Origin of the sequence: Sphingomonas sp. PR090111-T3T-6A, assembly GCF_000383095.1 — a bacterium.
Lineage (GTDB): Bacteria > Pseudomonadota > Alphaproteobacteria > Sphingomonadales > Sphingomonadaceae > Solisphingomonas.
Window position 1 is genome coordinate 1 of record NZ_AORL01000025.1, and the last position, 53,909, is coordinate 53,909.

Consider the following 53,909-nt stretch of genomic DNA (forward strand, 5'->3'; position numbering starts at 1 on the left):
AAGTCCTTTCCCGATTCAGCCCTAAAATCTCGGTGAGGACCATCCACGAGTATTCACATTGCGGCGGTAAGGGGTGGCTAAAATTAGCCTCCAAAAAGAGCTTCGATCTCTTCATTTCGTAAGCGGTCGGCTTCGGCCGTCAGCGCACGTCGCAGCAGGCGCCAATTACGGGGGTCATCGAAACGTAAGGCTTCACGCGGAGTTTTGCCACGAAACACTAACTGAGACGTGTTCATCCACGCGTTGAGGTGGTGACCATGGTGGCGCTGGATGGCTGTTGCCAAGGCGCACAACAGCCGATGATCGCCGCTTCCCCATTGCGTCTCGCTTATTGCTGAACCGAGGTCCGCCTCCATAAGCGCAATCCAAGCGCGCGTTAGGCTGTGGGACGCTTGGGGCGCATTCATCCCTTGGATCTTTCGAGCAGGCCGATGAGTCGCGCCGAGTTCGTTGGGGCCAATCAACGTGAGCTAAATGGCCATCCAGCTTGCGGCTGGGCCGTTATAGCTGATCTCTGGCCTCTTTCCGAGTGTTCAGCGAGAAGGTAGTTAATGTAGCTCCTTGTGAGATTGCAGTAGAGTTGGGCTTCGTGCAGCGACGGCGAGATGCCTCCCGCGAGGTGCGTGCCATGTCGCACACCTCCACCAGTCGGTGACGAAAGATAGCCATGCATCTTGAACATCCACCCGAGGGCCTCTGCGAGCGCGGTGCCCCGATTATATTTGCGGAGGTCGCGCACGATCTCGTTGAAATATTTCCCTTCAACCGTTCCAGTGCCACTCTCGTTTCCTTGAAATGCCGTTGAAACGGTCTCGAGTAACCAGAGAATTTCTTGAACCGCTTGACGAGGCTGTCGCTCGTGCAGGAATCGATCCGCCTGGTTTAGCGAGACTTGGATAAGATCGATCGCGCGCTCACCGATCGATTTCTCCGGGGTTTTGACGGCGATCGGAGCATGCAAACTGCGTGGCAGCAGCTCCGGGGGACGCACTTCATAGGGAAGTTTGTGTTCCGATAGGATGCGGTTGACGACATCCGCATCGGGCAGCCCGATCGTAGGATACTCGGCTCGAACCTGTTCACACCCCGCCCAGAACGCACTGATGAAAACTGCGGCATTACCGGATGCGGCAAACATGCCGTCGCGAAGGTCGCCTGCGGCCCAGCTTTCGCTCGAACTGTACGAGCGGGCTCCATTGAATTTGGCTTTGAACAGCTCGAAAATATTCCACGCCGATGCGCTCTGTGCGGCGATCGCAAGCACAAGCTCGTTGAAGGCGGCCACTGCCGCCGGTTCCATCGAGCCTGGCGAACCATATCGCCATTGCGTCGGCATCGTCAGACTCACAGTCGCATACCTTCATCGAGCCACGTCAGTCCGGACACGTTACGGTCGACCCGTGGAGAGCGGCAACCCCCGCCCGTCAGCCGAAATACTGTTCGGTCGCTCCGCGATCAAAACCAAAGCTCAGTGGTTGAAGGTGGCGTCGCAGCTGGCTCGCTCTGAAGTTCTCCCCTCGGAACCACCGGACCCCAATTTCGGTGGAAGATATTATGCGTTGAGCCCTTCCGAGGACGGATTTGAGATCGTGATCGGTGGAGGTCGGAAGTGGAACGAGATCGCGGGCACGGATGGCCCGTTGCATGCCCACAGGGGTCAGGTTCAGGACCCCTTCTACCTCCTGGCGGAGCAGCCTCTTTGAAAATGCGAAATCCGGATAGTCTCCCTCGTCGAAGGTCAATTTCCTCAGCCGCTCGACGTCCGCCAAGCGAATGCTCGCATTCTGGGCGAACTGGCCCGGCCTCTCACGGACCGTAAAAGCAATCTCCCCGGCGGCCAGCGCACCCAGCGCCGGCCCCCAGGGCTTCAGCCGCCCGCCTATACATGTCATCGCGCGGGCGAGCGCGATCGTGGGTTCGGAAGTGCCGAATGTGATGGCCCGAGAGCGCAGTCTGGCCATAAAGGCGTCGGCGGATCTCTGTGACACGTGAAGACGCGGGTACGTAATCTTCACGGCGAGATGATCGAGCTCTTCGATTTCCTTTAGGCAGATGAGCTGCTCGACCGCGTAGCCGGTGGCACCCAGTTGGTGTGACAGCGCGTCGAACGGGAGGCGGTCATCGAACAGCTTTCGGATGAACGTCACTTCGTGCCGGTCGTAAACTGCGAATATCTTTGACTTGGTGTCAGACCGACCACTCGTCGTCAGAACTCCGGCCCGGACCAGTTTCGGTATCGCGTTGCACTTTATTCCCAAATTCACGACCTCCCCGGCCGTAATTTTGGCACTGTCCAGGTCTCGCCGAATTTCCAACGCCGAAAGTTGACGCGATGGGAGGGCGTTGCGCCAAGCTCGCCGTATTTCTGACGGTACGAACTCTCCGCTCAATTTGGTACGAAGCCGGGCCATAAACCTGTCGAAGCGAGCGGCATCCGATGCGGTCGCCAGCGAAGCGAGCTGATGTCTCAGCGAGCAGGGCCAATCCCGGAGCAGGCTTCCTCCCAGATCCAGAACCTTCACAATTGACGCAGGAAGAAGCTGCTTGTGGCCCGTTCTTCTAGGGAGATTGGCTAGCAAGGATCCCGCTCCCCATCCGAGCTCAAAGATTTCGCCGCAATTCATCTCTCGCAGGGGTTCAGGGAGCGACATCATGGCCGTGCCTCGGGCCGCGGAATTGGGTGCAAGGAGGTTGGCCATAAGGCCCGCATTCGGGCGTTGGGCCCGCTCCACCAGCGAAGCGCAGGCATTGCGAAGATCAAACTCGCAGGCACAAGCAGTCATCCCGCTGGCCATGTACCAGCTGAGATTCCTCCCGCATTGAGGGCAGCTATCCAATAGATATTCCCACGTTTCGGTGCAGAACGGCACCAGGGCGTGGGCCCAGAGCGATCGGTGATAGGCGTTGATCCGTAATGCCGCCGGCGAAAATCGACGGCGTTTCAAGACGATGTCGGATTCGCTCACGCGCGCTCCGAAGAAGTCGGCTCGCAATTGTCCTTTAGCTATCAGCGGATGGGTCAGTCTCCGCAGGCTGCCCGGATGCTGCCCGAGGATATATTCGAGCTTCGGGAGACAGGTCTCGTGGTGGACGGAATTGGCGTAGCTATAGACCGTCGGATAGCCGGCAGCGGTCCAAATGAGCGAGGTATTTCCGTGCATGTTCTCGGATGCGGCGCGGAAGATCAGGCCGACCAGACTTTCGTCCGGAAAGGGAGCGATCGGAAGACGGATTCTCGGCAATCCCTCAAAGGATTGTGAGCGCAGCATATTCATTTTGCGCTCCTCAGACCGTCCTGGAATGGATTGTAATCGATGAAGGCCTGCGCCATTGCCCACCGAACGGTGGCTTCGGACAGGTCGAAAAGCTCGATCCTTTCTGCCTCGCGTCGGATCGCGATTTCGAGCGCGGCACCAATCAGATTGACGGCACGGCCGATCACCCCTTCGGAGATCGCGAACAGGCATTTGACGATGCGAATGTCGTCGAGCTGGGACAGAGATTGCAGGATCCCCCTTTCGACCAGTTCACTGTCAAGCCGGCGAAGAAATTGCCGGAATATCGTCCGATCGGTGCCTGACTTGATATCGAGCGGATCGAGGTCACATGGCGGCACGAGCCGGTTGGAAAGCTGCTTGTTACGCTGAAACATCTCGAGCGCGTCGTTCGTCCCGATGAAGATGACGGGAACGACGCCATCGTCGAGAAAGCGCTTGAGCGTGTCGGTGACGTCGTTGCGCTCGGAGCTACGAAAATTCAGATGCTGGACCTCATCGATGAAGAGCAACTGCACGCCGAGTACCCGCAAGAGCATGTAGGCACGCTTTTTCAGTGTATCCTCCGTTCCCCGGTCATAGAAATCGTCCCCGAGTTCCCGCAGGATTCCGGAAAACAGCCTTTTGGACGTGCACGCTCGTTCAAGGGCGACGATCACGACGGGGCGCGACCCTGCCGGATGTTCCTGTCGAGCCTCTATGACGCGCTGATATTGGCGCGCCAGCGATGTCTTTCCGCTACCGGTAGGGGCCAACGAGCGCCCGCCCTGCTGATGCTGCCCCGGGGTAGCAAGGGCGGTCAGGCGTAACTCTTCGGCCATGTGCATGACGGCATGGTCGCGCGGCATGGTGATGTAGATGCCTCGATAGCGCTTCTTCGCTTCAACCACCCGATTGGCGGTGTCGGGCGATAGGGTCGGGCTGTTGCGGCCAGCCACGGGTAAAAAATCGTCGCGGGTGAACCAAGCCGAGGAAGTGATGCCGCTCATCGATATTCCTCCCAGTCGGTGCCATCGATTTCGGCGGACCAGTCGTCGTCGGGACTGGCGGGAGCCTGATCGATCTCGGTGAGGGGGGATGGTACCGAAGCTGGTTTGGCCCCGATCGGCGGGCGCGTGAACTCGACCTCCGCGTCCAAGCGCTGGGTAGCCGCTAGTTCGGCCTCGAGATGGGTAGCGGGTGCCATGCCGTCGTGGCGGGCTGGTGCGATTGCGTGGACGACCTCGCTACCCCCGAGACGCTGGACGACGGGCGATTGGAGCATTCGCGCGATGGCTCGCTTCTCGCGTGCGGCCATGTCGGGCGCGAGATCGCGGATTCTCGTCAAAAGCGCATCGCGAGCCTTGGCGCGCTCCAACGGCGTATTGAATTCCAAATTCTCGCGTTTCGCCCAATCTTGATGTTGCTGATGCTGCCACAGCGAAATTCCATTCATGTCCGGATCGGAGCATGGAAGCGCTACGTAGCGACGGGTCTTGCGGTTCCAGACGCGGATTTCGCCCAGATCGGACGGGTCATATTTGACCTTTGCGTAGACGCGTGGCTTGCCGAGGCGTGGACGGACCGGTTCGTCACCGACGAGATCGTCGAGGAGCTGCCGGACAGCGGCAGGTTCGCCAAAGCGGAGGCCCCAGCGCCGCACTCCATTCCGATCCAGACGCACGCTAGCGATCGTTTCGCCCCAGACGGCGTCGAGTTCACCGGGATCCACGAACGGGATGGGATATTCCTGAAGCGATCGGTTCCAGGCCCGAAGTGGCTGCATCCCGATCCCGGAATGTGGCTCTATGTGATAAAAGCAGATCGCATCCTCGAGCACGCTGTTGAGCTCGCTCAACGTCAGGCAGGCATATTTCTCAGGATCATACCCAGCCTCCCGCATGAGGTCGGGGCGGTATGTCGCACCAGGAAGCTTCTGGATCACATAGGTTTTGATCGTGAGAATCACGCGCTCGACGATGGCCTTGTCCTGCGGGCAATCGACGCGGCAGATGCGCAGGGACGCACCCATATCCGCAAGGCTGTCCTGCGTGCTGGCTGCGACATAGGTGGTGCCATTATCGGCGGAGAGAGAGGAGGGCAGACCCGCAATGTGGGCCAGGGATGGGTAGCGATCCCGATAGTCTGGACTGCGTATGATCTTGGGGGCGACAGCCTTTTTGAGCGTATGGCGCAGGGTCTCTGCCGACGGCGGCGTGAAACTGACATGAGCCGCCAGGATCGCTCGCGAATAGAGATCGACCATGATCGTTAGATACGGCCGAGCTGCAATGAAGCCTTTGCCGGTATCGACGACACACAAACCGTCTAGGGGAGTGTCGTCGATGATGACGTATTGAAGTATTCTCGTGGCTCGTGTGCCTAGGCCAGCACCGTCATAGCGCTTGCGAGCATATTTCTCGCCATATTTCGCGGCGATCGTGTCTCTGCACTCGATACGACGAATGGCGCGGCGGAGCGTTTCCTTTGAGGGCGTAGGCAGATCTTGTGCCGCAGGATCGATCTCCTTCCGGCGAGCGTTCGCTGCGGCAACGTCAAGGGTCAGCTTGGCGTGGCAGTCTGCGATCGAGGTTCCGCGCTCGGCATAGTAGAGCACCGCGGCCGACAACAGGTATTCGCGAATTTCCTCGGGGAGACGAGGGCAGCGCTTTACGCGTCCGGTTGCGGACATCATGTCGACCAGCCTGGGTTCGTCGGGTGCGTCGGAGAGCCAGCCGCGCGCGGTATAGGCGCTTGGCTTCGGACCAAATGTCTGTCGGGCCTCATCCGTCCAGATGAGGGCGAGATTGGCGGCAACCGCGTTGTCGCTGCGAGCAGTGTTGAGCTCTCTCAGTTGGTTGACGGTCCACAGCTTCTTGCGGGCAAGAGGGTCCTTGGCGTGGATGGTCTCCGCGTCGAGTTCGCCAGAACGAACAGCGTGCAGCTTGTTCGTGCCGATCGCCCCATAGGGAACGCGGAGCTTGCGTTCGAATAGGCTCTGACGGAACCAATGCCAGTCTGGAGCGACAGGTTCTCCTGTGGCGGGATGGACCGGGTGAAAACGTGTGCCCTTTCGTGGCCCCTCACTGACGTCGATGAGCGACAGGAGACCATCGCCGAGTTCACCCTCGAACCGGAGGTGTTGATCCAGATAGATGAACAGCTGGCCTGGCTTGACGATATAGCGCGGAGTGGGGTCCATTTTGATTTCCATGCAAACGGGGCGAGCGCCGTCGCATCGCGGTATCGACACCGCGATCATCAGGCTGAAGGTGGTCAGGGAGCCGCGGAGCGGCGTTAGACGAAGCGCAGCTTCGGCAAGGAGCCGGCGATGGGCTTCACCGCACGGACGATGCTGTCCCGGTTGATGCGCCGAGTGAGATCGATGGCCAGCAAGCCCCTCACCATCATCGAACAGATGATGCCAAGCCCCCGGACGGGGTCAGCCTCAAGCAGGCGGGCAAGCTCTCCAATCGTCGACACGCCATCACTGTCGGCGAGATGGTGTGCGGCAATCTGTGCATGCCGTTCGGTGACGATCACGAACCGATAGGTTTGGATCAGATCGATGGCCTCGACCTCCGTCCGGTCCATCAGTTCGTCACGCAAGACAAGCCGATAGCGAAGGTCGGCTGCTTCGCAGAATTCGAGAGCGAGAGCTTTGCGCGCCAGCGCGCGTTCGGTCGTCGCTGCCCGAACGTCGCACTTGCCCTCAACCAGTTCGCGAACTCCGGACCGCAGGAGGCGGATCTGATCAACGATGTAGGTGATGGGGCCGCTGTCGGTAATGCCTTCCAGCCGAAAGGGTTGGTTCTGATAGTCAAGGATCTCGGGGTCGACCTCGCAGCGCAGCGTCCATAGATCCTCCGTCCGGCCCTCGACAGGCTGTGAACGGCGCGTTTTCGCCGACGGGTATGACGCGGTTCCAATCCATGAACGGCCGGTGATGATTTGGCGCAAGGCACCGCCATCGGGAGCCGAAACAACCCGGATGGTCCGGCGGTCGGAGGTCAGGATGGCCGAACGAGGATCGCGATAGTCGGCAGCCGAAGCCATTTGCTGACGTCGTTGCAGCCTGCGTGGCGTTGGCTTTGGCTTGGGCAGGGGGATTTTGCGGGCCATCTCGGACGTCTCCACATTTGCGGCGAGACCCATTTAGGATCGGGCTATGCGGAAGACAAGTACACCGCGAAAGATCATAATACTCTGCTTGAGACGTCACCTCTATCTAGATATAGAGGTGCCATGAGCGTGGCTGGCGGGCCGCTCCTAGAAGGAGCGGAAAATGGAGAAAAAAATCTTGAGCGGGCATGGCCGGATGGCCTGTCCATGGCCGATCGTGTCCTGTGGGACACACTTCCATCGGATCGACGTGACGCCGCCATGCGACGTCTCACGGCCATTCTCGATTATGAAGATCGCACCGACGACACGCCGGATCTTGCCGCCTGTGCTAAGGCCGCCGGGGTCGCAAAAGTGACATTTTATCAACTGCTTGCCGCTTGGCGAAGGCATCGCAGCATTGCGGTTGTCGTGCCATTTGGCCGGAGCATGACTCCGCAAGGTGCCCGGATCGCAAATCTGAGAGAGGTGCGGACGGCAATTGGACGGCTCTTGGCGGAGAACCCCGAACATTCCGACGAGGCGATCGCGAGGATGGCCAAGCGCACTCTTTCGGACGGACCCGGAATCACGACGCTCCGCAAACTGGTGCGTGAGCGTCGGATCGAGGAAAAGCGAGATTTGAGCGCGTTCGGGACAGCGCTTCTCATCGATCATGTCGCAACCGACATGCGACTGGCGATGGACGGCAGAAGCGAACAGGCGGTCGCATGTTTGGTCGTCGACGCCGGCACCGGGCTCATATTGGGCGGGCGGTGCGGACCATGGGACGATCAATGGGCCATTCGTCTGTTATCGGTGATTGCGGCTCGCGATCTTCTTGAAGGCGGCGGGGCGGAGGCCGGCTCGACACGAGCTGGGCTGGAAACCACGATCGTGGTCGGGCCGGGATTCGACCCCAAGGAGAGGATCGCTGACGAGGCGCTCGCGGAAACGCCTATCGCAGAGGTGATCGCGGAGGGCGACAGGCGCTTCGGCGCGCGTGTTCTGCGGATTCTTGGCCGTCGGATTGGCCATATACGTTTGCTGCCGCGCCTTACGGCAAAGGGTGAGGCGCCTACGACTGCCTTTGCCACGCGTCAGGCGGTAGCTACGCGCCCGAAGTCTCTGGAGGAAGCAGACGCGCATTTTGGAGCTGAAATCGCGCGGCACAATGCCGCGTTGCTTGGGCCGGAAAGCCTTCCGAAGCTGGCTGCGGAGCACGCATCTCGTGCCGGCGCGCTGTTGCAGGTTCTGGATGAACTCCAAGCATACTGGCGGGGCGTTTACGAGAACCGTTAGGCGAGGAAAGAAGGCGGGGCGTCGGATGCCCCGCCTCCGTTGCGATCATGTCATGAGATAGTGGGCGAGAGCGACGATCAACGTGTCGCGCGCCTGACGAGGGAGAGAGGGGAGCTCTGTCACGGGCTGCAGCCTTGCCTGGAGCGAGGCTTCAGCGTCGGCCAGCGTCGGAGTGGATGCCCGCGCCTCGGTCGAGCACATACGCTGCTCTTCCGGACGACGAGTTAGGCCTGGTCGGAAGACCAGACCATGATCGTTGCTGAACAGGAGCACCTTGGCGAGCTGTCCCGCACGCAGCTTCTCATAGGTGGAGCCGCGCCTGAGGAAACAGGGTCCGATCGTGCCGAACAGCTCGCGCCACCCCGTCCGATGATCCGCGTTGATATGTAAAGCTATTGGCCCCTCCTCAACGGATCGCTCTGCTGTGGGGAACAGCGAAAGGGCCTGGCGCAAAATGCGCGCGACATCTCTTGGAGCTGGAGGGTCCAGGGAGAGGCCGATGGCGAGTAGCTGGCCGCGATAGGCCATCAGCGTGGCGATCGGGTGGGTGGACCCTCCCCGCGATCCGCGGACCTGCATATCGAGCGCGCAGTGTGTGATCAGCAGGTCTTTGCTCGCAGTCGTGGCCAGGTCCTTCATCCCCATGACCTCCCGCTGGCCGAGAATGGCGTGACGCAGGCGATATTCACAGGGGACTTGGATGCCCTCTCGTTTCGCCCGGGCCTGAACCTCGCGGATCATATGTGTCGTGGGACCGTGTCGCCCGAGTTCGCAGATCACCTTTTTGATCAACAACAGCGCCTGAGGTGGAACCGGGGACGGGCTGTTCTGCCTCGGGGCAAGGCGAGCACCCATGATTGCCTCCGGACGCCGGAATTTCCGCCATGTCCGTACCAGGGAAATGAAGGAATGCTTGGTGAGCCCCAGCCTTTTGGCTTCCTCGAATCCCGCCTCGCGCTTTCCACCGCCGCGGGCTTGCCAAGGCGTGGACTCGTATCGCCGGATGGCGTCGAGGCGCTGACGCACCATGGTTTGGCGATGCCGCGGCACGGCAGAGAGATCGGGCCTCGTCAGCAGTTCGATGTCTTCAGGCGTCAATGTGCAGATCTTGGGCATGGTTTCTTTCCTCACAGCGATTTCGAGCGAGGCAGGGATTCGGCTTCTTCAGCAGTGGCTTACGCTGGGTAAGGCGTTCGGCACGATCGGCCAGACGGCCTTCCGGAGGATCGTACCCGTAGGAAATGTTCCTTCTTTGTTCCAATATAATGCCCGTCGCTGATGACAGCGAGTCGGACATCAATGGGAGTCACTCATGCAACAGGGGTTGCGGCATGACGCGCGGCTGCGCGCCGCCGTCCAAGAGATTTATGATGCAGTTTATCCCGGGGAAGAATGGCACGGGGCGGTCCCATTTGCGGAAGCTGAGCGGCTACAAACCATTCACTATCGTAAGGCGGTGGAGGCGGCTTTGAGGGCGCGTCCCGTCCTCACCGACCGGACCGAGCAGTTCGCGCTGATCTGATGGGCAAGCGTCCAGTGCCGAAACAGGTGATCAGTTGGTCACGGGACCTCCCCGCCGCCCATTCTATGCGGCGGGGTTGCAGGCAGGTCATTGCGTGGATCGGGCAAATGGCGACCCCATACGAGCGGCTCTCAGGGGAGACGAAGATCTCGATTGACCGCCTCCATGAGCTCGATGCCGGAGCACGATAACCCGGGCCGAACTGGACGCGTTTGCGAAGGCGTGGTGGATCACGTCGGAGGGCCTTCGGGCATCCATGCGCCACCCGTCGATAGCGACCAACTGACATTCAGCCGAAGAATTGCGTAAAAACGCAATTTGTGCAATTCACTTGCCATGGTGGGACGAAAGCCTGTCGAGCCGGCTGGGGCTCTGATTGCGCAGCTGAGCGAAGCAATGGAGCAGCGCGGCTTAAATCAGCTACAGCTGGCAACTCAGCTCAATGTTTCGGCAGCCACCGTTTCGCGTGCTCTCGGCAGGGGTGCCTTGTCAGCAAGGATGAGGGCCCGCGCGGAGCGCTGGTTGCGGGACGATCCTAGCCAGATTGGCGCTAAGATTGAATTGCATTTATTGCATAAAACGATTAGACTTCTCTTGTCTCTTCAAGACAAGGTAGACGCCCTCGCGACGGATATGCGACGCGAAGGGATCGGAGGAGGTGACGAATGACTAATGCACGTCAGCTCATCGCGATGATCCGCAGCCACGCCGCCGGCGATGATGAGCGTTTTCTCTCGATTGCTGAAGAGATTGCCGGCGAGCATGAGCGGTTGGGTCGCACCAAGGTCGCAGGCGACGTGCAGCGTCTGGTCGAGAGCATCCGGGACAATATGGAGCGTGCTAAGACCGCGGGCGGCATTACGCCTCTGGTTCGGCCTCGTGGTGAATTGGCGGCTCTTGTGCGGGCCACCTATCCTGAGCTGAATCTCGGGGATCTTGTCCTCGGCGCAGATCTCGATCGCCAAATCCGTCGTGTTATTCGAGAGCACCGTGAGCGCGTGTCGCTTGAAGAGCGGGGGCTGCAACCTCGGCGAAAATTTCTTTTCTCGGGGCCGCCCGGGACGGGCAAGACAATGACGGCCTCCGTGATCGCGGGGGAGTTGAATCTGCCGCTGTTCACCGTCCTGCTCGATGGCGTGATTACCAAGTTCATGGGCGAGACGGCAGCGAAGCTGCGCCTGATTTTCGATGCCATGCGCAATGTGCGCGGTGTCTACTTCTTCGATGAGGTGGACGCACTGGCGACCAGCCGAGGTAACGACAACGATATCGGCGAAGCACGGCGAATGTTGAATTCGTTTCTTCAGTTTCTGGAGGAAGAAAACTCGCAGAGCATCATCATCGCTGCGACCAATCACAAGACCCTATTGGATCCTGCGATCTTCCGTCGGTTTCAGGCATCATTCAAATATGAGAAGCCTTCTGCGGAAGACGCTAAACGTGTTCTTATGCATCACTTGCTTCCATTCGATATCGAAAATCTCGATTGGGCAGGCGTGACGGCAGCAGTTTCCAATTTGAGCCAAGCAGATCTTGCGGCGGCGGCCGACGATGCGGCGCGCGATGCCGTTTTGGACAATGAAGGCTTGCTCACAGCAGAAGTCCTAATTCAGGCACTTCGGGACCGTTTGGCCATTCACGGGCAGAATTGACGGGACTGTTCTGCACGCCATAGTTCCTCCAAGTTGCGTTTGGGGGAAGGTAGATGCCGCGGTACCGTCATATTCACATGCGTTCACTGGGGGTCGCTTCTGAGCGATTTCGGCCCCAAACCGGCGGAGGGGATCCAAAGCATCCTGACGCAGTGCCGGATCGCGCAGTCCATGCGGCGAATTTGCGGCGCAGTCTGGTCACAGTGACGCAGGCGCTGATGGATGTTCGGCGCGAGCAAAAGCAAAACGATATTCCCTTGGATCAGCGAGGCGTCGCAGTCGCGGTGGAGGCGCGGGGAAATCAGAAAGTCCACCTCGGTGATATGAAGCTTGAGACGAGAGGGATTAAGCTCCTGAGCGTCCAGCGGGCGGGCGACAACCGGCCGGACGTCGCGAATATTTTCCTCAACGCGAACAGTGCCAAGAGCCTTGAGAAGGCGCTCGGCAAATATGAGAGATGGGTTGAAGGCGATCGCCCTCAACGTTTCTGGTTCTTTGAGAGTGCCGAAAGCTTCGAACTGGCGAACGTTGAAAGCCTCTGGACCGATCCCATCGACGCGCTCGACAGGCAGGGACGCCAGGAAACTGTCTGGGAAGTCTGGGTCCGGCAGTCATCACGCGTTCTGTTTCTCAATATCGCTGAGCGCCTTGAGATTCAGTTGGTGGGTGAATTTACCGACTTTGTGGATTCGTCCGTCATCACAGTGCGGGCCACTCGAGCCCAGCTGGAGCAGTTGATCCGCTTGAGTGGCGCCGTTGCTGAGCTGCGCGCGGCATCGAATTTCGTCACAAGCTATCTCCAATATGATCCTCAGGAGCGTTACGGCGAGGTCAACCGCCTCGCCGAGCTGGTCACGCCTGCACCAGTAGGTGCAGTCAGGACGACGATCCTCGATACGGGGGTGAATTTCGCCAACCCACTTCTGCGGGGATCACTTCCGCCAGAGCGTTGCCGGACCATCGAAGAAGCCTGGGGCGTGAGCGATCATGATGGTCATGGGACAAACATGGCCGGCGTCGCCCTCTACGGCGATGTGGCCGTGCTGGCGGACGATGATCAGCCGGTACAACTCACTACCGCGCTCGAATCCGTCACAGTTGCCGCGCCCGCCGGAGCGAGCCCTATCCCAGGGTATTCAGCGATCGGCAGTGCCGTCCGGCTGGTCGCTGATGATGCCGTTCCTCGGGTATTTTGCCTGGCTGCGACGGCTCCCAGCGACGTCGACAATGGGCAACAGACGAGCACGTCAGCTGCGATCGATAAACTCGCATGGAACGAGGGGGAAGCCACGCGACTGTTCTGCGTAGCGGCCGGCAACGTCTATACGTCGGCGCTCGAGCCTTATGAGGTGTTCAATTACGAAGACCGCAATGCCGATCATCGGCTTCAATCGCCGGGGCAGGCCTTGAACGCTCTGACAGTTGGGGGCGCGACGCAGAAGTTGACCGAAGGTTTGAATCTGGTCGCTCCTCAAGGCGATCTTTCTCCAACCTCGCGCACGTCCCAGCGGTGGTCGATGCGCTATGCAAATAAGCCTGACATCGTCATGGAGGGCGGGAATCATGTCGTTCAAGCGGACGGTGACACTTCGGCGCCGGGCCGTTCTACGATGGTGCTTACGACCCATCGAGAGATCCCACGATTTCCTCTGACGTTCACGGGCGAAACGAGTGCGGCGACAGCTCGAGCGGCGGGGCTCGTGAGTCGCCTGTCGGCCGCATATCCGAGACTGCGGGCGGAGACACTTCGCGGGATGATGGTTCATAGCGCAGAGTGGACCGAAGCGATGCGGCAGCGTTACCAGGACGCGCTGAACAGCGGCAAGCAGAAGGGTGAAAGCTGGGGGAGCGTCGTCGACTGTTTCGGTTGGGGGGTGCCCAACGAGGAGCGGCTGTTTCAAACGGCAGGTAACGCTCTGACGCTGATCGTCGAGGACGAGATTTTGCCCTTCGAGCATGCCGACGGAAAAATCCGACTGCGGCAGATGAAGTATTTCGAGCTGCCTTGGCCAGCCGAGGCGTTGCAGCTGATTGACCAGGAGGACGTCGAGCTGCGCTGCACGCTCTCCTACTTTGTGGAGCCCGATCCGCATGCCGGTAGCCGCCATCGGATCGATCGTTACGCATCACACCGACTGCGCTTCAACCTGAAGTCCGCCGATGACTCGCACGACGAAGCACAGCGTAGGATCAACCAGCTCGCCGAACTCGAGGAAGGAAGCTTGGTGGTCGGCGCTGGCGCCGGCGATAAGGGCTGGCACCTCGGCAAAAACCGTCGCGGGTACGGGAGCCTGCACCACGATATCTGGGAGGGCAAAGGGCACGAACTCGCCCGCCGCAACGGCCTGTCCGTCTATCCAGTCAAGGGGTGGTGGGCCGATCGAAAGGAAGATCGCTACCACCAAAGCCCAACACGGTTCTCGCTCATCATGTCGATCCGCACGAAGCGGCAGGATATTGACCTGGTGGCCGAGACCGCGGCTGTCATTCGAGCGCGCAACCTGACGGCGAATCTCGTTGAGAATGTCGCCGTCGTCTGAGGTTGGCGCCTCAGCCCTGGACGAGGACGGCCTTTCCGTTGCGAACGACCACGAACTTCTGCCCGACCGACTCCATGTCGGCGGGCGGGTTCATCACAACCACCTCGCTGTGGGTCTCGCTAGATGAGGCTGGCGCGAAGCCCCGCCCTTGGCTCGACTGCGACAAGCCATATTTTCTCTTGAGAAGACCCATGCCCGGCGTGCGACCGTCGACATCGAAATGAGAGCCGCCGGTGGTCGTTCCGACAGCCTTCCAGCCCGGGAGCGCCTTTTCGGCGACAGTTTCAGGCGAATCGACCATGAGTCCCTCCGAGGTCACCAAGCCAAACCCAGACAGGTAAATTGACGCCAAGTTTTGAACATATAACCAACTTCCGCTTCGCATTGCCAATCGCGTATCCGAGGTATGAACGCTTCTTTGGCATCAAAGATCGCTTTCGCCGGCGATTTTCCTTTGGCGATACCGTCCCAGAACTCTGAATGGACCCATCCGCTGATCGGCGACATATGTGCTCCGGTCGTGCCGATAAACGCGGTGGCGCCGGCGTCGAGGAAACGCAGCGCAACAGACTGGTCGATCGCAATCGGCGTGATCGCTTCCATATCCGAGGTTTCTGAGGCGGGGGAACTCACAACGAGGCCACCCCAGCATACACCCGCCAGAATCACACTGCTTAGTGCTGGAGGTACGCATGCCTGCGAGAAGGCCTCAATGGGGCTTGTATCGGCCTGCTCTCCCCAAAAACGCGACATGTCGTTTTTGGAGCCGTGAAGGACGACATAAAGCCCGTTAGCGTTGATCTGATCTGGCGCGGCCGTCCCGCGCGTAAAGGGCGCGGACACGTTCAATGCTTCGGTGCCGGCAATCGCACCGAAGACGTCATCAGCATAAGAGCGGTTGAGATTTCGGATCCCAAACCGGGCAGATTGTGGCGGATGAAGCGGGCTGGACAGCGCGTTCAGAATCAGGGCGCCGGATCCGGCGTCAGGAATGCGGGAGACAGGAAGTTCCGGCAACGTATCACCGTCCGTGTCTCCAAAGCAGTCGTCGTTCCACACGACATAATCGTCGGGATCGGCGTTGAGAATGCCGCTCGATCTCAAGGCCGCCGGGACCACATCGAGGCGCTGCGATCGGATGACATCATAGCCTCCCAAGAGGACGACGCCGTCTACGCCCGACGCCGCCTGTCCCACCTCGCGCCATGGCGTCGTGTGGTCCGTGATATCCACGACTGTGTGACCCGCATTGCGTACGAGCTCCAGGGCTTCGTCCGCTGCCTTGCCAATCTTGGCGCGCAGGCGCTTCGCACACGTGGCGAATAGAAGAGGTGGCAGTGACCGTCCGTTCGCGAGCTGTCGTGGGTACTCGCTCGCATCACCGTTGATCCGCGTTGTTGGATCAACGGTCGATGGGGCACCGCCGAGCTGCGGGTCGGCTTTCAGATTGTGGACTGAGCTAGACAGAACGGTGATCCGCTGGGCAACTGTAGCCTGTGCGTTCAGCTATTCGCTCGATCTTTTCAAGAGGAATGGTCGAGCCGCAGCTCCAGATTCGAAAAGTCGCACTGGCGGGAACCAGGAAGATTTTTGAGAAACGGAGTATCAGGTTGTCTAAAAAACCTCGTGCGTTGGGCCAAGGGGTTAGGGCCCTGCCGGTCCAAAGCGAGGCTTCTCAGCGCGGGGTGGTGGCGATGGCCGAATGATCTTCGGCCAATACGGGCACGCCGCTGGCTTTTCGCTCCGAATAGCGATCGACCAATTGCGCTGAGTACGGTCGCATGAGCACAGTCATCCGCACAAGCTCTTCCATCACATCGACGATACGGTCGTAGTAACTGGAAGGCTTCATTCGGCCGATCTCGTCGAACTCCTTATAGGCCATGGCGACGGACGATTGGTTGGGGATGGTGAACATCCGCATCCAGCGGCCAAGCAGGCGCAGCGCATTGACGGCGTTGAAGGACTGCGACCCGCCGGAGACCTGCATGACGGCGAGCGTGCGGCCCTGGGTCGGACGCATACCCTTCATCTCTAGCGGGAGATGATCGATCTGGGCCTTCATGATGCCGGTGATAGCACCATGTCGCTCGGGGCTGCACCATACCTGCCCTTCCGACCACATCGAGAGCTGGCGCAATTCGTGGACCGCCGGGTGATCGTCGCCATGCACCTGATCGGGGAGCGGCAGATCGGAAGGATCAAAGATCCGTGTCTCGGCGCCAAACAGGCGCAGGAGTCTCGCAGCCTCCTCGACGGCAAGGCGTGAGAAGGAGCGTTCGCGAAGGGAGCCGTAGAGCAGCAGGATGCGGGGCGGCGGCTGATCCTCGCCGAGGCCGAGTGCCGGCCGCTTGATGAGAAAGGCAGGATCAATCGCGGGCAGATGGTCGGGATCGGGCAGGATGCGAACGCGGCTCATGCGAGCTCCTTGGGCAAGCCGGAAAAGATGGCATCGCTGACGAGGTGCGCGGCAACGGCGCCAATGAGTTGCGCTGCGACGAAGGCGGGGACGCAGATTGGCGCAATGCCGGCGAAACTGTTGCTGAGGGATCGCGCGATGGTGATCGCCGGGTTGGCGAAGCTCGTGGACGAGGTGAACCAGTAGGCGGCGGTGATGTAGAGCGCGACGCTGGCCGGAACTTGACCGGGGCGCAGCTTCGCAGTGCCGAGGATCGTCAGCAGCAGGCCGAAGGTCGCGACCATCTCTCCGGCCCATTGACCAGGACCGCCGCGGATTTTGCTCGACAGCTGGAGTACCGGCATGTCGAACATCAGATGGGCGATCCAGACGCCGAGGATGCCGCCTGAAAGCTGGGCGACGACGTAGCCCAAGGCGATGTCAGTGCCGATCTGGCCGCGCAGGCGCATGACGAGGGTGACGGCAGGATTGAGATGAGCCCCCGAGACCGGTCCCAGCATCGTGACGAGGACGAAGAGGATCGCCCCTGTCGCGAGCGTATTGCCAAGCAACGCGATGGCAACGTTCCCGCCCGAGAGCCTCTCCGCCATGATTCCGGAGCCAATGACGGTCGCAAAGAGCAGGCCACTGCCCATTGCCTCGGCGAAGATCGCCTGCCGGCTCATGCGGGAGTGACGCGTCGGCCGGCGGCGTCGACGACCTGTTCGCCATCCTCCTTCGCGAAAGCGCCCTTCTGGGCGTCGGGAAGGATGTCGAGGACGACCTCAGACGGGCGACACAGTCTCACGCCGAGCGGCGTCACCACAAGCGGACGATTGATGAGGATCGGATGCTCCACCATCGCATCGAGGAGGGCTTGGTCAGTGAGCGTAGCATCGTCGAGGCCGAGCTCGGCGTAGGGCGTACCCTTTTCACGGAGCAGGTCGCGGGGTGTCATGCCGGCGCGGTCGATCATTTCGACGAGCAACGCACGTGATGGCGGCGTCTTGAGATATTCGACGACGTGGGGCTCGATGCCCGAGTTGCGGATTAGCGCCAGCGTGTTGCGCGACGTCCCGCAGGCGGCATTGTGGTAGATGATGATATCGGTGGGCATCAGGCGACCTCTGGGCGGGGGTTGGTGGAGCCTTCGCTGCGGCCGATCTCGCGCAGTCTGGCGGTGAGCGCGGTCGCTTTGAGCTTGTCGATGGGGAGCGCCGTGAAGAGCGAGATGCGGTTCTCGAGATAGCGAAGCGCGGTCACGAAGGCGCGTTCGCGCTCGATCTCGCCGCCTTCGACACGAGAGGGGTCTTCGATACCCCAGTGGGCCGTCATGGGATGACCTGGCCATACCGGACAAACCTCGCCGGCTGTGTCGTCGCAAACGGTGAAAACGAAATCCATGACCGGCGCATCGGGCGCGGCGAATTCATCCCAGCTTTTCGAGCGGAGGCCTGCGGTCGGATAGCCGATGCGTTGGAGGAGGCGGATGGCGTCCGGGTTAACTTCGCCCTTGGGGAAGCTGCCGGCTGAGAAGGCTCGGAAGCGTCCGGCGCCATGGATGGTGAGCACGCTCTCAGCGAGGATAGAGCGGGCCGAGTTGCCCGTGCACAGAAACAGCACGTTGAAGATTCGGTCTGTCATGCCCTTCTCCATCAACAGCAAGAGAGTTCCGCAATGAGCGGAGCGCACACCTCTGGATTGCCGGCACAACAATCCTTGACGAGGAACAGCATCAGCGCGCGCAGGCCATCGAGTTGTGCCCGGTACACAATCGAACGGCTTTTGCGCTCCGACTGCACGAGGCCGGCACGAGCGAGAATGGCCAGATGCGCGGACATCGTGTTGGCAGGAATGCCTAGCTGACGAGCCGCCTCGCCGGCAGCGAGACCTTCCGGCTCGTGCCGCACGAGGAGGCGGAACGTGTCCAGGCGGGTCGCTTGCGATAGGGCGCCAAGAGCAGCGATTGCCGAATCATTTTCCATATTTCCAGCATAGTGGAAATATCATCATTGGCTATCGAGTTTTGAGAATTGGGTGGCGGGGATCCAAATGGCCGAGGGGTAGGCGGCACGGCGACGCATGGCGTTGTCCCCCACTTGGGGACAACGAGGAGAAATCTTGGCGCAGGGAGATTCGATCGGGATGTAGCTTATCGTTTCCGTGGCGGAGCCGAACGCCAGAAGGAGTTGCGATGCGTGTCTATCATTTTCTCAACCGTGAATATGGTCTGCGCGGTATCGCCGATCGGCGCCTGAAGATTGCAACGATCGGCGGTTTGAACGATCCGTTCGAGATGATCGCGGCGGCTTCCCCGCACCCCGCTGAGAGAGCTGCCTTGTTGAGGAGCAAGGAGGAACTTTCCCGACAGAGAGGCATGCTGTGCTTCAGCCGTAACTGGCGAAATCCCGTGATGTGGGGGCATTATGCGGAAAAGCACCAAGGACTTTGTCTCGGTTTCGACGTGCCGGACTCCTACCTCGAACGGGTTCGATATCAGCAGCGTCGACTGAAAATTGATACAGCTGTCGTCGACCGAGGCGGCCAGGCGGCGCTAGATTTCGTGCTCGCGCTGATGAACACCAAATTCAGCCACTGGCGGTATGAGAACGAGATGCGGCTGTTTGTGAGTCTGGACCAACCAGATCCAAGCGGGTTGTACTTTGCCGAATTCTCAGACCACCTCCTGCTTCGCGAGGTGATCGTGGGCCATGGATCCACGATCTCAAGGGCTGAGCTCGCCGAGACGCTTGGCGAGAGGGCGGCGAACGTGGCGGTTAAAAAAGCTCGGCTCGCTTTTCGAAGCTTCGCGGTGGTGACTCAGCGTCGTGCAGACATGTGGAGATGATCGATCGGCGTCGCTCACGCTCGAAAAGCGGAGATCCGATCCAGCGAAGTCCTAGGTTTTGAGAATTGGAGGGCCCAAACTCCCCAAATAGCTGAGAAGCGCCAGGACCTCACCGACGTTGGCGCGATAGATGATCGATCGGCTGTTTCGTTGAGCCAGCACCATGCCGCCCCGCCTCAGGATGGAGAGGTGTCCCGAGAGCGTGTTCTGTGTGACCCCGAGCCGTCTAGCGATATCGCCGGCAGACAAGCCCGCAGGCTCAGAGCGAACCAGAAGCTCCATAGTGGCCAGTCGCGTTGTCTGGGCGAGCGCCCCCAGCGCTGCCACAGCCGATTCGCTGTTCATTCTTGGAACCTAGCCGAAGGGGGTAGCAAAATCCGTCGAGAAAAATGGAATCAGCGATACCGAATATATCGGCATTTCCCGATATATTGAAATGTAGTGGAACGACGCGCACATCGAGCCGGTCCCGCAGAAGGGGACATGAGACGTCAGCCAGGAAGGACATTGCAGAAGACTCAGTGCCTCGCCTTCCGGATTGGAGAGCTATCATGGCAACGATGAAACAGGCGGTAGCAGCCGCCGCGCCTTCGACCCGCCAGCGTATCCCCTCGGCGAATTTTCAAGTTCTGGATCCGTTGGAGGCGGACGCGCCCACGGATACGAGAGTTCCCCTATCGACGAGGCAAATCTGCCGTCTCGCGACGATCGCGAGTGAAACTGGAGCTAGGTTCGCCCGGGATCGTTTGCGCGCAGATGCGCTGGCTTGGTTATATGCCCCCAGAGAGCTTTTCTCGGGACAATGTGCCATCGACGCCTGCGTCGAAATCCACGCCTTCAAGCGTGCGCTCGTGCTCCATGGATTGTCTCTTGGGCTGGATGCCTCCCCCGACGAGATCGACGATCTGCTGGAGCCTTCGGGTGGAGTAGAGACGTTTGACGAGCTCTTGGAGCCGTCAAACCGAACGGCTATGCCGACTTCGCAGGTCAGGCGGTGCCAGCTGTTCACCGCGACGATATTGGACGAATCGGAGCGCGGCACCCTTCAGGCATTCGTTGCCGTCGTCGCGGACGACGCGCGCGAGGTCTTTGAACATCTGCGCGATCGCTATGGCACCCGCGTAGCGGATCTTGCGGTGATTCGGGCTGGATTTGATCCAAGCGAACCCATCGCGATGGCTCTGGTGTCAGAGGCTGTTGGGGACGCCCTAACCTTGATCGCGAGAAAGGTTGGTTCGCCGTTGGCCGCTGGCGTCGACGTTCAACTTGAAAGCCGCTTTCTCCATTGATCCGGCGCGGTTGCCCGGGCCGTTCTGGGTGACCGCCAGCCGCTCCTGCAGATTAGGCAAAAGGTAACGGGATGTGGGATGCTGAGCTTCGCAATTGGGCACTTTTTGTGCCGCTTCGAAAACACCCCTTCCTAGCAGGCCGCGTCTTTCATGACCGAAAGCGGCGTTGGCCAGACGGCAGGCTGGTTCGAACCTCGATGTTGGTGACACCGGCTGAAGATGTACGGCCGGGCGCAGTGGTGGCGACTTTGAACAGCAGATATCTTCTCAGACGTGGCGGGCTGGTGGTGCGGGAGCGTCCGGCGACGGGGGCAAGGTTATCCTGACCATCGAGGGTCGCCTGGAAGTGCCTCAGGAGCTCCTGCAGCGCGCGATGGAGGCTGCGCTGAGAATATGCGCGTTCTGGTCGCTGAACCCCTCCCAGCAACAGTTGGCCCTCTCAGCGCGGAATTCAGAAACCCTCTTACGCTGGAAAGCTGGCGATCTCTCTGATGTGACGGAAGCCACGATCGAAGGGGTCGCCCGTATCCTCGAATATTCTCGTCGGCTGGCGGATGGGTCGCAGCCGCCCCAGCATGTAGGCAGATGGATTCGCGAGGCAATTGCTGACGAACCGTTCCACGGTCAGTGCATGTTGGATTTCATGCTCGCGGGCGATTCGGAGATACACCAGAATCTTCTGGAGTACGTCTCCGGCATTCGCTTCCCCATGGATGCGGCGCTGCTCGTCCGGACAGAGCGTAACGCCCTGAACAGCGCCCGGCCTCTTGCCGCGCCTCATGAGGGCTATGACGAGATTTGATTAGCACGACATCAGCTGACGGGACGCGTTTGGAAATGCGCCTTCCCGACCGTTCGCGGAATGATTCTGCGGCGTCCCGACGTTAAGAATGTGGCGCGGCGCGTCAAATGCAATTCGGAGCGTCCTTGCGCTGCGAATCTTGCTCCTAAGCGAGGCTTAGGAGCGCCTCTGTGTAGTCTGCGCATCGATGTAGGGAAATGGTGCCCGGGGACGGAATCGAACCGCCGACACCGTGATTTTCAGTCACGTGCTCTACCAACTGAGCTACCCGGGCCTTCGCTCTCGCGTCAGGCGAGGCGCGCCTATAGGCAGAGCATGGCGCCCCTGTCTAGTCCTCTTCGTCAGCAAATTCTGCCGCGCGGCCCGGCATCCGATATCCCTCGCCCAGCCATTGCAGCAGATCGCGGTCGCGGCAGCCCTGGCTACAGAAGGGGGCATGGGCGGCGACGCTGGGCTTGCCGCAGATCGGGCAGCGATCGGCGCGGCGGGCGGGGCTTTCAGGCTTCGACATGGCTCGCGGATATGGCGAGCCCCGGATCGGCCCGCAAGCCGACCGTGCCGCCGACCGCGCGGGCGAGCGCCTCGATCCAGTCCGGCCGGGCCTCCAGCCGCGTGATCACGGCAGGTGCCGCGACCAGCGTGCGGGGGCCGAAGCCGCGCGCGCCGATCCGCAGCAGGCGGAGCGCGGCGGTCAGCGCCGGATCCCACCGCACCAGCTCGGGGATCGAGGCGCGTGGGCGGGGGCGGATGATCTGCATGAAGCCGAAGCCATTGACGGCGGTGCGCTCGAACGGCGGGGGCAGCGTCTCGTCGATGACGGCGGCGGCGGCGGCGCGCTCCGCCTTGGAGCCGAGCGTCGGCAGGTCGAGCCCGATCGAGCCGCCGATCGCGAGCCGCCGGATCGCTTCCGCCGCAGCCCGTGCGCCCGCCAGCGCGAGGTCGGCGGCGGGCAGCGTGCCGTCGATGTCGAACAGCGCCATGGCCGGCGTCGGCGAGAGGCGGAGCGCGCCGCCGGGAAAATCGATCTCGCCGGTCTCGGCCTGCTCGATCAGCTCGGACCAGCCGGCCTGTTCGAGACGGTCGGGCTCATGGGGCGCGAGGCGCCGTACAGGGCCTTCCAGGCGCTCGGCCAGTGTCGGGGCGGCGCGTTCGGCCTCAGCGTCGCTGGCGCGCGCGCGGGGCGGCTTGAGGCGGCCGGGCTCGGGGATCGCCTCGCGGACGATCTCGACCAGCAGCGAACGCCCCTGCGACAGCCCGCGCGGCACGGCGTCGAGGATGGCGTCACCCTGCGCGGTGGAGAGCCACGCGCCAGCGCCGACGCGCTCGCCGAGCTTCGCCGACACCACCGCGCCGAGGCGCAGCCGGTCGTCGAGGCGGTCGATCGCCGCCTCCAATATGATGTCATCTTCGACGAGGGCGGCGCGATGCTCGCCGATCCCTTCGTCGAGGAGCCATTCAGCCAAGCTGGAGCCCCGCCGCGACCAGCAGCGCGCGCGTCTCGAACAGGGGAAGCCCCATCACGCCCGAATGGCTGCCGACGAGCGCACGCACGAAGCTCTCCGCAAAGCCCTGGATGGCATAGCCGCCGGCCTTTCCATGCCATTCGCCGCCGTCGATATAGGCATCGATCTCCGAGGGCGAGAGCCGCTTGAAGGCGAGCACGCTGGTCGATTCGCGGTGACGCGCGCGGCCCTCGGCGTCGATCAGCGTCACGGCCGAATGGACGCGATGCCGCCGCCCCGAGAGCAAAGCGAGGCACTGGCGCGCGGTCTGCTCGTCCTCGGCCTTGGGCAGGATGCGCCGCCCGCAGGCCACCACCGTGTCGCAGCCAAGCACCATCGCGTGCGGATGGCGCGCCGCCACCACCGCAGCCTTCTCCGCCGCCAGACGGCGCGCGTGCGGCAGCGGAAGCTCGCGCGGGCGCGGGCTTTCGTCGAGCTCGGCGGGATCGATCGCGTCGGGCGTCACGCCCAGTCGGGCGAGAAGGTCGAGACGACGCGGGCTCGCGGAAGCCAGGACAAGGCGCATGACGGACCCCGGTGCTGAGGCGACCGCCGGCCGCCCGGCCTTACTTGAAGCGATAGGTGATGCGACCCTTGGTCAGGTCATAGGGCGTGAGTTCGACGAGCACTTCGTCGCCGACGAGCACGCGGATGCGGTTCTTGCGCATCTTGCCGGCCGTGTGGCCGAGAATCTCGTGATCGTTTTCGAGGCGCACGCGGAACATGGCGTTGGGCAGAAGCTCCACCACCTGGCCGCGCATCTCGAGAAGTTCTTCTTTCGCCATTAATCCTCTGAATTCTTTCGCGCGCAAAAATGTCTGCGCGCCATAGCGGTTGCGGCCGTCAAAGGGAAGCGTCGCGCCCAGGGAGCGGTTCATCGATCGCACGACTGTGGCAATCGCGCGATTGCCGAGCGCTCCGCTGGGGAATATGGCGGTATCACCATGCTCGCCCAGAAGACACGCTATGCGCTGCGCGCCCTCCTCTATCTCGCCGAAGCGGAAACCGGCCGCGCCGTCCAGGTCGGCGATATCGCCACCACCCAGCATGTGCCGCGCAAATATCTGGAGCTGATCCTGCTCGATCTCAAGAAGGGCGGCTTCGTCACCAGCCGCCGCGGGCCCGGCGGCGGCTACACGCTTGCGCGGCCCGCCAGTGAGATCAACTTCGCGGAGGTGATCCGGCTGATGGACGGGCCGATCGCGCTCGTGCCCTGCGCCAGCCTCAACTTCTACGAACGCTGCGGCGATTGCCGCGACGAGGCGACCTGCGCGATCCGCCGCGTGATGGCGAAGGTGCGCGAGGATGCCGCGCGGACGCTGGCGGGCACGTCCCTGGCCGATGCCGCCGCTTTCGAGACGCTGGCGGCGGCCTGATCGAGGCCGTCGAAAGCAGCGCTTAAGGATACTGATAGATTTTCCCTATTCTCCACTAGACAAGTAGAGAATAGCGTGATCGCTCCACCAGGGAGGGATCATCATGCGCCGTTTCGTTCTGGCCGGCCTCGCCGCTTCGCTGATACTGGGGCCGATCGCGCTCGATGCGGCGAAGGCCGCGCCGGCGCCGGCCGAGCTGCTCAACGTATCCTATGATCCCACGCGCGAACTCTATCGCAGCATCGACGATGCTTTCGCGGCGCAGTGGAAGGCCAAGACCGGCCAGGACGTGACCATCCGCCAGAGCCATGGCGGATCGGGCGCGCAGGCCCGCTCGGTGATCGAGGGCGCGCCCGCCGACGTGGTGACGCTGGCGCTCGGCTACGACATCGATTCGATCGCGGACAAGGCCAAGCTGCTGCCGACCGACTGGCAGAAGCGCCTCCCGCACAATTCGACGCCCTATTATTCGACGATCGTCTTCCTCGTCCGCAAGGGCAACCCCAAGGGCATCCACGACTGGGGCGATCTCATCAAGCCGGGCGTGCAGGTGATCACGCCCAACCCCAAGACGTCGGGTGGCGCGCGCTGGAACTATCTGGCGGCGTGGGGCTACGCGCAGAAGACCTACAAGTCGCCCGACAAGGTGCGCGACTATATGATCAAGCTCTTCCGTAACGTGCCGGTGCTCGATTCCGGCGCGCGCGGGGCGACGACCACCTTCGTCCAGCGCGGACAGGGCGACGTGCTGCTGGCCTGGGAGAATGAGGCCTTCCTGGCGGTGAACGAGCTGGGCAAGGGCAAGTTCGACATCGTCGTGCCGTCCGTCTCGATCAAGGCGGAGCCGCCGGTCGCGGTGGTCGACGCCAATGTAGACCGCAAGGGCACGCGCAAGGTGGCCGAGGCCTATCTGCAATATCTCTACACGCGTCCCGGCCAGGAGATCATCGCGAAGAATTACTACCGGCCGATCGATCCCGTGGTCGCGGCGAAGACGGCGTCCCAGTTCCCGCGCCTCCAGCTCTTCACCATCGACCGGAATTTCGGTGGCTGGACGCGCGCGCAGGCGGCGCACTTCGCCGATGGCGCGTCGTTCGACCAGGTCTTCGCGGCGGCCAAGCATTGAGCCGTCTATAAAGATGGGGTGGCGGGCGTTGCCGGACGGACGGCGCGCCCGCTCTTCACCAAAAGGGGGTTATCCATGCGCATCGCATTTCTCGGCGGCGTCTCGCTCGCCGCGCTTGCCTGCTCGCCGGCACTGGCCGCGAAGCCGGTATCCAACGCCGCCATTCTGGAGCGCCTGAATGCGCTGGAGGCGAAGGTCGACCAGCTTCAGGCGGAGAATGCCGATCTGCGCCACCAGATCGACGATCAGAAGGCGACCGTGGCCACCATCCCGGCGCAGGTGACGACCGCCGTCGCGCAGGCCGCGCAGGCCGCGCCGCCGCCCGCCCCGGCCCCCGCGCCCGCTCAGGCGGCCAAGCCGCAGGGGCAGACGGCGTGGACGATCGTGCCGCAGTTCAGCTCGCCGGACGGGAATTTCACCTTCAAGCCGCGCGGCATCCTCGACGTCGACTATGCCGCTTTCAACGAGCGTCGCGGCGGCTACGACTTCAACAACGGCACGCAGGTCCGCCGCGGCCGCTTCGGCTTCGACGGCACCGCCTTCAAGCAGTTCGCCTGGCGTATCGAGGGCGAATGGGTGGGCGGCACCGCCAGCCTGCTCGACGCCTATGTGGCCTATACCGGCACCAAGAACCTCACCGTCACGCTCGGCCAGCTCAAGATTCCGGCCGGGCTGGAAGCCAATACGTCGGATTCGTTCAACACCTTCCTTGAGCGCGGCATGGCCAACACCGCCTTCGGCGCGGTGGGCGGCGAGCGCCGCGTCGGCCTGACGGTCGCCTATGCGAACAAGCTCGTCACGGCGACCGGGGGCCTTTACGGCGCCAACGAATCCATCTCGCGCAACACCACCACGCCCGACGAGGTGTGGGGCTATAACGGCCGCGTGACGGTCGAGCCGATCAACAAGCGTGGCCGCGTGCTGCATCTCGGCGCGGCGGGCTATCATGTGAAGGATCTGGCGGGGAACAGCGTCACGCTGGCGGACCGTCCGAACGTGCGCGTCGACAATGGCAGCCTGGAATCGGTGGCGATCACCGGCAGCGCCGTCAACGGCGTGCAGACCGGTGTGAAGAGCGCGACCTATTATGATCTCGAAGGTGCCGGCGTGTACGGCCCCTTCTCGGTGCAGGGTGAGTATAACCACATGCACCTCGATCGCTTCGCGGCGGCTCCGTCGCTCAACTTCGATGGCTATTACGTCTACGGCACCTTCTTCCTCACCGGCGAATCGCGTAGCTTCGTCAATGGTGTGGTCGATCGTCTGCGGCCGATCCGCCCGTTCGATCCGTCGAAGGGCAATTGGGGCGCGTGGGAGCTGGCGGTCCGCTATGACAAGATCAATCTCACCGATCATGATCTCTCGCCGCTCAACCATAACGGCCATGGCTGGACCGGCGCGGTGAACTGGTATCTCAGCGGCAATCTGAAGCTGATGTTCAACTATATCCGCTTCACCGGATACAATTCGACGCTGGTGGCGGCGCCGGTGAGCATCAACGGCACCACCGCGAAGGGCGACGCCTTCGCCACCCGACTGCATCTGGATTTCTGATGAACGCGACGCCGGCCCTTCTCGGCCCGCCCGCGGCGGGCCGGCCTCGCAAGACACGGTGGAGGACGGCGATGCCGGGCCTCCACCTGACCCTGGGCATGACCTTGCTGTGGCTGGGCCTGCTCGTGCTGCTGCCGATGGCGGCGGTGATCGCCCGCTCGCTGGGGCTCGGGCCGAGGCATTTCGCGGAGGTGGCCTTCTCCGCCCGCGCGCTCGCCGCCTATCGGCTGAGCTTCGGCGCGGCGCTGCTGGCGGGGGCGATCAACGCGGTGTTCGGCTTCGGCATCGCCTGGGTGCTCACCCGCTACCAGTTTCCGGGCAAGAGGCTGGCGAGCGCGCTGGTCGACCTGCCCTTCGCGCTGCCGACGGCGGTGGCGGGCATCGCGCTCACCGCCATCTACGCCAACACCGGCATCATCGGCCGCCCGCTCGCCGCGATCGGCATCCACATCGCCTACAAGCCGGCGGGCGTGGTGCTGGCGCTGATCTTCATCGGCCTGCCCTTCGTGGTGCGGACGGTCGAGCCGGTGCTGGCCGACCTCCCCAGGGACATCGAGGAAGCCGCCGCGACGCTGGGCGCGAGCCGCCTCGCGATCTTTGCCCGCGTGCTGCTGCCCGAAGTGGCGCCGGCGCTGCTGACCGGCTTCGCGCTCGCCTTCGCGCGCGGTGTGGGCGAATATGGCTCGGTGATCTTCATCGCGGGCAACATGCCCTTCGTGTCCGAGATCGCGCCGCTGCTGATCGTGACGCAGCTCGAACAGTTCGACTATGAGGGCGCGACGGCGATCGCGGCCGTGATGCTCGCCATCTCCTTCGCGATGCTGGCGGTCATCAACCTCATCCAGGCGCGCGAGCGCCACTGGCGGGACGGCGGACGATGAGGGCGGCCACCACCGAGCCCCGCGCCGTCCGCGCGCTGCTGATCCTGCTGGCGATCGGCTGGCTGGCGCTCGTCATCCTGCTGCCGCTCCTCGCGGTGTTCGTGCAGGCGCTCGAGAAGGGCACGGGCCCCTTCGTCGATGCGATCCTCCAGCCGGATGCGCTGGCCTCGATCCGGCTGACCCTGCTGACGGCGGCGTTGGTCGTGCCGATCAACTGCGTGTTCGGCATCGCGGCAGCCTGGGCCGTCGCCAAGCATGATTTCCGCGGGCGCAACCTGCTCGTCAGCCTGATCGACCTGCCCTTCTCGGTGTCACCGGTGGTGGCGGGGCTGATGTTCGTGCTGCTGTTCGGAGCCAATGGCTGGTTCGGGCCGTGGTTGATGGCCCACGGCGTCCGCATCATGTTCGCGGTGCCGGCGATCGTCATCGCCACCGCCTTCGTCACTTTCCCGTATGTGGCGCGGGAGCTGATCCCGCTGATGGTGGCGCAGGGCCGCGCCGAGGAAGAGGCGGCGCTGACATTGGGCGCCAACGGCTTTCAGGCCTTCTGGCATGTGACCTTGCCCAATATCCGCTGGGGCCTGCTCTACGGCGTGCTGCTCACCAATGCGCGCGCGATGGGCGAGTTCGGCGCGGTGTCGGTGGTGTCGGGGCACATCCGGGGGCTCACCAACACCATGCCGCTGCATGTCGAGGTGCTCTACAACGAGTATAATTTCGTCGGCGCGTTCGCGGTCGCCTCGCTTCTGGCCGGACTTGCGCTGGTGACGCTGGCGGCGAAGACTCTGCTCGAATGGCGCCACCGCGATGCGCTCGCCGCGACGGGACATTAGAATGACCATTACCATCGACACGCTCGTCAAGACGTTCGGGACGAGCTCGGCCCTGAACGGCGTCAGCCTCGACATCGCCGACGGCGCCTTCGTTGCGCTGCTCGGCCCTTCCGGTTCGGGCAAGACGACGCTGCTGCGCATCATCGCTGGGCTGGAGGCGGCGGATTCGGGCCATGTCCTGTTCGGCGGCGAGGATGTGACCGACCGCGCCGTGCAGGATCGCGGCATCGGCTTCGTCTTCCAGCATTATGCGCTGTTCCGCCACATGACGGTGGCGCAGAACATCGCCTTCGGGCTGACCGTGATGAAGCGCCGCCAGCGGCCGAAGAAGGCGGACATCGCCGCCCGCGTCGAGGAACTGCTTGGGCTGGTGCAGTTGCCCGGATTGGGCGAGCGCTTCCCCTCCCAGCTCTCCGGCGGCCAGCGGCAGCGCGTGGCGCTGGCCCGCGCGCTGGCCCGCGAGCCCAAGATCCTGCTGCTCGACGAGCCCTTCGGCGCGCTCGACACCAAGGTCCGCCGCGAGCTGCGCGTGGCGCTGCGCGAGATTCACGATCGCGTCGGGCTGACCTCGATCTTCGTGACCCACGATCGCGAGGAGGCCTTCGCGCTCGCCGACAAGGTGGCGATCCTGTCGAACGGGCGGATCGAGCAATTTGGCCCGCCCTCCGAGATCGAGCGGGCGCCGGCCAGCGAGTTCGTGCGCGACTTCGTGATCTGAATCAGGCGCCCGACCGGCTCTCGCCATAGCGGAAGCCGATCCAGAGCGTGCGCGGCGTTGCGCGCTCGACGATGTCGTCGCCCGAGATGCCGGCCTCGACGCGCGTGTTGGAGAGATTCTCCGCCCGCGCCTCGATCGCGAAGCCATGGCCGATCGGCACCAGCGCGGTGGCGTCGAGCGTCATCGCGCCCTTCAGCGTCTCGGTGTTGAGATCGTCCTCATATTGCGGCCCGATATAGCGCAGCGTCGCCGAGAGCTTCGCGATCCGGGGGCTCCAGCCGAGCGTCGCCGAGGCGGAATGCTTGGCCGTCTGCGCCGGGCGGAGGCCGTCGAGCGGGATCGCCTGCCCCTTCGCCCGCACATGCGCATCGGTATAGGCATAGGAGGCCGACAGGCTCCAGATGCCCACCGCGAGGCGGGCGTCCAGCTCCGCACCTCTTGAGCTGATCGCGTGGAGATTCTGGCGGATCAGCGTCCGTGCGCCGGTGGGGGCGATGGCGGTGGTGACGTTGCCGATCGCGTCCTCCAGCCGGTTGGCGAACAGAGTCGCGCCGACATGGAGATTGGGGAGCGGCTGATAATCGATGCCCGCGTCCACGCCCTTCAGCCGCTCGGGATCGAGCAGCGGATCGGCCTGCGTCGTGTCGCTGCCGACGCGATAGCTGCGATAGAGTTCGTTGAGCGTCGGCAAGCGCCAGCCAAGATAGCCCGCCGCGCGCAGCGTGATGGCGCCGTCTCCCGGCTTCCATGCGACGCCACCTCGCCCCGTCGGCCGCCAGCCCGAGCGGTTCGGATAGGCGGTGTCGGTGAGCACCGCTCCGTTCGCCAGCGCATGCTGGTGGAGGAAGCCGTCCATGATCCGCCAGCGATCGATGCGGCCGCCAGCGGTGAGCGTCAGCCCGTCGAGCGGCTCGGCGCTCCCTTCCGCGAAGCCGCCGAGGGTGAGCGACCTGCCCCCCGCCGCGCGTCCGTTGACCGGCGATCCGGCGACGAACTGGTACAGTTCATCCGTCTCGCCGGTGACGTAGCGCGTGTCCGCGCCAAGGCGGAGCTGGACCTTCTCGCCCACTGGCGGACGAATCTCGAAGCGGCCGCCGAGCCCGGTGGAGGGCACCGAATATTGGTTCAATGTCTCGGTCGCGACCGTGCGGCTGTCGTTCACCGAGGCGAAGCCCGCCGAGAAGCTGCGCGCCTGCACATAGGCGGTCGCCTCATAGCCCCAGCGACCATGGCCGATCAGGCGGAGGCTGGCGTCCTCGCCCTCGGTGCGGTTGGGCTGGAAGGGGGTGCCGCGGCTGCGATGATCGGTGAAGACCAGCCCCGAGGCCTGCAACTCGCTATCCGCGCCGACCGGGACCACCGCGCGGCCGGCGACGCTCGCCTGCTTGTAGTCGGCGGGCTCGTCGACCGGCCCGCGATCCGCCTTCACGATCGGCACGAAGCCGTCGCCGCGCGCATAGCTGGCCGAGAGGAAACCGGTGCCGCCGCCCATCTGCCCCGACACGCCGGCATGGGCGTCGAGCGAATTGCGGCTGCCATAAGCGAGATCGGCCCAGACCGGCGCGAGCTGCTGCGGCGTGGCGCTCGAAAGCTCGATCGTGCCGGCGAGCGCGCCGGGGCCGGCCACGCCCGATCCGCCGCCGCGCGTCACGCGGACGAGGCCGAGCCGCTCGGGATCGATCGCCGAAAAGCTCTCCCAGCCGCCGAAGGGATCGATGAAGGGCACGCCGTCCAGCGTGATGAGCGCGCGCGACGAGGCGTTGCCGCCGAGCCCCCGGAGCGTCGCGCCCTGGCTCGTCGGCTGGGCCGAGCGCGAATCCGAGCGGCGGAACTGGGCGAAGCCGGCGACGTCGCGCAGCACATCCTCCAGCCGTCCGCTGGCGACGCCCTGCAAGCGGTCATGCTCGATGGTGGCGACGTCATAGGCGGCGTCGCCGGGCGGCTGCGGCAGGCTGGCGCCGGTGACGAGAATCTCCTGCGGCAGCGACTGGGCGGTGGCAGGGGCGGCCAGCGCCGCGGCGGAGAGGAGACAGAGACGCATCCGTAGCCTGATGGCACAGCGCGCGTGCGACGCAAACGCTTGGGGGAACCCATCTGTCATGCCATTCAGCGCCATGGATTTCCGCCGCCTCCGTCCCGTGCTGATCCTCGCCGGTCTGTTGTCGCTCGGTGGCGCATTGCTGCTGTGGAACGCGGGGGCGGACATTGCGCTGCATCGCATGATGCGGCTCGACGCCGACGGGCCATGGGTGCGGCCGACGCTCTGGCTGACGCTGTTCGGCGGGCTGAAGGTGATGGGACCGATCGCGCTCGCCACGGCCGGCTGGCTGGGATGGCGGCGGCGCGGGCGGGACGCGCTATGGCTGGTGCTGAGCGTCGGCAGCGGGCGGCTGGCGGTGGAAGGGATCAAGCTCCTCGTCCGGCGCCCGCGGCCGCCGGTGACGGATCATCTCGATGCGGTGTCGTCATGGAGCTTCCCCAGCTCGCACAGCGCGGGGACGATGATGACCTGCCTCGCGCTGGCCTTGCTCGCGGGAGGGCGCTGGCCGGCCGTCGGCGTGGCGCTGGCCGCGGCGGGTCTGGTCGGCTGGAGCCGGGTGGCGCTCGGCGTCCACTGGCCGAGCGACGTGCTGGCGGGCTGGGGTTTTGGGCTGCTGTGGATCGGGCTCTGGGCGCGTCAGGGCGGGCCGATGCGATCCGGGTGAGCGGCGGCGAAAGCCTCGATCTCCGTGCAGCGCGCGTCGACCGCCACCAGCTTCGGATAGGCGTCCAACGGCACCGCAAAGCGCCGCGCATTGTAGATCTGCGGCACGAGGCAAAGGTCGGGCAGCCCCGGAATTGCTCCGGCCAGGAAAGGCGTGTCGCCGGCCAGCGCTTCCAGCGCGGTGAAGCCCTCGGTCATCCAGTGGGCAAGCCAGCGCTGCCGCTCGTCGGCGTCGACGTGCAGCTCCTGCTCCAGCCAGCGCATCATCCGCAGATTGTTGATCGGATGGATGTCGCAGGCGACGATCAGTGCCTTGGCCATCGCGTCGGCGCGCGCCAGCGGATCGCTAGGGAGCAGCGCGGGCTCCGGGAAGCGCCGGTCGAGATAGTCGATGATCGCGACGCTCTGGATCAGCCTCTGCCCGTCGATCTCCAGCGTCGGCAGCATCCCCTGCGGATCGATCGCGCGATAGGCCTCGCTCTTATGCTCCGCGGCGAGCAGGTTCACGGGCACCGCCTCATAAGCGAGGCCCTTGAGGTTGAGCGCGATCCGCACCCGATAGGCCGCGGACGAGCGCCAGTAATCGTGAAGGCGGATAGTCGGTTGGGTCATGCGGCTATCCGCCCTCTCGAAGTGTCGATCAGCCGACGGCGTGGCCGGCCAGCGCCGCCAGTAGCAGAAGAGCGACGATGTTGGTGATCTTGATCATCGGGTTCACGGCCGGTCCGGCGGTGTCCTTGTAGGGATCGCCGACGGTGTCACCGGTGACGGCGGCCTTGTGGGCCTCCGACCCCTTGCCGCCGTAGTTCCCGTCCTCGATGAACTTCTTGGCATTGTCCCACGCGCCGCCGCCGGACGTCATGGAGAGCGCCACGAACAACCCCGAGACGATCACGCCGAGCAGCAGCGCGCCGAGCGCTGCGAAGCCGTTTTCCGCGCCCGCCACGAAGCGGATCACGAAATAGACGACGATCGGCGCCAGCACCGGCAGCAGGCTGGGCACGATCATCTCCTTGATCGCGGCGCGGGTGACGAGATCGACGGTGCGGGCGTAGTTGGGCCGCGCCGTGCCTTCCATGATGCCGGGATTGTCGCGGAACTGGGCGCGCACTTCCTCGACCACTGCGCCCGCCGCGCGGCCGACCGCCGTCATCCCCATCGCGCCGAACAGATAGGGCAGCAGCGCGCCCAGCAGCAGGCCGACGATGACGTAGGGGTTGGAGAGCGAGAAATCGACATGGAGATCGGGGAAGAAGGTCTTGAGGTCCGTCGTATAGGCGCCGAACAGCACCAGCGCGGCAAGGCCGGCCGATCCGATCGCATAGCCCTTGGTGACCGCCTTGGTGGTGTTGCCCACGGCATCGAGCGCGTCGGTGCGGTTGCGTACGTCATGCTCCAGCCCCGCCATCTCGGCGATGCCGCCGGCATTGTCGGTGACGGGTCCGTAGGCGTCGAGCGCCACCACCATGCCGGCCAGCGCCAGCATCGCGGTCGCGCCGAAGGCGATGCCGAGCACGCCGGCGAGCTGATAGGCGACCACCACGGCCACCACGATCACCAGCGTCGGAAGCGCGGTCGCCTCGAGGCTGACGGCGAGACCCTGGATCACGTTGGTGCCATGGCCCGTCTGCGAGGCGAAGGCGATCGACTTCACCGGGCGATAGTTGGTGCCGGTGTAGTATTCCGTGATCCACACCAGCGCGCCGGTGACGGCGAGGCCGACGATCATGCACCAGAACAGGCTGGCGCCCGTCACCGCCGATCCGGCGATGGGGGCGTGCATGTCGCCCAGCACCCACGCGGAGACGGGCCAGAAGGCGAGCGCCGCCAGCACCACCGAGGTCCAGAAGCCCTTGTAGAGCGCGCCCATGATCGAGCCGGAGCCCAGCCGCACCAGGAAGGTGCCGATGATCGAGGTGACGATGCACACGCCGCCGATCAGCAGCGGCAGCGCCATCAGGCGGAGCAGGCTCTCCGGATCGGTGCCGCCTGCGAACAGCGCGATCGACACCATGGTGACGCCCAGCGTGACCACATAGGTCTCGAACAGGTCGGCCGCCATGCCGGCGCAGTCGCCGACATTGTCGCCGACATTGTCCGCGATCACGGCGGGGTTGCGGGGGTCGTCCTCGGGGATGCCGGCCTCGACCTTGCCGACGAGATCGGCGCCGACGTCGGCCGCCTTGGTGAAGATGCCGCCGCCCAGACGCGCGAAGATCGAGATCAGCGATGCGCCGAAGGAGAGCGCGACCAGCGCGTCCACCACGGTGCGGTCATGCGGGTCGCCGGGGACATGGCCGCCGGGGCCGACGAGATACCAGAAGAAGATCGAGATCGCGAGCAGGCCGAGCCCCGCCACGAGCAGGCCGGTGACCGCGCCCGAGCGGAAGGCGGCGGTGAGGCCGCCCTGAAGGCTCGCCCGCGCAGCCTCGGCGGTGCGGACGTTCGCGCGCACCGAGATGTTCATCCCGATGAAGCCGGTGAGCCCCGACAGGATCGCGCCGAGCAGGAAGCCGGCAGCCGAGATGGGGCCGAGGAAGTAGAAGACGATGATCGCCACCACGATGCCGACGATCGCGATCGTGCGGTACTGGCGGGCCAGATAGGCGCGGGCGCCTTCCTGAATGGCGCCGGCGATCTCGACCATGCGCGGGTTGCCGGCGGGAAGGGCAAGCAATTGCTGACTGGTGATCAGGCCGTACAGCACGGCCAGCACGCCGCAGACTATGGCCCCGTAGACGACGATCATAGGCAGTTCCTCCTCGAAGGCCCTGGTGGATCGCCGCTGCCCACGTTTGCCGGGGTCGGCCGGCGCGAAGGCCTTGGGAGCAAGTTAGAACGGCAAGTGAGGGACTTGGCAAGTCACGCCATCGATCCGCCCGGTCCGTGGACATAGCCGAGGCGGCCGGGAAGCGGCACCGGATCGGCCCGGTCGTGAAGCGTTATCCCCGTTCCGGGGGCGAAACATCCGATGCGGCGGGCGTCGAGCCCCAGCTCCACGATCGCCGCGCGTTCGGACGGGTCTGCGGCCAGGATCAGCGCATAGTCGTCGCCCGCGGTGACGGCGGCGAGGCGCGCCGCGCGGTCCTCGCCCGCGAAGGCGGTGAGCGCGGGCGAGCGCGGCACCGTCGCGAGGTTGATGATGACCGACAGGTCCGACGCGGTGGCGATACGGCTGGCGTCGATCAGCAGCCCGTCGGAGACGTCGGCCATGGCATGGGCGTGGGGGGCGAGCAGCCGTCCTTCGGCGAGCAGCGGCTGCGGGCGGCGATAGGCGGCGAGCAGCTCGGCCGGCCCCTCCTCCCCTCGTGCGATGGCGAGCCCGGCGCCTGCCTCGCCGATCCGGCCGACGAGCCAGAGATCGTCGCCCTCCTTCGCGCCCCGCCGGTCGGGCGCATAAGGCGAGCGGCCGAGCGCGGTCAGCCCGATCATGCGCGGTGCGCCGTCGGGTGCGGACACGGTGTCGCCGCCGAGCAGCGGCACGCCGAAATGACGAAGCGCCACGCCAAGGCCATCGACGAAGGCTGCATCCCACACATCGTCACCCAGTGGATAGCCCAGCAGTACGCCCTCCGGCGTCGCGCCCTTGGCGGCGAGGTCCGAGAGATTCACGGCGAGGATCTTCCACGCCACGTCGGCGGGGGGATCGGCGGGGAGATAATGGACGCCCTCGACGATCATGTCGTGGGTCAGCACGAGCTCGCCCAGCACCGCCGCATCGTCGGCGAGTCCGCGCGCGGCCGGGTGGGTGGCGATGGCGCGCAGGCGCTCTATGAAATCGTGCTCGGCCATGGCGCCGTCCTAGCGCGAAAGGCGGCCATGCGGCGAGAGGCGTAACGAGAAACGCTCCCTCCCCTTCCGTCATGCCGGACCTGATCCGGCATCCCGCTTCTTCTTCGCAAATGCGGGAGGGCAAGCTGGACCCCGGATCAAGTCCGGGGTGACGAAGGAGGGGGGGCAGGGCGACGGCTACAGTGGGCGCGTCGCCCGATCAGGCGCGGACCGTCTTGGCGATCGCGTCGAGCAGGCCGTTGACGAAGCCCTTCTCGCGCTTGTCGTAGAAGGCCGCCGCCACGTCGACATATTCGGAGATCGCCGTCGCCACCGACACGTCCGGCCGCGCCAGCAGCTCGTAAGCCCCCGCGCGCAGGATCTGGCGCATCGGCTTGTCGAGGCGGTCCATCGTCCAGCCGGCGGCGAGGCGCTCGGCGATCAGGCCGTCCAGCTCCTCGCGGCGGGCGTCGACGCCCTTCACGACGTCATCGAAAAAGCTCACCTCGGCATAGGCATATTCGACATCGTCGATGGTCGCGCCCAGCCGATGCTGGTGGAACTCGGTGAGCAGCAGGACGAGCGGCGTGCCCTCCATCTCCTGCTGGTAGAGCGCCTGGACGGCGGCGAGCCGCGCCGCCGAACGGGCGCGGGAGCGTGCGGGTTTCTGGGTCATGATCTCTTACTGTTGCAGCCGCAGCGCGACCGAGCGGCCGTGCGCGGGAAGCCCCTCCGCCTCCGCCAGCGCGACGGCCGCCGGGCCGATGCGCTGGATCGAGGAGGCGTCGCAGGCGAGGAAGCTGGTGCGCTTCATGAAATCGAGCACCGACAGGCCCGACGCGAAGCGCGCGCGCCGGCCGGTGGGAAGCACATGGTTCGGCCCGCCGACATAATCGCCGACCGCCTCGGGCGTGTGGCGGCCGAGGAACACCGATCCGGCATGGCGGACGCGCGCGAACAGCGGCTCGGGATCGTCGACGGCGAGTTCGAGATGCTCGGGCGCGAGACGGTCGCAGAGCGGAATCGCGTTGGCCAGATCGGACACGAGGATGATCGCGCCATTGTCCGTCCAGCTCTGCGTCGCGACCGCGCTGGTGGCGAGCGTTTCGAGCTGGCGGGCGACGGCGTCCGCCACCTTGTCGGCGAAGGCCGCGTCGTCGGTGAACAGGATCGACTGGCTGGTCGGGTCATGCTCGGCTTGGCTCAACAGGTCGGCGGCGATCCAGTCGGGGTCGTTCTGCCCATCGGCGACGACGACGATCTCGGAGGGGCCGGCCACCATGTCGATGCCGACGCGGCCGTAGAGCTGGCGCTTGGCCTCGGCCACCCAGGCGTTGCCGGGGCCGACGATCACGTCGACCGGGGCAACCCGCTCGGTGCCATAAGCCAATGCGCCGACCGCCTGCGCGCCGCCGATGCGATACATCTCGTCGACGCCGGCGATCTCGGCCGCCGCCAGCACGAGCGGGTTGAGCACGCCGCCCGGCGTCGGCACCACCATCGCGAGCCGCGAGACGCCCGCCACCTTGGCGGGGATCGCGTTCATCAGCACCGAGGAGGGATAGGCCGCCCGACCGCCGGGCACATAGAGGCCCGCCGAATCGACCGCGCTCCAGCGCGCGCCGATGCGGACGCCGGCTGCATCGGTGTGGTCGCGATTCTCGGGGCGCTGGGCTGCGTGGTAGACGCGGATGCGTTCGGCTGCGAGTTCGATCGCCTCGCGGAGCTTCGGCTCCAGCCCGTCGAGCGCGGCGCGGCGGGTGGCCTTGTCGATCTCCCAGCCGCTCTGAGCGAGGTCATGGCCGTCGAACTTCAGCGTCCGCTCGGCCACCGCCGCGTCGCCGCGCGCGCGGACATCGGCCAGAATCTCGGAGACGGCGGCGGAGACATCCGCATCCGCCTCGCGCCGGGCGTCGACCAGCGCGGCGAAATCCGCCTCGAAGCTCGCGTCGGCGGCGTTGAGCTTAAGCGGCATCGCGCATCTCCTGCGCGGCGGCGCGGAAGCCGGCGACCAGCGGGCCGAGCGTGTCGGCGCGCGTCTTGAAGGCGGCGCGGTTGACGATCAGCCGGGCGGAGACCTCCGCGATCGTCTCGACCTCGACGAGGCCATTCTCCTTGAGCGTGCGGCCCGACGACACGAGATCGACGATGCGTGTCGCGAGGCCCAGCACCGGGGCGATCTCCATCGCGCCGTTGAGCTTCACGCACTCGGCCTGCACGCCGCGCGCCTCGAAATGGCGGCGGGTGATATGCGGATATTTGGTCGCGACGCGGACATGGCTCCACTCGCGCGGATCGTCGCTGGCGGCGAGGCCGGCGGGCTCGGCCACCGAAATGCGGCAATGCCCGATGCCGAGATCGACCGGGGCATAAAGCTCCGAATAATCGAACTCCATCAGCACGTCCGATCCGACGATGCCGAGCTGCGCCGCGCCATGCGCGACGAAGGTGGCGACGTCGAAGGCGCGGACGCGGATCAGCTCGATGTCGGCGCGATCGGTCTTGAAGCGCAGCGCGCGCGAATCCGGGTCGCTGAACGCTGGCTCGGGGCGGATACCGGCGCGCGCCAGCATCGGCAGCGCCTCCGACAGGATGCGCCCCTTCGGCACGGCGAGGATCACGGGCTCAGGCATGGCGCGTCCGATAGCGGGAGAGCGCCTTTCCGGCAAGGAAGTCAGGCGCGATCCAGCTCGGGATAATGGCGGAAGATGCCGTCGCCGAACGGCAGCCGCCGGTCGGAGGCGAGATAGCCGGCCAGTTCGGGCAGCGCCGCCACCCGATCATGGAGTGCCGTGACCGCCGGACAATCGTGCTCTACTGCCCCCATCCGGCGGGGGAAAGCGAAGCGCAGCCCCTCGACGAGGTGGAAGAGCGACAGGTCGGCATAGCTCCACCGTGCGCCGGTCAGCCAGTCGCCGGCCGAGCGTGCCAGCGCGCGCTCGAACCAGCCGAGGAATTTGGGGATGCGCTCGTCGCGGAAGCTCTGCGCGGCGCGGGCCGCCTCGGGCTTCTGGTCCTCGTAATAAGCGGAAGCGGCGACGGGATGGTGGACGTCATGCGCTTCGGCCACCATGTCGGCGATGGTGAGCTGCGCCTGGTGCGCGAAGTGGCGGCCGGCGGGATCGCCGGGCGCGAGGTCGTGCGTGTCGCCCAGATGGAGCAGGATGGCGGCGACCTGCGCGATCACCAGCCCGTCCGCCACCAGATAGGGCGGCGCGAAGGGCTCGGGGAGGCGGGCGTGCATGTCCGCCATCAGCCCGTCCTCGCCCAGCTCGCGCGCCTTGTCGGCATAGGCGATGCCGCCGGCCTCGAGCGCGAGGCGGACGAACTCGCCGCGTCCGGGGATGGTGGGCCAATACCAGAGTTCATAGGCCATGCCGCTCTCCTCTCCTGCTCCCAACGAGCGGGGGTGGAGATCGGCGCCATGGCCTCTGGCGGCGTCAGGCCTCGCCGGGCGCGCGCGCCTTGATCGCGAGCGCATGGACGCGCTCGACCAGCAGCTCGGCCAGCGCCTGATTCACCAGCCGCTGGCGGGCGACGCGGTTCAGGCCTTCGAAGGCGGGTACGACGATCTCGACGGTGAAGTGGCTTTCGCCGCGCGAATCATGGCCGGCATGGCCGCGATGCTTCTCGCTGTCGTCGATCACGGCGAGCTGTGTCGGGGATAGGGCGGCGGTGAGGCGGCGGGCGATTTCGGCGGCGACGGGGCCGGTGGAAGCTGTGGTCATCCGCCCTATATAGCGGGCTTTGCCGAAAGACGGGGAGTGAAGTTGGCGGACGAAGACGGCCGGAGGAGGAGCCCGCGTTTCCACGGGCGCGTCGAGAGCGGGCGGATGTGCGAGGAGCCGGGCTGCGATCTGCCGGGCGAGTTCCGCGCGCCCGCCGGCGAGCGCACGCGGAACGACGGCCCGCCGCACTACCGCTGGTTCTGCCTCGATCATGTCCGCGCCTTCAACGCCCGCTACAATTTCTTCGCCGGGATGGACGCCGAGGCGATCGAGGCGGCGCAGCGCCCCTATGCCGGCTGGGAGCGCGAGACACGCGCCTTCAGCCATGTCGGTGCCGATCTCCCGCCGCGCTGGTCCGACTTCGGCGATCCGCTCGATGCGATCGGCGCGCGCTTCCGCAAGCGCATGGACGAAGCCCGCGCCGAGCAGGCGACACGCGCCGACGGCCGCCCCCTCGGCCGCGAGGATCGCCAGTCATTGAAGGTGCTCGGCCTCGGTATCGATGCGGACCGCCGGGCGCTGCGTGCGCGCTATGCCGAGCTGGTCCGCCAGTACCACCCCGACCGCAATGGCGGGGACCGATCCCATGAGAAGGCTTTGCAGGACGTGATCGCGGCCTATACGCAGCTCAAGTCCGCACCCGCATTCGCCTGAGTCCGCACAAGAAGGTTCGACACGCAATGGCCGACATCCCCAACATCCAGCCCGACGCCCGCAGCGACACGCTGCTCGCCGCCCCCGACAAGATGGTGAAGGTGCGCGACCTGTTCGGGCTCGATTCGGACATGGAGGTGCCCGCCTTCTCCGAAGCCGACGAGCGCGTGCCCGATCTCGATCCGGCCTATGTGTTCGACCCGGAGACGACGACGGCCATCCTCGCCGGCTTCGCGCACAACCGCCGCGTGATGGTGCAGGGCTATCACGGCACGGGTAAGTCGTCGCACATCGAGCAGGTGGCGGCGCGCTTGAACTGGCCGTGCATCCGCATCAACCTCGACGCGCATGTCAGCCGTATCGACCTGATCGGCCGCGACGCCATCGTGCTGCGCGACGGCAAGCAGGTGACCGAGTTCCGCGAGGGCCTGCTGCCGTGGGCGCTCCAGACGCCGACGGCGCTGGTGTTCGACGAATATGACGCCGGCCGCCCGGACGTGATGTTCGTGATCCAGCGCGTGCTGGAGGCGGAGGGCAAGCTCACCCTGCTCGACCAGAATCGCGTGATCCGCGCCAACCCGTGGTTCCGCCTGTTCGCGACCGCCAACACGGTGGGCCTCGGCGACACATCGGGCCTCTACCACGGCACCCAGCAGATCAATCAGGGCCAGATGGACCGCTGGAACATCGTGGTCACGCTCAACTATCTGCCCGCGGCCACCGAGGCGCGGATCGTGCTCGCCAAGTCGGGCGAATATGACAGCGTCGACGGCAAGCAGACGGTCGACCGCATGGTGAAGGTCGCCGATCTCACGCGTCAGGGCTTCATGGCCGGCGACATCTCGACCGTGATGAGCCCGCGCACCGTGATCTCCTGGGCGCAGAACGCGCTGATCTTCGGCGATGTCGGCACCGCCTTCCGCATGAGCTTCCTCAACCGCTGCGACGAGGCCGAGCGCTCGCTGATCGCCGAATATTATCAGCGCGTGTTCGGCAAGGATCTGCCCGAGAGCGTGGTGAGGAAGGGATGATCGGCCATCCTCCCCAGCATGGGGAGGGGGACCGCTCGCAGAGCGGTGGAGGGGTGTCCGCGCCGGAAGAGCGCATGACCCTCGCCACGGGCGGCATCACCCCTCCGCCACCGGCTTCGCCGGCGGTCCCCCTCCCCGTGCCGGGGAGGATGTAGATGGCCGAGCAGAACCCCCTCGAATCCTTCCGCCTCGCGCTGGCCGGCGCGACGCGGGCGATCGCGCACGAGCCCGAGGTGGAACTCGGCTATTCGGCGGACACGCCGGTGCAGAGCGGCAAGACGGTCAAGGTGCCGATGCCGGGCCGCACCCTCCCCGCCGATCAGGTGGCCGAGGCGCGCGGTGCGGCGGACGCCTTCGCGCTGCGCCTGAGACACCACGACGCGCTGCTCCACAATCGCGCCGCGCCGGGCGATCCGATCGCGCGCGCGGTGTTCGACGCGGTCGAGCAGGCGCGCGTCGAGGCGCTGGGCTCGCGCGGCATGGACGGCATCGCCGCCAACCTCACCACCGCGCTCGAGGCCCGGATGCGCGCCGATCCGATCGTCCGCGCCCGCACCCGCGAGGAAGTGCCGCTGTCGACCGCCATCGGCCTGATGGTGCGCGAGCGGTTGACCGGACAAGCCGTGCCCGAGCGCGCGAAGGGCGGCCTCGAGCTGGTCCGCGAATGGGTGGAGGAGAAGGCCGGCACCGATCTCGACGCGCTCGGCCTTGCGCTCGACGACCAGTCCGCCTTCGCGCAGCTCGCCACCAGGCTGCTCCACGACCTCCAGCTCGTTGAGGCCGAGCTTCCTCCCGAATGGGAGCCCGAGGAGGGCGACGAGGAGGAAGAAGGCCAGGACGACGAGCAGCAGGGCGAGACCGACGAGGAGCGCGAGGGCGACGGCGCCGGCCCGCAGGACAAGATGGATGTCCGCTCGGAAGCCGATCAGGGTGAGGCCGACGAGCAGGACGAAGGCGAGACCGAGCGCGATTCGATGGCCGAGGAGGAAGGCGGTCTCGGCGACGATGGCGAGGAAGGGGCCGCCCCTGCCCGCCCCAACCGCCCGCTCTCCGATCTGTCACCGCAGTTCGACTATCAGGCCTACACCACCCGCTTCGACGAGGTGGTCGATGCCGCGACGCTCTGCGACGAGGAGGAGCTGACGCGGCTGCGGGCCTATCTCGACCAGCAGCTCACCCATTTGCAGGGCGCGGTCACCAAGCTCGCCAACCGGCTCCAGCGCCGCCTGATGGCACAGCAGAGCCGCTCGTGGGATTTCGATCAGGAGGAAGGGATACTCGACGCCGCGCGGCTCGCCCGCGTGATCGTCAACCCGATGCTGTCGCTGTCCTACAAGGTGGAGCGTGACACGGAGTTCCGCGACACGGTGGTCACACTGCTGATCGACAATTCGGGCTCGATGCGCGGGCGGCCGATCTCGATCGCGGCGATCAGCGCCGACATTCTCGCGCGCACGCTGGAGCGCTGCGGGGTGAAGACCGAGATCCTCGGCTTCACCACCCGCGCGTGGAAGGGCGGGCAGAGCCGCGAGGCGTGGCTCGCCGCCGGGCGTCCGCCGATGCCGGGGCGCCTCAACGACCTCCGGCATATCGTCTACAAGAATGCCGACGATCCCTGGCGGCGCGCGCGCAAGAATCTCGGGCTGATGATGCGCGAGGGGCTGCTCAAGGAGAATATCGACGGCGAGGCGCTGCTCTGGGCGCATCACCGCCTGATCGCGCGGCCCGAGGAGCGGCGCATCCTGATGGTGATCTCCGACGGCGCGCCGGTCGATGACTCGACGCTCAGCGTCAACAGCGGCTCCTATCTGGAGAAGCATCTCCGGCAGGTGATCCACTGGATCGAGACGCGATCGCCGGTGCAGCTCGTGGCGATCGGTATCGGCCATGACGTCACGCGCTATTACAGCCGCGCGGTGACGATCATGGACGCAGAGCAACTGGGGGGTACAATGGTCGGCCAGCTCGCCGATCTGTTCGACGAAGCGGCCTAGCGGGGCGTGGAGGCCGGGCGCTAGCCCACCCGGCCTCCGTCCTCGATACGCAACGCGAGGCGATCCGATGCGGCGCCTTCTAGCAGCCGAACCTGAACCTCAGCAGTCTCGCCCGACGGCGTTGCCCGCCAGAGCGCCCACGCCGCCGCCGATGATGGTTCCGGCCGTCCTGTCCCCGTAACCGGCCACCGCATTGCCGAGCAGGCCGCCGGCGATCGCGCCGATGATCGTGCCGGTGGTGCCGTCGTGGCAGCGGTGACGGTCGGGGCGGCCGCGCCTGTCATGACGGCCCGGCCCATCGCGATAGCCGCGCCCGTCGCGATAGCCGGGGCCGCCGTCGCGATACTCACGCTCGCTCCAGCCGTCCCGGTCGTGCCGCCCGCCATAATATTGCGCATCGGCCGCAAAGGGGGCCGCCGTCATCGAGAGCGCGACCAGCGCACTCATGACTTTCAGCGAAAGCGCCCGACGCGCCATGGCGAACCTCCTCAACTCGACAAACCCCCGACCGCGACTCGGCCTGGACAGGCACTGCGGTCATCCGATGAGCTTCTTTTCACACGATCCGGGTGACAAGCGCCTGAACATAGACGTTAGCCGCCGTTCAGGATCAAGGCGGCTTCCCCGCGCCAGCGCCGCCGCTAGAAGGACAAGGATGCATCGCCTTGCCTTCCTCGCCGCGCTGGTCGCGCTCGCTCCGGTTCCGCTGGCTTTCCGTTCCGCGGCCGAGGGGCTGACGGCGACTCCGGTCGCGCTCGATACGGCCGATCCGGGGCAGCGGATGGCAGGGAAGCTGCGCTATCTCGGCGGCTGGGTGCTGAAGGGAAGCGACCGGCGATTCGGCGGCGTCTCGTCGATGACGCTTCAGGACGGGCATTTCGTGATGCTGAGCGACGGCGGCGTGGTGACGCGCTTCCGCTTCGACGGGCGCACCGGCGCGGTCGGCGACTATGCGATGAGCGAGCTGCCCGATGGCCCCGGCGACGGCACGCGCAAGGTGGACCGGGACAGCGAATCCTCCACCTATGATCCGGTCTCCGGCCACGTCTGGGCGGGATTCGAGACGCGTAACCAGATCTGGCGCTACACCAAGGGCTTCGCGACGGCCGACGGCCATGCCGCGCCGCCGATGATGGACTCATGGCCGCACAATGAGGGCGCCGAGGCGATGGTGCGGCTGCGCGACGGCCGTTTCCTCGTCTTCGACGAGACGCGCAAGCGCAAGGACGGCAGCCATCTGGTGCTGCTCTTCCCCGGCGATCCGGTGGAGGGCGCGAAGCCCGTGCCCTTCGGCTACCGTGGTCCGGGGCCGGGCTTCGCGCCCACCGACGCGGCCGAGCTGCCCGATGGGCGCGTGGTGGTGCTCCATCGCCGGTTCAGCGTGACGAGCGGCTTCTCGGCGGCGATCGCCATCCTCGATCCAAAGGGAATCGCGAAGGACAGCGTGGTGACGGGCAAGACCGTCGCCTTCCTCCGCCCGCCGCTCACCGTCGACAATATGGAGGCGCTGGCGATCGATTCGCGGGGCGGCCGGACGGTGCTGTGGATCGCGTCGGACGACAATTACTTCGTCGCCGAGCGCACGCTGCTGATGGCGTTCGAGTTGCCCGCTGGCATCTGAGGACACGCAGACACACGAAAAGGCCTGCCGAACCGAAGTTCGCAGGCCTTTTTCGCGAAGCGTCCGGCCGGGCGGACCCGGCCGACGGGATCAGGCGGCAGCGGCCGCCTTCTTCTTGACGATCTCGCGCTTCAGGCGACGGGCGCGCAGGCTGAGATCGCCGTCCGACGCCTTCACCAGCCAGTTGTCGAGGCCGCCATTATGCTCGACCGAGCGCAGGCCGTGGGTCGAGACACGGAGCTTGACCGACTGGCCGAGCGTGTCAGAAATCAGCGTCACATTCTGCAGGTTCGGCAGGAAGGTACGCTTGGTCTTGTTGTTGGCGTGGGAGACATTGTGTCCCACCTGGCGGCCCTTGCCGGTCAGCTCGCAGATGCGCGACATGATTTCGTGTCCCAAAAAGAATCTGTTGCCGGGAAAGTCGGCGTCCCTAGTGGACACAGGCCGTTCGGTCAACCCGTAGACCCCGAGGAGAAGCTCCCGCCATGCCGAAGTTCGCCATTATTGCCCGTGATCGTGCCGATGCAGGCAGTCTGCGCGCCGATACGCGGCCGCGCCATCTCGACCATCTGCGGTCCATTGTCGAGAGAATCACCGCCGCCGGCCCGATCGACGACGAATCGGGCAAGCCGGTGGGCTCGATCATCATCGCCGAGTTCGACGACATCGCCGCCGCCCGTGCCTTCGCCGATGCCGATCCCTATGCCGGGGCCGGCCTCTTCTCCTCGGTGACGGTCGAGCCGTGGCGGCAGGTCTTTCCTCAGGCGTAACGTGCAACCGCCCTTCGCATCGGGACGTTGACCCTGTTCCAAATAGGAGAGGGTTGAGGTCATGCGTGCCATCCTCATGCTGCTGGTGATCGTGGTGCTGGTCGGCATCGCGGCGATTTCGCTAGGCTATATCAATGTCAGCCAGACGCGCACGGCCGAGCTGCCGAAGATCGACGTGAAGGGCGGCGCCGCGCCGGCGTTCGACGTGAAGACCGCCAATGTCAGCGTCGGGCAGAGGAACGAGGTGGTGGCGGTGCCCACCGTCAACGTTCAGAAGCCGCGCTGAGGCGATGCACCTGCGCGGCCGTGCGGCCCACAACAGGCCTGACGCGCGGCCGCCGGTCGGTTAAGGCCGCGTCCATGGCCTTTCCGCTTCCCGAACCCATGCGTCTCGCGCTCGACGCCGCCGCCCGCGCGGCGGATGCGGGCGAAGTGCCCGTCGGCGCGGTGGTGACGCGCGGCGGCGGCATCGTCGCGGTCGCCCCCAACCGGATGCGCGCGCTCGGAGACCCCACCGCGCACGCCGAGATGGAGGCGATCCGCATGGCGCTGGCCGAGCTCGGCACCGGCCGGCTCGACGGCTGCGACCTGTGGGTGACGCTGGAACCCTGCGCGATGTGCGCGGGCGCCATCGCGCACGCGCGGATCGACCGGCTCTATTATGGCGCGGGCGACGAGAAGGGCGGCGCCGTGGCGCACGGGCCGCGATTCTTCACCCAGCCGACCTGCCATCACCGCCCCGAAATCTATGCGGGGCTGGGCGAGATCGAATCGGCGACGATGCTGCGGGATTTCTTTGCCGGGCGCCGGGCCTGACGGCCTACTGGCCGTAACCGACGACCGTCTCGAACATCCTCGTCAGCAGCGCGCGCTCTTCGGCTTCGATGTCCGGCCGCCATACCTCGAAGAGCAGGACGATGCGCACCTCGTCGCTGTCGTTCCACGCCTCATGCTCGATGCTGTCATCGAACAGCAGGGCCTTGAAGCGCTCCACCTTGCGCGTCTCCGCGCCCACGCGCAGGCGGCAATGCTCGGGCACGATCAAGGGAAGGTGGCAGATCAGGCGGGTGTTCAGCATGCCCGTATGCGGGGGGATGTGGGTATGGGGCCGCAGCAGCGAGAACAAGGCCATGGGGGACCGCCCCTCGATCCGCGGTATCGGCATCTCGGCCAGGATCGCCATCGTTGTGGGGCAGCGATCGGCATTGGCGGGCACGGGCCGGCCGTCCTGCCAGAGATGGAAGGCGCTCCAGCGGGGATCGTCGAGCAGCGCATGGCCGCGATTCGGCCGGTTCGGATCGGCCTGCACATAGGGCTGGAAGCCCTCTTCCCCTTCGAGAAGGGAGCATAGTTCCGCGCATATCGCGGGCGCCGCGGCTTCCAGGTTCGCCGCCCAGTCATATTGTCCGGTCTCGAAAAAGGGCACGGGCGCGAGCCGGGGATAATAGAAGCTCGTCGGCTGCTGCGGATACGGTTGCGCCTCGCCGTTCAGGATCGCCATCGCTTCGCGGAAGCGGGCGGGAAGCGGGCCGGCCGAGCTGCCCATGACGTCGTCCAGACGCTGGCGGAATCGGTGCTGGAGCGCTCCGAGCGCGGCCCGGGCAGCCTGGAGGCGGGCGACCAGATCGGCGGAAAGGCCGCTGGCCGGCGCTCCGCCGAGCGCAAACTGATAATAATTCGCGGCCTTCCGATCATCTCCAAGCGCCGCTGCGACATCGCCCTTCATGCAGAGCGCGTAGAGATTGGCCGGTTCGGCCGCCAACACCCTGTCCAGCGCGGGATCGGCCGCCGCGTGGTCGCCGAGCAGCATCAGGGTGTGGGAAAGATAGAGCCAGGCTTGAGGGGAGACCTCCCCTTTTCCGATCGCCGCCTCGAAAACCTGTCGGGCGCGGGCCGCATCCCCAGCCTGGAGGGCGGCAATGCCCGATTGTATCAACGCGTGGGATTGCGACGATGCCATGGCATCAGTCTAGCGCTCGCCCCCCGGACCGCAAGGAGGCGATCGGGGCTTCTCGCGCTCCAGCGATCCCGCTAGGACGAGGCCTGCCGGGGGGAAGCTGGCACCGCGGATATATGGATGGTCGAGAAGAAGGCACGCGCACAGCTTCAGGCTGCGCTGGCGCGCGGCGATATACGTCAGGCTTCCATCCTGGCCGAACAGGCGATCGCCCAGGGGCATTCCGAGATACTGGTCTATCAGCTTGCCGCCATCCGCCGGGAGGATCTCGGCGACTGGGCCGGCGCGCACGGGATGCTGGCCAAGGCCTTGTCGCTCGCGCCCGGCGAGCCCGCCATCCTGTCGGAGATCGCGGCGGTGTGGCGGCGCAGCGGCCATCCGGATCGGGCGCTCGAAATTCTGGACGCGATGGTGGCGCGGGGGCTCGATCATGCGCCGACCTGGCTGGAGCGGGGCCACGCGCTCAATGCGCGCAACGCCTATCGCGACGCCCAGGAAAGCTATCGCCGGGCCGCCCGGCTCGATCCGCAATCGGCCTCGGCATGGGCCGGCATGGCCGATACCGGGGCGCGCATCGGCGACATGGCGGCGGCCCGCGATTTTGGGGAACGGGCGCTGGCGCTCGATCCTGTGAACATCGTCGCGGCGAATGCCGTGGCCTCCGTCGATATCGAGGAAGACCGGCCCGATGAGGCGCGCTCGAGGCTCGAGAACCTTCTGGGCCGGGTGCCCGAGGCGGAACCGGGCCTCGTGCAGTCTTGGACCCTTCTGGGCGATGCCTGCCATGCCCTCGGCCATTCCGACGCGGCCTTCGATCATTATGTCCGGGCGCAGGCCTCTTACCGGCGAATGATGGCGCCGCTGTTCGGCGACGAGCGGCGCGGGCAGCGCGCCCTGATCCATCATGTGCAAGACCAGGTCATCGGACTGGAGCCCGCCGCCTGGCCGCCCCTGCGCCCCGACGAGACGCCGGGCCGGGCCCGCCGCCATGTCTTCCTGATGGGCTATCCGCGATCGGGCACCACGATGGTGGAAAATGTGCTCGCCAGCCTGCCCGATGTGGTTGCGCTCGAGGAAAAGCCGACGATGATCGCGACCGAGCCCCTGCTCGGCAGCGCGGACGGCGTCGCCCGTCTGGGGGAGCTGGACCAGCACGGCGCGGACGAACTGCGCGCCGCCTATTGGAGGGCGGTGGCGGCACAGGACGTCGATGTTTCCGGCCGGACGTTCATCGACATGAATCCGATCAGGGGCATCAGCCTGCCGATCATCGCCCGGCTGTTCCCCGATGCCCGCATCGTCATCATGCGCCGCGATCCCCGCGACGTGGTGTGGAGCTGCTTTCGCCGGCACTTCACGGCCACACCCACCGGCTATGTCTTCAGCGATCTGGAAAGCGCCGCGCGTCACTACGATGCCCTGATGACGCTGATGGAGGCCTGCTTCGAACGCCTGCCGCTGGACGTCCATATCCTGCGCTACGATGATCTGGTCTCCGATTTCGACGGCACCACGCAAAGGCTCTGCAAGTTCATCGGGCTCGAATGGGCGGCCGACGTCCATGATTTCCGGCAGACGGCGATGCGGCGGGGCGTGACGACGGCGAGCGTGCGACAGGTTCGCAAGGGGCTGTTCAATGGCACAGGCCAGTGGCGGCCCTACGCCGCGCAACTGGCGCCTGTCCTGCCGATCCTGCAGCCATGGGTGGAGCGTTTCGGTTACGCGGACTGATCCGGGGTTCGCATGGCGCCAGCGCGGCTGCCCATTGTGGAGCCATGCCGATCTGGCTTAGGGCTTCATCGTCATGCCCCGGCTCATGCCCTTCCCCTGGATCGACGTCGTCATCATCCTCGCGCTCATCGTGCTGAACGGACTGTTCGCGATGAGCGAGCTTGCGATCGTCTCGTCGCGCAGCGCGCGGCTGGAGGCGATGGCCCGCACCGGACGCGCCGGCCCCCGCATCGCCCTTCGCCTGCGCGAGGACCCCGGCAAATTCCTCTCGACCGTGCAGATCGGCATCACGCTGATCGCCATCCTGTCGGGCGCTTTCTCGGGCGAGGCGCTGGGTGGGCCGGTCGCGGCGCGGCTGGAGCTTTATGCCGGTATCGGCCACAATCAGGCCGAGCATCTGGGCTTCGCGCTGGTGATCGCGGTGACGACCTACATCTCGCTGATCGCGGGCGAGCTGGTGCCCAAGCAGATCGCGCTGCGCGCGCCCGAGCCGATCGCGGCGGTGGCGGCGCGGCCGATGGCGTGGCTGGCGCGCGCGACGGCGCCGGTGGTCTGGCTGCTTGACAAGACCAGCCTGCTGATCTTCCAGCTCATTGGCCTCGAACGCGAGCGCGACGACCATGTGACGGCCGAGGAGCTGCACCTCGTCGTCGCCGAGGCCTCGTCGGCGGGCGTGATCGAGGAGAGCGAGCGCGCGATCATCTCGGGCGTGGTGCGCCTCGCCGACCGCCCCGTGCGCGAGGTGATGACGCCGCGCACCGACGTCGACTGGATCGACATCGACGCCAGCCATGACGAGATTCGCGAAATCGTCGGCGAGACGCAGCACAGCCGCCTGCCGGTGGCCGAAGGGTCGGTCGACAGCATCGTCGGCGTGGTGCGCCTGCGCGATCTGCTGATGGCGCTGATGGAGGGCCGGTCGATCGATCTGCGCGCGATGATGCGCCCCGTCCCCTCGGTGCCCGACCGCATGGATGCGATGGACGCGCTCGCCGTGCTGCGCGACGCCGAGGTGCCGCTGGCGCTGGTCCATGACGAATATGGCCATTTCGACGGGCTGGTGACGCCGGGCGGCCTGCTCGCGGCGATCGCGGGCACCTTCGTCTCCGATCAGGAGGAGGGGCACGACCCCGCGCTGGTCGAGCGCGAGGATGGCAGCCACCTCGTCTCGGGTGCGCTCTCGGCCGACGCGATGGCGGAGCGGCTGGGCATCGATCTGCCCGAGGACCGCGACTATGCGACCGCCGCCGGCTTCGCCCTGTCGGTGCTGCGCCATCTGCCCGAGACGGGCGAGCATTTCGACTATGGCGACTGGCGCTTCGAGATCGTCGACATGGACGGCCGGCGCGTCGACAAGTTGCTGGCGAGCCCCCGCCGCCGCGCCGGTCCGGTCGAGGCTTAGCCGAGCTTCCCGAAGGTCGCCTCGAAGCCGGCGACGTCGCCGGTGGCGAGGAACTTCGCCTGCTCGACCCAGCGATCACGCACGATGCGGCCCTTGAAATTGCCCATCTGCGCGTCGACGCGGGCAATGTCGCCCTCGCTCCATGCCGCGATCTGCTCGTAGCGGGTGACGCCGAGCGCGTTCAGCGCCGCCTCCGCCTTGGGGCCGAGGCCCTTCAGGCGGGTGAGCGGATCGGCCGGGCCGGCGGGCGCCTCGGCGACGGGAACGGGAGCCGGCGCCAGTTCGGCGGTGGCGAGGCCGGTGGTCGTGGCCGGCGCGCCGGGTTCGGGCAGCGGTTCGTCGGTGGCGATGGGCGACAGCTCGGTCGCGGGCTTCACCATGGCGATGCCGTCGTCGGCCGGCCCCTCGACGGACTTGCGGCCGGTGCGCGCGAGCAGCACCAGCACAAGCACCAGCAGGACAAGCGCGGCGCCGATGATGACGAGCGTGCTAGTGGACATACTCTACCCCGTTGGAATGGCTTTGCCCGAGACTGCCGCGCCGATGCGCCGGGCGCAACCTCAGCCCCGCGCGATCTCGCGCCAGCCGATGTCGCGGCGGCAGAAGCCGGTCGGGAAGTCGATGGCGTCGACCGCGCGATAGGCGGCCGCCTGCGCTTCCGCCACGGTGTCGCCGAGCGCCGTCACGGCGAGCACACGCCCGCCGGCCGCGACCAGCCCCGAGGCCTCGGCGCGGGTGCCTGCGTGGAAGACCTGCGCGCCGCTCGCCTTGGCGGCATCGACGCCCTTGATCGCGCCGCCCGTCTCGGGCGTGCCGGGATAGTTGTTGGCGGCCATCACCACGGTGAGCGCGGCCTGATCCTTCCAGCGGACCGGGCGATCCTCCAGCGTGCCGCTCGCGGCGGCATGGAGCAGCGGCAGCAGATCCTCGTCGAGGCGCATCATCAGCACCTGGCATTCGGGATCGCCGAAGCGGACATTATATTCGATGAGCTTGGGGCCATGCGTCGTCAGCATCAGGCCTGCGAACAGCACGCCGGTGAAGGGCGTGCCCGCCGCCGCCATCCCCGCGATCGAGGGGCGGACGATCTCGTCCATCACGCGCGCTTCCAGCTCGGGGGTGAGCGCGCGGGTCGGCGAGTAGGCGCCCATGCCGCCGGTGTTGGGGCCGGTGTCGCCGTCGCCGACGCGCTTGTGATCCTGCGCGGAGCCCAGCGCGAGCACGGTCTTGCCGTCGGACAGCGCGAAGAAGGAGACTTCCTCGCCCTCCAGAAACTCCTCGATGACGAGGCTCGCCCCCGCCGATCCGAAGCGGCCGCCGATCATGTCGTCGATCGCGGCTTCGGCTTCGGCCGTGGTGGTGGCGATGATGACGCCCTTGCCCGCCGCGAGCCCGTCCGCCTTGATGACCACTGGCAGGCCGAAGCGCGGCAGCGCGCCCTTGGCCTCGGCCGCGTTGGTGAAGCTCGCATAAGCTGCGGTGGGGACGTTCGCGCGGTCGCACAGCGCCTTGGTGAAGCCCTTGGACCCTTCGAGCCGGGCGGCCGCCTTCGACGGGCCGAACACCGCGATGCCGGCGGTGCGCAGCGTGTCGGCGAGGCCTTCGACCAGCGGCTGCTCGGGGCCGATCACGACCAGATCGATCTCCGCCTCGCGGGCGAAATCGACAATGGCTTCCTGATCGCTCAGCGGCAGCGGCACCAGTGCCGCATGATGCCCTATTCCCGGATTGCCCGGCGCGGCATAGAGCGTCCCCAGGAGCGGCGATTGCGCCAGCTTCCAGGCAAGCGCATGTTCGCGGCCTCCCGAGCCCAGTAGCAGGACGTTCATGGTCACCCCTTCCGATTACCCTACCGGCGCGCTCCTAGCGGACGAGACGCCGGGCGACAACGCGCCCGCCCTCTCTGTCTCCGAACTCTCGGGCGCGCTCAAGCGGACGGTGGAGGATCGCTTCGGCCATGTCCGCGTGCGCGGCGAGATCTCGGGGTTCAAGCGCCATGTCTCGGGCCATTGCTACATGGCCTTGAAGGACGACAAGGCGGTGATCGACGGCGTGATCTGGAAGGGGCAGGCGGCGAGCCTCCGCTTCCGCCCCGAAGACGGCATCGAGGTGATCGCGACGGGCAAGCTCACCACCTATCCCGGCCGCTCGAAATACCAGATCATCATCGACCGGATGGAGCTGGCGGGTCAGGGCGCGCTGATGGCGCTGCTCGACAAGCGCCGCCGGATGCTGGCCGCGGAAGGGCTGTTCGACGAGGAGCGCAAGGTCGCCCTCCCCTTCGTGCCGCGCGTGATCGGCGTCGTGACCTCGCCGACGGGGGCGGTGATCCGCGACATCCTCCACCGCCTCGCCGACCGCTTCCCGAGCCAAGTGCTGGTCTGGGGCGTGCCCGTGCAGGGCGAGGGCGCGGCCGAGAAGGTGGCGGCGGCGGTCAACGGCTTCTCCGCCATGGCGGAGGGCGGCCCCCTGCCCCGGCCCGACCTCGTCATCGTCGCGCGTGGCGGCGGCTCGATCGAGGATCTGTGGGCGTTCAACGAGGAGGTGGTGGTGCGCGCCGTCGCCGCCTGCACCATCCCGATCATCTCGGCGGTGGGCCACGAGACCGACACCACGCTCTGCGACTTCGCCGCCGACCGCCGCGCGCCGACGCCGACCGCCGCCGCCGAGATGGCGGTGCCGGTGCGGGCCGAGCTGCTCGGCTATCTCGACACGCTCGGCCATCGCTCGATGCGGTGCGCGCGGCGCTATCATGAGCGTGGGGCCGAGCGCTTCACCGCGACCGCGCGCCGGCTGCCGACGCCCGATACGCTGCTCGGGCCGCAGCGCCAGAAGCTCGACGATCTCG

General features: G+C 65.6%; 57 protein-coding genes and 1 tRNA gene (1 of these 58 running past the window's edge). 24 read left to right on the forward strand and 34 right to left on the reverse strand.

All coding sequences use genetic code 11. The features are described 5' to 3' along the window. Positions 1-83: 83 nt before the first annotated feature. The 6 genes from ST3T6A_RS21645 to ST3T6A_RS0118395 form a co-directional block, all read right to left on the reverse strand. Complete coding sequence (locus ST3T6A_RS21645) at positions 84-356, reverse strand: hypothetical protein (RefSeq protein WP_157602982.1); 273 nt, start codon at positions 354-356, stop codon at positions 84-86. Positions 357-460: 104 nt separating this feature from the next. Then, positions 461-1,348 carry a hypothetical protein gene (locus ST3T6A_RS21295; protein WP_193378640.1) on the reverse strand — a complete coding sequence of 296 codons (888 nt, stop codon included), beginning with the start codon at positions 1,346-1,348 and terminating at the stop codon, positions 461-463. Between the two features lie 76 nt (positions 1,349-1,424). After that, positions 1,425-3,275, reverse strand: coding sequence for a hypothetical protein (locus tag ST3T6A_RS0118380; protein ID WP_019834427.1), 1,851 nt, complete (start codon positions 3,273-3,275; stop codon positions 1,425-1,427). After that, positions 3,272-4,264: a TniB family NTP-binding protein gene (locus tag ST3T6A_RS0118385; RefSeq protein ID WP_019834428.1), complete on the reverse strand. Its 993-nt coding sequence runs from the start codon at positions 4,262-4,264 to the stop codon at positions 3,272-3,274. Before ST3T6A_RS0118385 ends, ST3T6A_RS0118380 begins: the two co-directional genes overlap by 4 nt. Next, complete coding sequence (locus tag ST3T6A_RS20620) at positions 4,261-6,468, reverse strand: integrase catalytic domain-containing protein (protein WP_162140550.1); 2,208 nt, start codon at positions 6,466-6,468, stop codon at positions 4,261-4,263. Before ST3T6A_RS20620 ends, ST3T6A_RS0118385 begins: the two co-directional genes overlap by 4 nt. Before the next feature lie 83 nt (positions 6,469-6,551). Then, positions 6,552-7,376 (reverse strand): hypothetical protein, encoded by an 825-nt coding sequence (locus tag ST3T6A_RS0118395; protein WP_157602983.1) that lies wholly within the window; start codon positions 7,374-7,376, stop codon positions 6,552-6,554. A gap of 123 nt (positions 7,377-7,499) precedes the next feature. On the opposite strand from ST3T6A_RS0118395, the gene ST3T6A_RS0118400 reads away from it, so the two are divergent. Continuing rightward, complete coding sequence (locus ST3T6A_RS0118400; RefSeq protein WP_157602984.1) at positions 7,500-8,657, forward strand: hypothetical protein; 1,158 nt, start codon at positions 7,500-7,502, stop codon at positions 8,655-8,657. A 45-nt stretch (positions 8,658-8,702) separates the two neighbouring features. On the opposite strand, the gene ST3T6A_RS0118405 is transcribed toward ST3T6A_RS0118400, so the two are convergent. Then, a complete protein-coding gene (locus tag ST3T6A_RS0118405) occupies positions 8,703-9,773 on the reverse strand; it encodes a hypothetical protein (protein ID WP_019834432.1) in 1,071 nt (356 codons plus the stop codon). A 196-nt stretch (positions 9,774-9,969) separates the two neighbouring features. On the opposite strand from ST3T6A_RS0118405, the gene ST3T6A_RS0118410 reads away from it, so the two are divergent. From ST3T6A_RS0118410 to ST3T6A_RS20625, 3 genes are all read left to right on the forward strand, one after another. Further along, positions 9,970-10,179 (forward strand): hypothetical protein, encoded by a 210-nt coding sequence (locus ST3T6A_RS0118410; RefSeq protein ID WP_019834433.1) that lies wholly within the window; start codon positions 9,970-9,972, stop codon positions 10,177-10,179. Positions 10,180-10,844: 665 nt separating this feature from the next. Next, positions 10,845-11,831, forward strand: a complete 987-nt coding sequence (locus ST3T6A_RS0118415) for an AAA family ATPase (protein ID WP_019834434.1) — start codon at positions 10,845-10,847, stop codon at positions 11,829-11,831. A gap of 203 nt (positions 11,832-12,034) precedes the next feature. Next, complete coding sequence (locus tag ST3T6A_RS20625; protein WP_162140551.1) at positions 12,035-14,371, forward strand: S8 family peptidase; 2,337 nt, start codon at positions 12,035-12,037, stop codon at positions 14,369-14,371. A gap of 10 nt (positions 14,372-14,381) precedes the next feature. On the opposite strand, the gene ST3T6A_RS0118430 is transcribed toward ST3T6A_RS20625, so the two are convergent. From ST3T6A_RS0118430 to ST3T6A_RS0118460, 7 genes are all read right to left on the reverse strand, one after another. After that, positions 14,382-14,672, reverse strand: coding sequence for a hypothetical protein (locus tag ST3T6A_RS0118430; RefSeq protein WP_037539093.1), 291 nt, complete (start codon positions 14,670-14,672; stop codon positions 14,382-14,384). Between the two features lie 14 nt (positions 14,673-14,686). Next, positions 14,687-15,604 carry a hypothetical protein gene (locus tag ST3T6A_RS21650; protein ID WP_157602985.1) on the reverse strand — a complete coding sequence of 306 codons (918 nt, stop codon included), beginning with the start codon at positions 15,602-15,604 and terminating at the stop codon, positions 14,687-14,689. A 442-nt stretch (positions 15,605-16,046) separates the two neighbouring features. Next, positions 16,047-16,790 carry an arsenical resistance protein ArsH gene (gene arsH / locus ST3T6A_RS0118440; protein WP_019834439.1) on the reverse strand — a complete coding sequence of 248 codons (744 nt, stop codon included), beginning with the start codon at positions 16,788-16,790 and terminating at the stop codon, positions 16,047-16,049. Continuing rightward, positions 16,787-17,455 (reverse strand): aquaporin, encoded by a 669-nt coding sequence (locus tag ST3T6A_RS0118445; protein WP_019834440.1) that lies wholly within the window; start codon positions 17,453-17,455, stop codon positions 16,787-16,789. The genes arsH and ST3T6A_RS0118445 overlap by 4 nt, the downstream gene beginning before the upstream one ends. Further along, positions 17,452-17,886: an arsenate reductase (glutaredoxin) gene (arsC, locus tag ST3T6A_RS0118450; RefSeq protein ID WP_019834441.1), complete on the reverse strand. Its 435-nt coding sequence runs from the start codon at positions 17,884-17,886 to the stop codon at positions 17,452-17,454. The genes ST3T6A_RS0118445 and arsC overlap by 4 nt, the downstream gene beginning before the upstream one ends. Continuing rightward, positions 17,886-18,425 (reverse strand): arsenate reductase/protein-tyrosine-phosphatase family protein, encoded by a 540-nt coding sequence (locus tag ST3T6A_RS0118455; protein ID WP_019834442.1) that lies wholly within the window; start codon positions 18,423-18,425, stop codon positions 17,886-17,888. The genes arsC and ST3T6A_RS0118455 overlap by 1 nt, the downstream gene beginning before the upstream one ends. Next, complete coding sequence (locus ST3T6A_RS0118460; RefSeq protein WP_019834443.1) at positions 18,425-18,754, reverse strand: ArsR/SmtB family transcription factor; 330 nt, start codon at positions 18,752-18,754, stop codon at positions 18,425-18,427. Before ST3T6A_RS0118460 ends, ST3T6A_RS0118455 begins: the two co-directional genes overlap by 1 nt. 209 nt (positions 18,755-18,963) lie before the next feature. Between ST3T6A_RS0118460 and ST3T6A_RS0118465 the strand changes: the two genes are divergently transcribed. Continuing rightward, positions 18,964-19,617 (forward strand): DUF2971 domain-containing protein, encoded by a 654-nt coding sequence (locus tag ST3T6A_RS0118465; RefSeq protein ID WP_019834444.1) that lies wholly within the window; start codon positions 18,964-18,966, stop codon positions 19,615-19,617. Positions 19,618-19,668: 51 nt separating this feature from the next. On the opposite strand, the gene ST3T6A_RS0118470 is transcribed toward ST3T6A_RS0118465, so the two are convergent. After that, entirely contained in the window at positions 19,669-19,962 is a 294-nt protein-coding gene (locus ST3T6A_RS0118470; RefSeq protein WP_019834445.1) for an ArsR/SmtB family transcription factor, read from the reverse strand. 206 nt (positions 19,963-20,168) lie between these two features. Here ST3T6A_RS0118470 and ST3T6A_RS0118475 point away from each other — a divergent pair, with 206 nt between their 5' ends. Beyond that, positions 20,169-20,906, forward strand: coding sequence for a hypothetical protein (locus tag ST3T6A_RS0118475; protein ID WP_019834446.1), 738 nt, complete (start codon positions 20,169-20,171; stop codon positions 20,904-20,906). Positions 20,907-21,252: 346 nt separating this feature from the next. Further along, entirely contained in the window at positions 21,253-21,708 is a 456-nt protein-coding gene (locus ST3T6A_RS0118485; RefSeq protein ID WP_019834447.1) for a hypothetical protein, read from the forward strand. 198 nt (positions 21,709-21,906) lie between these two features. Here the strand turns inward: ST3T6A_RS0118485 and ST3T6A_RS0118490 are convergent. The 5 genes from ST3T6A_RS0118490 to infA form a co-directional block, all read right to left on the reverse strand. Then, positions 21,907-21,982 (reverse strand) — tRNA-Phe (locus tag ST3T6A_RS0118490). A gap of 54 nt (positions 21,983-22,036) precedes the next feature. Then, entirely contained in the window at positions 22,037-22,219 is a 183-nt protein-coding gene (gene yacG, locus ST3T6A_RS20635) for a DNA gyrase inhibitor YacG (protein WP_019834448.1), read from the reverse strand. Beyond that, positions 22,206-23,171: a hypothetical protein gene (locus tag ST3T6A_RS0118500; protein WP_019834449.1), complete on the reverse strand. Its 966-nt coding sequence runs from the start codon at positions 23,169-23,171 to the stop codon at positions 22,206-22,208. The genes yacG and ST3T6A_RS0118500 overlap by 14 nt, the downstream gene beginning before the upstream one ends. After that, the gene (locus tag ST3T6A_RS0118505; RefSeq protein WP_019834450.1) at positions 23,164-23,736 is read right to left on the reverse strand and encodes a Maf family protein; all 573 of its coding nucleotides are present in this window, start codon (positions 23,734-23,736) and stop codon (positions 23,164-23,166) included. Before ST3T6A_RS0118505 ends, ST3T6A_RS0118500 begins: the two co-directional genes overlap by 8 nt. 40 nt (positions 23,737-23,776) lie before the next feature. Then, positions 23,777-23,995, reverse strand: a complete 219-nt coding sequence (gene infA, locus ST3T6A_RS0118510) for a translation initiation factor IF-1 (RefSeq protein WP_003049127.1) — start codon at positions 23,993-23,995, stop codon at positions 23,777-23,779. Between the two features lie 159 nt (positions 23,996-24,154). On the opposite strand from infA, the gene ST3T6A_RS0118515 reads away from it, so the two are divergent. The 6 genes from ST3T6A_RS0118515 to ST3T6A_RS20640 all read left to right on the forward strand — a co-directional run bounded on the left by ST3T6A_RS0118515 (position 24,155) and on the right by ST3T6A_RS20640 (position 29,698). Beyond that, positions 24,155-24,586 carry an RrF2 family transcriptional regulator gene (locus ST3T6A_RS0118515; protein WP_019834451.1) on the forward strand — a complete coding sequence of 144 codons (432 nt, stop codon included), beginning with the start codon at positions 24,155-24,157 and terminating at the stop codon, positions 24,584-24,586. A 103-nt stretch (positions 24,587-24,689) separates the two neighbouring features. Continuing rightward, positions 24,690-25,712, forward strand: a complete 1,023-nt coding sequence (locus ST3T6A_RS0118520) for a sulfate ABC transporter substrate-binding protein (RefSeq protein WP_019834452.1) — start codon at positions 24,690-24,692, stop codon at positions 25,710-25,712. A gap of 75 nt (positions 25,713-25,787) precedes the next feature. Next, complete coding sequence (locus ST3T6A_RS0118525; protein ID WP_019834453.1) at positions 25,788-27,266, forward strand: porin; 1,479 nt, start codon at positions 25,788-25,790, stop codon at positions 27,264-27,266. 71 nt (positions 27,267-27,337) lie between these two features. After that, complete coding sequence (gene cysT, locus ST3T6A_RS0118530) at positions 27,338-28,147, forward strand: sulfate ABC transporter permease subunit CysT (protein WP_051103504.1); 810 nt, start codon at positions 27,338-27,340, stop codon at positions 28,145-28,147. Continuing rightward, positions 28,144-28,980 (forward strand): sulfate ABC transporter permease subunit CysW, encoded by an 837-nt coding sequence (cysW, locus tag ST3T6A_RS0118535; RefSeq protein WP_019834455.1) that lies wholly within the window; start codon positions 28,144-28,146, stop codon positions 28,978-28,980. The genes cysT and cysW overlap by 4 nt, the downstream gene beginning before the upstream one ends. 1 nt (position 28,981) lies before the next feature. Further along, positions 28,982-29,698, forward strand: a complete 717-nt coding sequence (locus tag ST3T6A_RS20640; RefSeq protein WP_019834456.1) for a sulfate ABC transporter ATP-binding protein — start codon at positions 28,982-28,984, stop codon at positions 29,696-29,698. 1 nt (position 29,699) lies between these two features. Here ST3T6A_RS20640 and ST3T6A_RS0118545 read toward each other — a convergent pair whose 3' ends face one another. Continuing rightward, entirely contained in the window at positions 29,700-31,739 is a 2,040-nt protein-coding gene (locus ST3T6A_RS0118545) for a TonB-dependent receptor (RefSeq protein ID WP_019834457.1), read from the reverse strand. 73 nt (positions 31,740-31,812) lie between these two features. On the opposite strand from ST3T6A_RS0118545, the gene ST3T6A_RS0118550 reads away from it, so the two are divergent. Next, positions 31,813-32,403 (forward strand): phosphatase PAP2 family protein, encoded by a 591-nt coding sequence (locus ST3T6A_RS0118550; protein WP_019834458.1) that lies wholly within the window; start codon positions 31,813-31,815, stop codon positions 32,401-32,403. Here the strand turns inward: ST3T6A_RS0118550 and maiA are convergent. From maiA to ST3T6A_RS0118590, 8 genes are all read right to left on the reverse strand, one after another. Further along, positions 32,376-33,014, reverse strand: a complete 639-nt coding sequence (gene maiA / locus ST3T6A_RS0118555; protein ID WP_019834459.1) for a maleylacetoacetate isomerase — start codon at positions 33,012-33,014, stop codon at positions 32,376-32,378. The genes ST3T6A_RS0118550 and maiA overlap by 28 nt on opposite strands. A gap of 28 nt (positions 33,015-33,042) precedes the next feature. Continuing rightward, positions 33,043-35,151 carry a sodium-translocating pyrophosphatase gene (locus ST3T6A_RS0118560; RefSeq protein WP_019834460.1) on the reverse strand — a complete coding sequence of 703 codons (2,109 nt, stop codon included), beginning with the start codon at positions 35,149-35,151 and terminating at the stop codon, positions 33,043-33,045. Between the two features lie 113 nt (positions 35,152-35,264). Beyond that, the gene (gene thiL, locus ST3T6A_RS0118565; RefSeq protein ID WP_019834461.1) at positions 35,265-36,194 is read right to left on the reverse strand and encodes a thiamine-phosphate kinase; all 930 of its coding nucleotides are present in this window, start codon (positions 36,192-36,194) and stop codon (positions 35,265-35,267) included. A 199-nt stretch (positions 36,195-36,393) separates the two neighbouring features. After that, positions 36,394-36,849, reverse strand: a complete 456-nt coding sequence (gene nusB / locus ST3T6A_RS0118570; RefSeq protein ID WP_019834462.1) for a transcription antitermination factor NusB — start codon at positions 36,847-36,849, stop codon at positions 36,394-36,396. 6 nt (positions 36,850-36,855) lie between these two features. Then, positions 36,856-38,148, reverse strand: a complete 1,293-nt coding sequence (hisD, locus tag ST3T6A_RS0118575) for a histidinol dehydrogenase (protein WP_019834463.1) — start codon at positions 38,146-38,148, stop codon at positions 36,856-36,858. After that, positions 38,138-38,806, reverse strand: a complete 669-nt coding sequence (gene hisG, locus ST3T6A_RS0118580; protein ID WP_019834464.1) for an ATP phosphoribosyltransferase — start codon at positions 38,804-38,806, stop codon at positions 38,138-38,140. The genes hisD and hisG overlap by 11 nt, the downstream gene beginning before the upstream one ends. A 41-nt stretch (positions 38,807-38,847) precedes the next feature. Continuing rightward, positions 38,848-39,549, reverse strand: coding sequence for a glutathione S-transferase (locus ST3T6A_RS0118585; protein ID WP_019834465.1), 702 nt, complete (start codon positions 39,547-39,549; stop codon positions 38,848-38,850). Between the two features lie 64 nt (positions 39,550-39,613). Continuing rightward, positions 39,614-39,901: a BolA family protein gene (locus tag ST3T6A_RS0118590; protein ID WP_019834466.1), complete on the reverse strand. Its 288-nt coding sequence runs from the start codon at positions 39,899-39,901 to the stop codon at positions 39,614-39,616. Positions 39,902-40,006: 105 nt separating this feature from the next. Here ST3T6A_RS0118590 and ST3T6A_RS0118595 point away from each other — a divergent pair, with 105 nt between their 5' ends. The 3 genes from ST3T6A_RS0118595 (at position 40,007) to cobT (ending at position 43,580) form a co-directional block, all read left to right on the forward strand. Further along, positions 40,007-40,555, forward strand: a complete 549-nt coding sequence (locus ST3T6A_RS0118595; RefSeq protein ID WP_019834467.1) for a J domain-containing protein — start codon at positions 40,007-40,009, stop codon at positions 40,553-40,555. Positions 40,556-40,581: 26 nt separating this feature from the next. Next, complete coding sequence (gene cobS / locus ST3T6A_RS0118600) at positions 40,582-41,586, forward strand: cobaltochelatase subunit CobS (protein WP_019834468.1); 1,005 nt, start codon at positions 40,582-40,584, stop codon at positions 41,584-41,586. A gap of 155 nt (positions 41,587-41,741) precedes the next feature. Continuing rightward, positions 41,742-43,580, forward strand: coding sequence for a cobaltochelatase subunit CobT (gene cobT, locus ST3T6A_RS0118610; protein WP_019834470.1), 1,839 nt, complete (start codon positions 41,742-41,744; stop codon positions 43,578-43,580). A gap of 99 nt (positions 43,581-43,679) precedes the next feature. Here the strand turns inward: cobT and ST3T6A_RS0118615 are convergent, their stop codons facing one another. Beyond that, positions 43,680-44,057 (reverse strand): glycine zipper 2TM domain-containing protein, encoded by a 378-nt coding sequence (locus ST3T6A_RS0118615; RefSeq protein ID WP_019834471.1) that lies wholly within the window; start codon positions 44,055-44,057, stop codon positions 43,680-43,682. 178 nt (positions 44,058-44,235) lie between these two features. Between ST3T6A_RS0118615 and ST3T6A_RS0118620 the strand changes: the two genes are divergently transcribed. Then, positions 44,236-45,201 (forward strand): esterase-like activity of phytase family protein, encoded by a 966-nt coding sequence (locus ST3T6A_RS0118620; protein ID WP_019834472.1) that lies wholly within the window; start codon positions 44,236-44,238, stop codon positions 45,199-45,201. Positions 45,202-45,291: 90 nt separating this feature from the next. On the opposite strand, the gene rpmB is transcribed toward ST3T6A_RS0118620, so the two are convergent. After that, the gene (gene rpmB / locus ST3T6A_RS0118625) at positions 45,292-45,585 is read right to left on the reverse strand and encodes a 50S ribosomal protein L28 (protein WP_019834473.1); all 294 of its coding nucleotides are present in this window, start codon (positions 45,583-45,585) and stop codon (positions 45,292-45,294) included. A gap of 101 nt (positions 45,586-45,686) precedes the next feature. Here rpmB and ST3T6A_RS0118630 point away from each other — a divergent pair, with 101 nt between their 5' ends. From ST3T6A_RS0118630 to ST3T6A_RS0118640, 3 genes are all read left to right on the forward strand, one after another. Next, entirely contained in the window at positions 45,687-45,971 is a 285-nt protein-coding gene (locus ST3T6A_RS0118630; protein WP_019834474.1) for a YciI family protein, read from the forward strand. 61 nt (positions 45,972-46,032) lie between these two features. Next, a complete protein-coding gene (locus ST3T6A_RS0118635; RefSeq protein WP_019834475.1) occupies positions 46,033-46,257 on the forward strand; it encodes a hypothetical protein in 225 nt (74 codons plus the stop codon). Positions 46,258-46,331: 74 nt separating this feature from the next. Continuing rightward, positions 46,332-46,787, forward strand: a complete 456-nt coding sequence (locus ST3T6A_RS0118640) for a nucleoside deaminase (protein WP_019834476.1) — start codon at positions 46,332-46,334, stop codon at positions 46,785-46,787. 4 nt (positions 46,788-46,791) lie between these two features. Here ST3T6A_RS0118640 and ST3T6A_RS0118645 read toward each other — a convergent pair whose 3' ends face one another. Beyond that, positions 46,792-47,781, reverse strand: a complete 990-nt coding sequence (locus tag ST3T6A_RS0118645) for an aspartyl/asparaginyl beta-hydroxylase domain-containing protein (protein ID WP_019834477.1) — start codon at positions 47,779-47,781, stop codon at positions 46,792-46,794. Positions 47,782-48,048: 267 nt separating this feature from the next. Between ST3T6A_RS0118645 and ST3T6A_RS0118650 the strand changes: the two genes are divergently transcribed. Then, positions 48,049-49,659 (forward strand): tetratricopeptide repeat-containing sulfotransferase family protein, encoded by a 1,611-nt coding sequence (locus tag ST3T6A_RS0118650; protein WP_019834478.1) that lies wholly within the window; start codon positions 48,049-48,051, stop codon positions 49,657-49,659. A 73-nt stretch (positions 49,660-49,732) separates the two neighbouring features. Beyond that, entirely contained in the window at positions 49,733-51,061 is a 1,329-nt protein-coding gene (locus ST3T6A_RS0118655; protein WP_019834479.1) for a hemolysin family protein, read from the forward strand. Here the strand turns inward: ST3T6A_RS0118655 and ST3T6A_RS0118660 are convergent. Continuing rightward, the gene (locus tag ST3T6A_RS0118660) at positions 51,058-51,561 is read right to left on the reverse strand and encodes a hypothetical protein (protein ID WP_019834480.1); all 504 of its coding nucleotides are present in this window, start codon (positions 51,559-51,561) and stop codon (positions 51,058-51,060) included. The two genes, ST3T6A_RS0118655 and ST3T6A_RS0118660, sit on opposite strands and share 4 nt — an antisense overlap. Before the next feature lie 60 nt (positions 51,562-51,621). After that, positions 51,622-52,890 (reverse strand): phosphoribosylamine--glycine ligase, encoded by a 1,269-nt coding sequence (gene purD / locus ST3T6A_RS0118665; RefSeq protein ID WP_019834481.1) that lies wholly within the window; start codon positions 52,888-52,890, stop codon positions 51,622-51,624. Here purD and xseA point away from each other — a divergent pair. Further along, positions 52,889-53,909, forward strand: partial view of an exodeoxyribonuclease VII large subunit gene (gene xseA / locus ST3T6A_RS0118670; protein WP_019834482.1) — the 5' portion only. It continues 494 nt past the right edge of the window; 1,021 of the gene's 1,515 nt are visible here — the first part of the coding sequence; its start codon is at positions 52,889-52,891; its stop codon lies beyond the right edge, outside the window. The genes purD and xseA overlap by 2 nt on opposite strands.

Excerpts from the sequence above, each read along its gene's own strand:
- ST3T6A_RS21645 (WP_157602982.1), bottom strand. The coding sequence starts at position 356 with ATGGAGGCGGACCTCGGTTCAGCAATAAGCGAGACGCAATGGGGAAGC.
- ST3T6A_RS0118380 (WP_019834427.1), bottom strand. The coding sequence starts at position 3,275 with ATGAATATGCTGCGCTCACAATCCTTTGAGGGATTGCCGAGAATCCGT.
- ST3T6A_RS0118385 (WP_019834428.1), bottom strand. The coding sequence starts at position 4,264 with ATGAGCGGCATCACTTCCTCGGCTTGGTTCACCCGCGACGATTTTTTA.
- ST3T6A_RS20620 (WP_162140550.1), bottom strand. The coding sequence starts at position 6,468 with ATGGAAATCAAAATGGACCCCACTCCGCGCTATATCGTCAAGCCAGGC.
- ST3T6A_RS0118395 (WP_157602983.1), bottom strand. The coding sequence starts at position 7,376 with ATGGCCCGCAAAATCCCCCTGCCCAAGCCAAAGCCAACGCCACGCAGG.
- ST3T6A_RS0118400 (WP_157602984.1), top strand. The coding sequence starts at position 7,500 with ATGAGCGTGGCTGGCGGGCCGCTCCTAGAAGGAGCGGAAAATGGAGAA.
- ST3T6A_RS0118405 (WP_019834432.1), bottom strand. The coding sequence starts at position 9,773 with ATGCCCAAGATCTGCACATTGACGCCTGAAGACATCGAACTGCTGACG.
- ST3T6A_RS0118410 (WP_019834433.1), top strand. The coding sequence starts at position 9,970 with ATGCAACAGGGGTTGCGGCATGACGCGCGGCTGCGCGCCGCCGTCCAA.
- ST3T6A_RS0118415 (WP_019834434.1), top strand. The coding sequence starts at position 10,845 with ATGACTAATGCACGTCAGCTCATCGCGATGATCCGCAGCCACGCCGCC.
- ST3T6A_RS0118430 (WP_037539093.1), bottom strand. The coding sequence starts at position 14,672 with ATGGTCGATTCGCCTGAAACTGTCGCCGAAAAGGCGCTCCCGGGCTGG.
- arsH (WP_019834439.1), bottom strand. The coding sequence starts at position 16,790 with ATGAGCCGCGTTCGCATCCTGCCCGATCCCGACCATCTGCCCGCGATT.
- ST3T6A_RS0118445 (WP_019834440.1), bottom strand. The coding sequence starts at position 17,455 with ATGAGCCGGCAGGCGATCTTCGCCGAGGCAATGGGCAGTGGCCTGCTC.
- arsC (WP_019834441.1), bottom strand. The coding sequence starts at position 17,886 with ATGCCCACCGATATCATCATCTACCACAATGCCGCCTGCGGGACGTCG.
- ST3T6A_RS0118455 (WP_019834442.1), bottom strand. The coding sequence starts at position 18,425 with ATGGAGAAGGGCATGACAGACCGAATCTTCAACGTGCTGTTTCTGTGC.
- ST3T6A_RS0118460 (WP_019834443.1), bottom strand. The coding sequence starts at position 18,754 with ATGGAAAATGATTCGGCAATCGCTGCTCTTGGCGCCCTATCGCAAGCG.
- ST3T6A_RS0118465 (WP_019834444.1), top strand. The coding sequence starts at position 18,964 with ATGCGTGTCTATCATTTTCTCAACCGTGAATATGGTCTGCGCGGTATC.
- ST3T6A_RS0118470 (WP_019834445.1), bottom strand. The coding sequence starts at position 19,962 with ATGAACAGCGAATCGGCTGTGGCAGCGCTGGGGGCGCTCGCCCAGACA.
- ST3T6A_RS0118475 (WP_019834446.1), top strand. The coding sequence starts at position 20,169 with ATGGCAACGATGAAACAGGCGGTAGCAGCCGCCGCGCCTTCGACCCGC.
- yacG (WP_019834448.1), bottom strand. The coding sequence starts at position 22,219 with ATGTCGAAGCCTGAAAGCCCCGCCCGCCGCGCCGATCGCTGCCCGATC.
- ST3T6A_RS0118505 (WP_019834450.1), bottom strand. The coding sequence starts at position 23,736 with ATGCGCCTTGTCCTGGCTTCCGCGAGCCCGCGTCGTCTCGACCTTCTC.
- infA (WP_003049127.1), bottom strand. The coding sequence starts at position 23,995 with ATGGCGAAAGAAGAACTTCTCGAGATGCGCGGCCAGGTGGTGGAGCTT.
- ST3T6A_RS0118515 (WP_019834451.1), top strand. The coding sequence starts at position 24,155 with ATGCTCGCCCAGAAGACACGCTATGCGCTGCGCGCCCTCCTCTATCTC.
- ST3T6A_RS0118520 (WP_019834452.1), top strand. The coding sequence starts at position 24,690 with ATGCGCCGTTTCGTTCTGGCCGGCCTCGCCGCTTCGCTGATACTGGGG.
- ST3T6A_RS0118525 (WP_019834453.1), top strand. The coding sequence starts at position 25,788 with ATGCGCATCGCATTTCTCGGCGGCGTCTCGCTCGCCGCGCTTGCCTGC.
- cysT (WP_051103504.1), top strand. The coding sequence starts at position 27,338 with ATGCCGGGCCTCCACCTGACCCTGGGCATGACCTTGCTGTGGCTGGGC.
- cysW (WP_019834455.1), top strand. The coding sequence starts at position 28,144 with ATGAGGGCGGCCACCACCGAGCCCCGCGCCGTCCGCGCGCTGCTGATC.
- ST3T6A_RS20640 (WP_019834456.1), top strand. The coding sequence starts at position 28,982 with ATGACCATTACCATCGACACGCTCGTCAAGACGTTCGGGACGAGCTCG.
- ST3T6A_RS0118545 (WP_019834457.1), bottom strand. The coding sequence starts at position 31,739 with ATGCGTCTCTGTCTCCTCTCCGCCGCGGCGCTGGCCGCCCCTGCCACC.
- ST3T6A_RS0118550 (WP_019834458.1), top strand. The coding sequence starts at position 31,813 with ATGGATTTCCGCCGCCTCCGTCCCGTGCTGATCCTCGCCGGTCTGTTG.
- maiA (WP_019834459.1), bottom strand. The coding sequence starts at position 33,014 with ATGACCCAACCGACTATCCGCCTTCACGATTACTGGCGCTCGTCCGCG.
- ST3T6A_RS0118560 (WP_019834460.1), bottom strand. The coding sequence starts at position 35,151 with ATGATCGTCGTCTACGGGGCCATAGTCTGCGGCGTGCTGGCCGTGCTG.
- thiL (WP_019834461.1), bottom strand. The coding sequence starts at position 36,194 with ATGGCCGAGCACGATTTCATAGAGCGCCTGCGCGCCATCGCCACCCAC.
- nusB (WP_019834462.1), bottom strand. The coding sequence starts at position 36,849 with ATGACCCAGAAACCCGCACGCTCCCGCGCCCGTTCGGCGGCGCGGCTC.
- hisD (WP_019834463.1), bottom strand. The coding sequence starts at position 38,148 with ATGCCGCTTAAGCTCAACGCCGCCGACGCGAGCTTCGAGGCGGATTTC.
- hisG (WP_019834464.1), bottom strand. The coding sequence starts at position 38,806 with ATGCCTGAGCCCGTGATCCTCGCCGTGCCGAAGGGGCGCATCCTGTCG.
- ST3T6A_RS0118585 (WP_019834465.1), bottom strand. The coding sequence starts at position 39,549 with ATGGCCTATGAACTCTGGTATTGGCCCACCATCCCCGGACGCGGCGAG.
- ST3T6A_RS0118590 (WP_019834466.1), bottom strand. The coding sequence starts at position 39,901 with ATGACCACAGCTTCCACCGGCCCCGTCGCCGCCGAAATCGCCCGCCGC.
- ST3T6A_RS0118595 (WP_019834467.1), top strand. The coding sequence starts at position 40,007 with ATGTGCGAGGAGCCGGGCTGCGATCTGCCGGGCGAGTTCCGCGCGCCC.
- cobS (WP_019834468.1), top strand. The coding sequence starts at position 40,582 with ATGGCCGACATCCCCAACATCCAGCCCGACGCCCGCAGCGACACGCTG.
- cobT (WP_019834470.1), top strand. The coding sequence starts at position 41,742 with ATGGCCGAGCAGAACCCCCTCGAATCCTTCCGCCTCGCGCTGGCCGGC.
- ST3T6A_RS0118615 (WP_019834471.1), bottom strand. The coding sequence starts at position 44,057 with ATGGCGCGTCGGGCGCTTTCGCTGAAAGTCATGAGTGCGCTGGTCGCG.
- ST3T6A_RS0118620 (WP_019834472.1), top strand. The coding sequence starts at position 44,236 with ATGCATCGCCTTGCCTTCCTCGCCGCGCTGGTCGCGCTCGCTCCGGTT.
- rpmB (WP_019834473.1), bottom strand. The coding sequence starts at position 45,585 with ATGTCGCGCATCTGCGAGCTGACCGGCAAGGGCCGCCAGGTGGGACAC.
- ST3T6A_RS0118630 (WP_019834474.1), top strand. The coding sequence starts at position 45,687 with ATGCCGAAGTTCGCCATTATTGCCCGTGATCGTGCCGATGCAGGCAGT.
- ST3T6A_RS0118635 (WP_019834475.1), top strand. The coding sequence starts at position 46,033 with ATGCGTGCCATCCTCATGCTGCTGGTGATCGTGGTGCTGGTCGGCATC.
- ST3T6A_RS0118640 (WP_019834476.1), top strand. The coding sequence starts at position 46,332 with ATGGCCTTTCCGCTTCCCGAACCCATGCGTCTCGCGCTCGACGCCGCC.
- ST3T6A_RS0118645 (WP_019834477.1), bottom strand. The coding sequence starts at position 47,781 with ATGCTGCTCGGCGACCACGCGGCGGCCGATCCCGCGCTGGACAGGGTG.
- ST3T6A_RS0118650 (WP_019834478.1), top strand. The coding sequence starts at position 48,049 with ATGGTCGAGAAGAAGGCACGCGCACAGCTTCAGGCTGCGCTGGCGCGC.
- ST3T6A_RS0118655 (WP_019834479.1), top strand. The coding sequence starts at position 49,733 with ATGCCCCGGCTCATGCCCTTCCCCTGGATCGACGTCGTCATCATCCTC.
- ST3T6A_RS0118660 (WP_019834480.1), bottom strand. The coding sequence starts at position 51,561 with ATGTCCACTAGCACGCTCGTCATCATCGGCGCCGCGCTTGTCCTGCTG.
- purD (WP_019834481.1), bottom strand. The coding sequence starts at position 52,890 with ATGAACGTCCTGCTACTGGGCTCGGGAGGCCGCGAACATGCGCTTGCC.